The sequence below is a fragment of the Acetobacter sp. genome (assembly GCF_047723915.1).
Taxonomy (GTDB): Bacteria; Pseudomonadota; Alphaproteobacteria; order Acetobacterales; family Acetobacteraceae; genus Acetobacter.
Genome location: NZ_JBDOBQ010000002.1, coordinates 57,672 through 114,901, shown reverse-complemented (window position 1 = coordinate 114,901; position 57,230 = coordinate 57,672). Strand labels below are relative to the sequence as shown.

Sequence of the window (57,230 nt, the reverse complement as noted above, 5' to 3'; positions counted from 1 at the left end):
GCATCCCTCCCTGACAGTCCACATTGGGGAGGGCGAACGGTATGTCGACCTGATCCGCGAGGGTGTGGATTGCGTCGTGCGAGCCGGTACCCTTGCCGATAGCGACATGGTGGTCCGGCATCTGGGAACAATGGAAGAAGTCACCGTCGCCAGTTCGGATTATCTGGCGCGCCATGGCACGCCAACCACCCCAGCAGCACTTGAAGGCCATCAGATGATCGGCTTCGTGTCATCACGCACGGGCCAACCGCTGCCGCTGGAGTTCACATACGACAATGAAATGCGCGAAGTGATGCTTCCAGCACGCCTGCTGGTAAGCGGTGCAGACACCAGCGCCGCCGCAGCAAGGCTGGGGTTAGGCCTTGTACAGGCACCGCGCTACCGTTTCGCGGATGACTTCGCGCAAGGAACCCTGGTCGAGGTGCTGGCGGATTTTCAACCGGCACCCACGCCTATTTCAGTGCTTTATCCCAGCAACAGGCAGCTTTCTCCGCGCGTGCGCGTTTTTGTGGACTGGCTGACAAAAATCATTCCTCCGGAACTGCGTCCCGGCAAATGACATCCGCCGACGTCCGCCTTCGTGAAACATCCGGCAATCGTCGAAAAATATCTCGTACAAGTCGGGCATCGTTCAGTCGGCCAATGCCTCTCGGCTGATCAGACGACGTGCGCGACTATTGACATGGGGATTGACGTAATGGAACAGAGCTGTCGCACGAATCTGGTCACGATCGCAGGGCTCGTTCGCATGTACCGAGCGATACCCCCAGAAGAAATAAACATTCCCCGGCTGCATGCGGACCCGGGTAGACCGTAGACGACCAGATGTAACACCCCACTTCAGGGCAAACTGTGTGACACGGTTATCCAGCAGAACCTTGTCAAGCAGGTTCGCGACATAGCTTTTGCGAATACCGCGCAGATTGGGAAACATGATCAGATCACCGGTCTTGCCAGCGGACGGCATAAGCACCGGCACCAATGCCGTGCAGAGTTTTTTTGAATGAATCCCGTTTTAACAATTACCAACGAGACACAGAAAATCATAAACAATCGCAAGAGGTGCTGATTGCATATTATACTGACAGGCGGATGCAACGGTATCAGGTCCACAGCCATCAGGTTTTCCGTCCGCACGACCGGTTATGATATCCTGAATGTGGACTGCATGACCTGCACGGTCCCCCGTGACCGGGTGATCCGCTTGTCTGGGACCGTCCCGGCCATGATGTCCGTTACGAAATCGCCCCCACCCACGCAGAGCGGGCACTGGACTGGAACACCCGGCACAATTGCGAGACCGGTATTCACGGCACCGTGCAGTACTGGACAACTGCATGGGCGGATAATGCCCGAAGCCGCCTGCAGACTATGCATCGAAGGGAGATCGGTAACGATCCGCCGAGCTCAGCCTGAACGAAGAGGATAGCGTAGTACATTGATCGCGCCATGAAATTCGACGTAGATGAGTCTGGCGCCCACGAGTTGGCGTGATGGTCGCGATCTGCTGGCACCTCCGATATCAAAACTGATGATACTTTAATATACAATACGAAAAACAAGTTGCACGATCATATGACAGAAACGCAGGAAGGTATTGGGCGAAAGATTACTTTGCACTAAACTGTAGAGAAACAAGCTGGCGCAACGGGAGCTGAAAATGATCGGAAGACGAAAGTTTATGACATGCACGCTCGCTGCAGCCACAACGATGACCGCTCTGGCCTCAACCACTGTGGCGGAAACTTTTGAATTCCAGAAGGGACACTCATTTCTTCATGATACGCAAAACGACGTATCTTCCGGGCTTCCGATCTGGCCGGTTCAGCCGCCGGGTGGGGGTGGACCGGATGGAGGCGAGCGCATCTCCCAACATGGCGTAGTCACGAACGTCCCTTTCCCCACGCTGACGATTTTACGACCCATGCGACCGACAGGCACCGCGATACTTGTTGCCGGAGGAGGAGGATACAAGCGTATCGAAAACGGACCTGAAGCCATCCCTGCCGCCCTGTGGCTGGCATCGATCGGGGTGACAGCCTTTGTGCTGACCTACCGGCTGCCGCTGGAAGGCTGGCTGTCTGGCACGCTTGCACCCTTCCAGGACGCCGAACGCGCGATCCGCTTCATTCGTGGGAAAGCGGACCATTTCGGCATTAACCCAAACAGGCTGGGTATTCTCGGCTTCTCTGCTGGCGGTCATCTATTGGGAATGGAAGCAGTGCTCGCCGATCACCTCAATTACTCCCCGACGGATGCCCTCGACACGGTATCAGGCCGCCCCGATTTTTCGCTGCTCATCTATCCTGTTGTAACCGTGGAAGCACCCTTTCAGAACACTTCGACACGTCGCGTGCTCATTGGCGATCACCCCACCACATACCAAAGCACGCAGTGGTCTATGCAGACTCACGTGCATCCCGGCCTTGCACCATTCTTCCTTATCCAGGCTGCTGATGATCCGGTGTCGAACCCCGCAAACACGGCCATTTTGCAGGCCGCCTGCGAATATAATGGCGTGGACGTCGAGCGGCATCTGTTCTCGGCGGGGGGCCATGGCTTCGGCTTGGGAAAACCAGGAACCGAAACCGTCAAGTGGCCCCGTTTCGCAGAAAACTGGATGCGGACACACAATTTTCTATAATATACCTTGTGGTTTCAATAATTCCCCTCCTGATTGGTGTTGCCACACTTCGCTGCGTTGCTTCTTCCCGGCATCATGACGGATATTTTTTGTGCAGGGATCTGCTTACCAATCAATATGAGAAAAATGTTTGATGCTGCCACCACTCCAGAACAGTGTTCTGATAGCATTTGCTGACAGGGCTCTCGTCATCACATCAGGGTCCAGCCAGTCTTGCACGGTTGACAGACTTCCGTATTGGCCCCGATACAGTATCATGACTTAAATCCCAATAAAACATTCATGCTTAATGTGAGAACGGTATTATGACACTTCATACTTGGTGGCTTTTCGTGGTGGCAGTTTTCCTGCTCTCCGCCACGCCGGGCCCCAACATGCTTCATATTCTGTCACGCAGCGTCGATCTTGGAATAAAGCGCAGCATTGCCGCAATGGCCGGATGCCTTGTTGCGCTGATCATGATTCTGACCGCGTCTGCAATGGGATTAACCGCGCTGCTTATGGCACTGCCTGGAGCGTTCGAAATTCTACGGTACCTGGGTGTCGCATATTTGCTTTATCTGGGGCTTAAGAGCTGGTGCAGTAAAATTACACCTCTCGACGTTGGTGCCAACACACTTCATGCCTCGCTTTCCAGTGTCGTTCTGTTTCGAGGCGGCTTTATGATCGGCATCAGCAATCCAAAACTTCTGCTTTTTGCGGCTGCATTTTTACCGCAGTTCGTTAATCCTTCTGCAGCGCAAATTCCTCAATTTACAATTCTTGTTACAAGCTTCTCGATCATCGAATGTTTTTGGTACGTGATCTATGCTGCTGGCGGACGCTCACTGTCACAATATTTGACCCGTCCCGCTGTCAAACGCATCTTCAACCGGATTACGGGAGCGATTTTCATTGGATTTGCAGCTTTTCTCCTGAAAGCCAAGCCTGCGTAGGGTTGCACCTGCCATTACTGGACATGAGCCTTATGCGTCCGTTCAGATGTGATATTCCTCCCTTTGCAGGGCAGATGTGCAATGACAATACGCCCGGCATGCCCTCACCTACAATCAATGCAAGGAGATAAAGGGCTTTCTCTCACTTCATGACGCTAACGCCAGTGGCCCGACCGTGAACACCGTCTGTCTGGCAAGGCCATGCTGTCATTCCTGCGGGAATATTCTCCCCTCACCTGCCAGCACGCTTCCATGACTGCTATGGCATACTGCACTCCATCTACCCTTGCAAATATGCATTTTATGCCCCCCTCAAGCTACACTTACGACATACCCCAAACGTCCCGATGCAGTTCAGCGTCGAAGCCGGATACTGGAAAGGAGAGCATAGGCTATCGTGCCAACCGGAATCGCACAGGTCATGACGTACCCGGCGACCATCGGTGTTTGCGTCAAGGCAATGAGCCACGTAACTGCCGGTTGCGTCAGGCCACCCAGTGTCGACACTGCCAGCGCATAAACGATACCAAAAACAAACCCCCGACTGTGATGTGGCAGACAAAGCAGCATTTCCTGCCACAGTGGTGCTGACGTAAAACCAGAACAGGTGAAAAGAACAAGGTTCAGGGCCGTCACAGACCAGAATTTTGGATGAGATATACAGATATAATAAGCAGGTATCGTAAGCAGGGTATTAACAATCCCGATCCCGATTACCCATGAGCGGAGCGCAAGTCCTTTCCGCGCGATCACCATTCCTCCCAGAAGGGCGGCAAGACCGACAAGCAGACCCAGAAGCATGGCCGCCATGCCACTTGCTGGCGAAAGGTGCAGGACAGTAATGGCGTAACTGACATTATAGGTACGCAACCAGTGTGAGACCGTGCCACTGCCGACACCAATAAAAATCAGCAGCACCAGGCCCAATGTTACACGGGGTTCCCCTACCGTACTCTCTTTCCTGCCCACCAGAGGCTCCGTCTCCGGCATGGCCCCTAGCGCTGCGATCTCCCCCCTGAGCAGTAGTCCAACTGGAAAAACGACAAGCCCCAGAAGAAATGGAACGCGCCAGCCCCAATTATAAAGACTATCGTGAGATAGCAGCGTTGACAGGACAAGCCCGACGCAGACGGAACAGAACGCCCCGACAAGTTGCGTGAAATACTGAAGCGATCCGAACACACCGCCGAGCCCACGTGGCGCGACAAGAAACATCAGCGCCGTTGTCGGTCCAACCTCAGCCCCTTCCGAAAAGCCCTGCAACACGCGTGCGATCAGAATTAGAAATGAGCCCAGCATGCCGATCTGGGCACCACCGGGTGTCAGCGCGATAACGGCAGACCCGACTGCCATGAGTGTGAATGTGACCGTCAGGCTTCGGTTGTAGCCGTACCGCCGTGTGAACAGGCCCATCGCCCAGGCTCCGAGCGGACGCGCCACAAAGCCTGCGGCAAAGGTCAGCAGGGAATAGAACAGCCCCATTATCGGTGTATGCTGTGAAAAGAAGGTTCGTGCGATCATGGGCGCGAAAAACGCATAGGCCATGAAATTATAGAATTCGAGAAAATTCCCCGCACACAACCCCACCAGAAGACGTGTTCGCCTGATGGAACCGTGACCTTCGCTCCATACGGCCATAAGCTCCCTGCTTTCTGTCGTGCCTGTTTTTGTCATCTTGGAAAACACCGCCCTCGTGGTTTCTATCCGATACCGGAAATATTCCCCGGACGGCTCCGGAACTGCGCCTTAATAGCCAAGTGCCAGACCATCCTTGCGAAAATCGGAGGCGCCCCAAAGTACCCCGGTGTCCCAGTCAATGCTTACAACCTGCCCCCCGCCGATCGGATTGCGTGCAGGAACAAGACTGTGACCACGTGCCGCAAGTGCCGCTCTGAGGTCATGGGACATTGGTTTTTCAACCTCGACATGTTTTTGCCCCGGCATAGGAAACATGCGTGGCAGATCGATAGCCTGCTGAATATCGAGTCCACAGTCGAGAATGGCTGAAAGGACGTAAGCATGCCCCATGGCCTGATAATGCCCCCCCATGACACCGAAAGACAACGCCACACGGTCGTCCTTCATCAGCATTGCCGGAATAATTGTATGCATAGGTCGTTTCTTTGGTGCAACGGTATTCGGATGTCCTGGCCTGACAAAAAAGCTCTGACCCCGGTTATGGAAGAGCACACCGGAACGCGGCGTGGTAATACCACTGCCAAACGCATGGAAAATCGAATTGATGAAACTGACCGTGTTCCGCTCATCATCAACCACGGTGATATAAACGGTGTCCTTGTGTTCTGGCTGGATCGTCGGCCGGGGCGGAAGCGCCTGTCCGGGGTCGATCTGCATCCGCAGTGACTCAGCAAATGCCGATGACAGCATCCATTCCGTCGGAATCGCGGCAGTTTGCGGATCCCCGACAAAGCTATCCCGCGTCGCATAAGCCAGCCGGCATGCTTCAATGAAAAAATGAATCCGCTCTGGATCAAGCGGATCTCCTCCCACCGGTAATCCGTCGAGAATATTCAGCATGATCTGAGCCACGATCCCCTGCCCGTTTGGTGGACATTCGAACAGATCGTACCCCCGATAGGATGACTGCGTCGGGGTCACATATTCGCCCCGCGTCGATGAAAAATCCTCGAGCGTGTGCAAGCCGCCAAGGGCCTGTAATGTCTCCACCATGCCCTCCGCCACGGCACCGCGGTAAAAATGGTCCGCTCCGTTCCGCCCGATCCCCTCCAACGTATCGGCAAGGGCAGGCTGCCTGTGGACCTGGCCAGCCGTCGGTGCCGTGTCGTCAGGCAGGAATATCTGTCGGCTCCCCGGATCTGCCATCAGCAGGTCACGCTGCCTGGCCCAATCAAAGGCCATTCTTGGTGCGACCGCGTAGCCTTCCCGGGCGTAGGCGATAGCCGGTGCAAGCACTTCGGCAAGTGGAAGACGGCCATGATCCGCCGACAGACGCGTCCATGCCTCTACCGCTCCTGGAATCGTCACGGCATGCGGAGACTGGCGCGGGATTTCGGTAATCCCATGCGCAAGGTACCACTCGGTCGTCGCGGCGGCTGGGGTACGGCCTGAACCGTTATAGGCAATCGGTGTGCCCTGCCCTCGGGGGCAGTAAAGCGCAAAACAATCGCCCCCGATCCCTGTCGAGCCCGGTTCGACCACACAATGAATGGCACAGGCGGCAATCGCGGCATCCATCGCGTTCCCACCGCGTCGCAGGATTTCGATGGCACCCAACGACGCCAAAGGATGAGACGTGGCCACCATGCCGTGACGGGCCATCGTGATCGAACGGCCAGGATATTCAAAATCTCTCATTAATATCTCTGTCATTTAAGGTGGAGCGCCAGACAGATCCCGTACAGGGGCTGCCCTCGCTCCGCCTGATGATGCAACGCGAGGTGGATCAGTAATCCAACGACATTCTGGCGCCGACAAAGCGGGGCGGTCCCGAAACCCAGAAATAGTTCGTCGAGTAGTTGCCACTCGTTGAAACATACTGTCTGTTCAACACGTTGGACGAATAGACTGTTACAGACCAACGGCTGTTCTGCGGACGAAACGTAGTGTGCAGGCCAAGCAGGAAATAGGCTGGCAGCACATAAACCCCGCTTCCCGCAGGAAGCATGTTCTGCGCCCCGCGATACATCCAGTCCACCCCTGTTTCCCACTCATATTTTTTAAAGACGGGCAGTCGATAATCAGCTTCGCCACTGAGTGTAAGCTTGGGAATACCCATATCCATATGAGAGAAATTACTGTAGAAGTTCGCCCATTGTCCGGTAGCCACATGGTGCGCGTTCACCTGCGTACGGTCCATGGAATAGAAATTATCATATGTGCCGCGTTCCCAGCCGAAATTCTGGGTAATATAGACATGAGGAAGCGGATGGATGTCTGCCGAAAACTCTATGCCCCATATATTGGATTTCGGTACATTGACATACTGGCTAATCGGTCCTGACAGGGGAGAAACATAGGTACCGACAATCTGCTGGTTATGGTAATCGTAATAGAACATCGCCCCGTTCAGGCGAAACCGATCAGGAATGATATCGCTCTTGAAACCTACCTCATTCGAGAGCACCGTCTCGGGTTTGAATGGCTGAAGCTGCTTGGCATCAAGCGTCAGATTGGCCGTGAACCCTCCCGGCCGGAATCCCTTTGAAATTTTATAGTAAAACATAAGATTTTTCAAAGGTGACCACTGTACGCCCAGCATGCCGGTAAACTGGTTGCTTTGTGTACCTGAATCAGGAAAATAATAGTTGAACTTTCCCAGCCGGTGAGTCTGCATATCCAGAATGCGCCGGTCATCCGCCTGGTGCGCCAGCCCCCCCATTAGCGTGACGTTGCGCGGCAGACGCCAGGACAGGTTGGCGAACTGCGAAAATGACTGCTGGTTTTCGCGATAATTGGACATCTGGAATGTCTTGATAATGGAGTAGTCCAGCGCATTGCTATTGAAGTTCTGCAGGACACGCATCCGGTCATAATAGGCCCCCACACCCCATTGCAGGGGGGTATTCTTATGGGATTCAAGCCTGATCTCCTGCGAGAACACATTCGAGACGATATTCCGATAGACGTCGCCCGTTGAAAGCGCAGTTGCGTCTTCATCCGTATATTCAGCCTCGCGCTCTGTCTCATACGCGCTAATGACCTTCAGGGTCGCAAAGTCGAAATCACGGGTGAACTTTACGTCCGCGCCCCAGAACGTATTATGCTCGCTGGGCTTCAGGTCTGCCCGGCGCCCCATCAGATGCATGAAAGCCGCATTCTGGCTCCATTCCGCCTGCTGGTAGCCCAGTGAAGGAATCGGCTGGTTCGCGACAAGTGCCAGAACCGGACGACCGGCCACAACCTCTGAATCATCCTGCATCCAGTGTGCCGTCAGCATCAGGCTGGTGCGGCTGTCGGGTGTCCATAGAACCTTGGCCCGCACAGCCCACGTATCCGCATCGCCCAAAGATGTGCCCGTGAGAGGATTGTTCTGCCATCCGCCGCCATGGATGGTCTGCGCCGCCACGCGAAAGGACAGCGTGTCGGAAATCGGGCCGGAGACATAAACAGTTGAACGGCTGCGAGCATAACTGGCAATATCCTGCTTCGCCCCGGCATGCCATGTGCGCGTCGGGTCAGCCGTGTGCATGAGAATCTCGCCACCCGTATCGCCCAGCCCATGACTGAAGCCTACCGGGCCCGGTGTGACATCCAGTCCCGCCATGTCGAACATCATGCCAGTCGTCATGGTGGCCAGGGGAAAGGCCACATCGTCGATATATGTCATCACCGACGAAATGTTGTTCTGGGTAAAGTCGTTGAACCCTACACCGCGAATATAAAAATTGTTTGTCGCCGTGCCGTTGACGGCCTGTACCGTCACGTTGGGAACGATCCGGGCAATGTCGTTCACCGTGAACACGTTGCGGTTCTCCAGCGTGCGGGCGGTCACATGTGTCGTGGCGTCCGCGACGTGCTGGCCCGCAGGATTGGAGAACGCATAACGCCGCCCGCTGACGCTGATCGCCTCGCGCCCTCCGGCAACATAACCCGGTTCGTGACGCACCGCCGGCTTTGCATGACCCACTGGCTTTGCATCCCCTGACGGCTTGAGGGTACCTGGCGGTTTCTGCGGTCGGTGCGGTGTCGCCGCACTGGCCCGGGCCATATCGCAGACCTGCCACCCCAGCGCCAGTACCCCCATCATGGAAAGACAACTCAAGGATGTAGAGCGGCAGGCTGCCGAACGAAGAGTGAAATCGTGCTTTTCATACTTCATGCGAAATATCCGCCATGGATTCAACAGGACATCGATCATCGCCCGGACACAAGGTCCGTCTCCGCGCAGACAAGAGTCTGCCCTGCGAAAAATTGTTCAGGATATGTGTCAGACTGAATGTTCATTCAGAATAACAAGATGTTTTCTATGGATTATCGTATCTATTGCGGAACAATAAGCAAAGAAACTTTATCTTCTGGCCCCGAAACCAAATGTTCCGCAGCTTGAAATACCCCGTAAGACCGCCCTCGATTGAGCACAATCCTGGACCGGAAACAGGCCGCCAGCACGCCAGTTGCTCACTGGCCGGGCTGGAAAGAAAGCGCTGTTTTCCGTAACCATTTACCAAACCGGACCAGCGCTTGATTATGCCAGTTCGCCTGAGGCGCAACCAGGGCATATACGCCACGTGACACATCGCGCCACGGCTTGCCCGCAATCTCGATACGCTGGATATTGCCAGCCGCCAGATCCATACTGCCGACGTAATTATCCACGATCGCAACACCCTGCCCACCCTTGACGGCTGCCAGAGCAAGCGAGATATGCCCCATCGAGATGCAGGGCTTCAACGCGACGTCATGGGCAGCCTGTCCCTCCAGCCAGCTCAGCCAGCCCTGGTTGGAATCCGTTGAAATCAGACGTTCGTGCAGCAGGTCGGTCACAGAATGAATCCGCCCGTTGATGGTTCCTGCCAGTTTGGGACAAGCAACGGGAAAAAAGTAGGGACGGCAGATCTCGACGGCCTCCAGCGTGGCGGGAAATGCTGTACGGTCACGCGCCAAAAGAAAGCGGATATCGGCCGAAACTTCATCGCGCTCGAAATCGGACGGATGCCGGTCAGGCAGAATCTCGATTTCGATCCTCGGATGAATGCGCCGGAACTCCTCCAGCCGGTAAATCAGCCAGTTGCATGCAAAGCCAGGCAGGCAACGAATACGCAGTCCAGCCTCAGGAAGCGCGCGCGCATCCTGCGTCGCACGGGCGATCTCGCGCAGGGATTGGGTCACACGCCCATGAAATACATGTCCGCGCAAGGTCAGCTCACCCGCTTCACGGTTGATGAGCGCGGTCCCCATCCATTCCTCAAGCCCATGCAGATGCCTGCGCACGATGGTCTGGCTGACCCCAAGCACCTCGGCGGCTTCGCGAATACTGCCCGTCCGCCCGAAGGCCTCGAATGCCTTGAGCATGCCAAACGGTGGAAGGGAAAGACGGCTGACCATTGGCTCGTCCCTCTTTATTATGCGCCCGGACGACTACTTCGTTGTCAATATGTAACGGATCATAACCCGCACCCCCGCCGCTGGCAAATTTCCTGACAGCGGCAACCGCCATTCCTCCCGACCGCGGAACACGGAACAGTCTGCAAAGGGGTTATATATTTTCGGACATGATCGGTTGTGTCACGTTGAATGGTACAGGATAAAAAAGCAAAGAACCGTTTGTTGATGTCCAGGCGGACCGATTTCAAGAACCGTGGATCACGGCGACCCCATCATGGGCTGCGCCTGATCCTGAACCTCCGATCGGTGGAAACGGGGTTTTGGCGGCAAAAAAGGAGATGGCACGGTCTATGAACGCCATGCTGCTGTCCCCACAGGAAATACGCCCCGAGGATCAGCCTTCTGCGTCCCGGCCCCGTGCCGCTTTGGTGCCATCCGGCGATGCCGGGCGACTGCCCGGTATCGCACTGGAGAAGCGCAGCAGAGAAACACACTGTGCGCGCATATGAGATACAAGCCAGCCAGGGCCGGATTGGTGGACAGGTCGTGTCTGTCGTATACGACAGGTTCCTCATACCCCGGCCGGCGGGCCTGAACCCTGACAGGTGTCAGTCTTCATCCTCATGGGTAACGTCACCGCTTTCCTGCGGATGCCGCGCCACGATAGCCAGACCGGTCTCCGTGCGGCTGACCTTGAGCCCCGAGCCACGCAGAACATGACGCATGGCCTGCAGGGCCCGATAATTCCCGTGGATTTCCGTGCTGGTCTTTCCCGCAAGCAGGTGCTGATCGACCTTTACCGCACAGCCGGTCCGCTGCCCGACATCCTCAACAGCGGCACTCAGCGGTCGGCGGCCGGCATCCCATTCGTAATGGGTGCTCTGGCATTCGGGGCTGGCACAGCCTGCCAGCGGCCCGGCCAGAACGGCGGCGAACACGGGAAGCCTTATTGTCTTTGTAAAAGCCGACATACAAAAAATTCCTTTTAAAATTCCAGACTGGACCTGCACCGGGTGCCAGAATGATCCGGTCACCGGCAATGATCTGCCTCACTCCATTCCGGATTATTCAGAATGAACGCCGCAGCTTTTTCCTGAACCAGGTTACCCCGACTATGGCCTTGAAAGCGCTGAATGGCGCCATGACACGCCACCCTGCTGCAAAATCACCTGCAAGCAGGGAAATAATCGCATCACGCATCCGCAGAATATTACGAGGGTTCAGGAACAACATGCGCAGAACGGGCGTGTTGATGCGATAGATCAGCCATGCAATGCGCCGCATCTCGCGCTGGGTCCTGCGTTCGGCTCGTGCCGCGACCCTGCGGCCCTCCACAGGGTCGCGCAACCATGCACGGGCAACCCCGGCACCACGATAAGCGCTTCTCATGGCCAGCAGCACACCTGACGAAAACACCGGGTCGAGAAACGCGTAGGCGTCACCGATCAGGTAGTATCCCTCTCCCCACGCCTTCTGGGCACAGTACGAATAATTGCTTGTTGTGGACAGGGGAGACAGAGCCTGCGCCGCATTCATGCGTTCCGCGACACTCGGGCTTTGTGCCACCTTTTTCCAGAAAAGCTCTGTCACCGGTCCTTTATGGTCACGATAGGCCACCTTGTCGCCGACAAAGCCGACACTCATCACCCCATCGGGCAGCGGGATCATCCAGAACCAGCCATCCTTGACGAGATGGATGGAAATATAGCCCCCCATGTCGCCCGCGCGCCGGGGAACATTCCGGAAATGCCCAAAAATCGCGGCGGTCGAATTCTTCTTGTTGGCCTGCCGCCCGGTCTGGGCACTGAGCAACCCGTCACGCCCCGACGCATCCAGCACGAACCGGGGCTCGTAAACCTGTTCTGTCCCCGCGTTATCGCGCGTGCGCACACGGGCCCGCTGGCCCGACTGAAACTGCACGGACAGCACGCGGATGTTCTCACGCGTTGTCGCCCCATGCCTGCCTGCATTGCGAAAAAGCAGCGCATCGAAATCGGCCCGCACCACCTGATAGGCGTGGTCTGTTTTCGCACCGATCGCATACCGGAAAGGAAAAGGAACGCACCGGTCATCGGTATCGGAAACAAATTCGGCGCCGGGCTTGTACACGCCCATGGCCTCGACCTGCTCCAGCACCCCCAGATCGCGCAGGAGCGGCAGGTTGCACGGCAGCAGCGATTCTCCAATATGAAAACGCGGGTGCTCGTCCTTTTCCAGCAAAACGACATCATAGCCGTCACGGGCGAGAAGCGTTGCCGCCGTGCTGCCCGCCGGGCCACCGCCTATGACAAGAACATCGCATGCGCGACCATCCGTCCCGTGAACTGTCATACCATGCCCCCATTGATCCCGATCGTCTGGCCTGTAATGTATCCGGCCTGCTCCGACGCCAAAAACGCGACAAGTTCAGCCACCTCGCCCGGTCTGCCCGCACGGCGGGCCGGCACCAGGGCTGCGATCTGCGTCGCGTCCATGACCTCGGCCGTGGCGGGGGAGTCGATCACGCCCGGCGCCACCGCGTTGACGGTAATGCCCCGGCTTGCCACCTCCCGCGCCAGCGAACGCACCGCCCCTTCCAGCCCGGCCTTGGCCGCCGCGTAATTGACCTGGCCCCGATTGCCCAGACGGGCCGTAACGGACGACAGGGCAATGATCCGGCCCCAGCGCGTCCGGGTCATGGGCAGGAGGAGTGGCTGCACCACGGCAAAAAAACCGTCCAGGGACACGCCGATCACATCACGCCATTGGGCGGTGTTCATGCCCGCCATGGTCACGTCGTCATGCGTGCCAGCATTATGCACGACCACCTGCGGCACACCGCCTTCGACCAGCGGGGAGAGTGCCGCCTGTGTCGTGGCAATGTCCGACAGGTCGCACTGCCACACCGTCGCGCCATGACCCTGCCCGCGCAGGTCCGCCTCCAGCGCGCAGGCCCTGTCAACCGACGCATGGGCATGGATGATCACATGCAGCCCCGAGGCCGCCAGCCTGCGGCAGATGGCCTCCCCGATCGGGCTTGTGCCACCGGTAACGAGGGCGCGCTTCATGCGGGGAGTGTCGCGCGGGAAAAGAAAACCGTGCCTGTGCCGGCTACAAGCCGCACCCCGCTGGCCGAGGCGACGGTAAAGGCGTAAACCAGCCCCTCCGCCGTGGCATGTTCACGCACCACGTCGACAAGAAGAGCGCCATACTGCGCACGATCCAGCCTGTCGCAGAAAATTTCGATATCCCGCAAGGCAGCCAGATAGCCCGGCCTGTCTGTTGCCCTGCCGATCAACGCACCGTGCAGAGCCGCCGCCTGCATGGCAATTTCCGCCGCCACCACCGGACCCAGCCGGCCATCGCGCCGCAGGGGATTAAGCGGATCGCACGGGTTGCGCATGCGCGCGCGCAGCCTGTCCTCCGACCATGCATCGCAGTGGTCGAGCAGGCAGCTCGCACCCTGATGGGGAATACGGTTCAGAATTTCTGCACGGTCGAGCATGGTCTCACTTCGATTTTCAAGTGCCCGTTCAGGCATGCGACGCGAACACAGCATTCGTCCTGCCGTGCAAGGGCACCGAGCAGCGCAAGGCCACGCGCCGCCGGGTTTTCGTGCGCCAGTTGCCGCAATGCCGGATTGTCCGGGTCATCGCCCTCATCCGTCGTGGCATCGTAGGTCATGTCCAGAGAGGCCAGCCCCGGTGCGGACAGATCGGGGTCGAGCAGCATGGCGCAGGCAAACGTTTCCGTCGTGACGCGTACGGTGCCAATCGGGCCGGGGATAGGCAGGTCATAGGCCACGAACAGGACCGGATGCGCCTCCACCACGGCCTCCGCCGCGGCTTTGAGCAGCCCCTGCCCGAACGACCAGTCGAAACCGCCAACCGCCGTGGCAGGCGCGATGGACCCGTGGCTGATGGTCCAGTAGCCAGCCGGCGCATTATGCACGGAATTATGGAACTGGGTGGGAGAGACGTCTCCCCCCGGGGTGCAGAGCGCTTCGAGGATGGTGTCTATGACGCCGCCATCCCCGTTGGCGCTTGCAAACAGGGCCGATACCTCGGCCGGATCGACCTGCGCCAGCGTACAGGCCTCCTGCGCCACGGCAAGGGCCAGCCGCGTGACCGGCCCCGCCCGACGCCGTTCATTGGGGGGCAGATGCGTGGCGGCAGGTGCGACGGCACTGACACCATCCCACAGGGTCGGGTCACGCAGCACTTCGGCGGCACGCGCCCATCCGGGCAGGCCCCGCCCCCAGACCGAGGCGGATCTGACTACGACACGCATCACACCGCCCCGAAAACAAGGCTGCAATTCGTGCCGCCAAACCCGAACGCATTGCTGACGACATGCCTCAGCCCGACACGTTCGTTTTCTGTCACGACCCGTGCGCGAAAACCCGGATCGACCTGCCCCACGTTCAGGCAGCCCGGCACAAACCCCTGCTGCAGGGCCAGAATGGACATGACAGCCTCCAGCGCGCCGGACGCCCCCAGCGTATGGCCCGTCCAGCCCTTGGTGGACGAACACCGCACCCTGTCCCCGAACACGGAAAACACGGCCATGTCCTCCATTGCGTCATTGGCCTGGCTGCCGGTACCGTGCAGGTTGATATAGTCGATATCGCCCGCCGTCAGCCCCGCGCGGGCCAGCGCATGACGCATCGCAGCGATCGCTCCGCGCCCGGCAGGGTCTGGCGATGACATGTGATGCCCGTCACTACTGGCCCCAAAGCCAAGAAGACGGGCCAGGCCGGTTGCGCCGCGTACCCCGGGGCGTTCCAGCAGGACGAATCCTGCTGCCTCCCCCACGGAAATGCCGTCGCGCGCCACATCGCATGGCCGTGTCGGCCCTGCGGCGATCAGACCCAGTGCGCCGAACCCGCGCAGGGTCATGCCACACAGGCTGTCTACCCCGCCCACCACGGCCGCATCGCACAGCCCCGCCTCGATAAAGTGCCAGGCGTCGACAAACGCCCGCGAAGATGACGCACAGGCGTTGGAAACGCTCAGGACCGGCCCGCCCAGGTCCAACGCCGCCGCCACGTAACGCGGCAGGGAAAACAGGTCCTGCGTATGTTCCTGGTCGAAATCAGCCGGCATAGCGCCAGATGCCGCATCCCTGCGGGCATAGGCCATTTCCGCGCTGAGAATACCCGAGGTCGAGGTTCCCATGACCACGGCCACACGGGCTGGGCCGTAAAACGCCCGGGCCTCGGCCACATGGGCTGCAAACCCGTCCAGATTCAGGGCCATGTCCGCCAGACGGTTGTTGCGGCAGTCGAAATTGCGCAACGCATGGGGCAGGGCATGGGCCTCAACCCCGGCTACGCGGCCCGCGTAGCCGCTGCTGACACCGGCAAAATCGCACGGCTCCAGACCGGAGCGGCGCGCGGCCAGAGCCTGCCCGGTCGCGGCAAGACCGGGTCCAATGGCGCTGAGAGCCGTTCCTGCGGTGACGACAAGTGGGGTCATACGGCGTGTGTTGCCGAATTGGACGCGGCCTGTCCAGCCAGCATGAAGCCGAACAGCAGGGACAGAAGCGTTCCGCACGAGACGGTCCAGCCTATTTCGCGCAAAAGCGGCGTATGGCACAGGCATAACAGGGCGAATGTCAGCACGGTCATGATATTGCAGGTCAGCAATGTGCGTATCGTGCGGGCCCGTTCCGCGTCGTCAAGCTGGGGGCGCGCAAAAAACAGCGCGTAATCCAGCCCCACCCCCAGCACGAACTGCATCGAAACCAGATGGATGAGCGACAGGGGCACCCCACGGCAGGCCAGAATGCCCAGCAGCACGATCATGGCGGCGCTCACGGCTGAAATCACCCGCCACAGCCGCCCTGAATCGCGCAGGCCCCAGACCAGAACAAGCAGTGCGGCACCAATACCCAGCGCCGTCCAGCGCAGGGTCAGACGTGTGTGGTAGGTCGTCAGCGCCGTAATTTCGCGGTTCAGGTCAAGCGGCAGGACGTCGGGCCAGGGCGCCAGCGCCGCCCGGATGGCGGTATCGTCCACAACGGCTTCGGGCAGGATAATGCCCCACCATCCGTCGTCCCGCTGAAAAAGCAGTGGACCGAGTGCCGGAGCCAGCGCCGTGCCGGCAAGCCCGGCGGGTGTCAGCGGCGCGAGGTGCCGGGCCGCCGCCACATCGCCCCGGAAAGGCCCGAAACTGCCCGGCCGGAACGGCAGGCCTGCCTGTGCCTGCCCTATGGCCGCAGCCAGCACCGCATCGTCAGGCAGTTGCGCCCGGCGCTGGTCCTGCATGGCGGTGGAGGGCAGGATATGGGCCGCATCTTCCACCCCCGCCAGCGCCCCCTGCCGGATCAGCGCCGCAAAGACGGGAGCCAGAGTTTCCTCCCTGCGCAGGACGGCTTCAGGGCTGTCGCCCCGTACGACAACAAGGCGGGAGGACTCCGGCACGCCAAGGCCCCGCCGCAGATCGCGGTCCAGCGCCTTGGCGGCCGGACGCACGGGGCTGAGCGCTGTCAGATCGGTTTCCACGACTACAGGCCGGACGATGAGCACCGCGCAGGCGCCCAGCACGGGCACAAGACAGAACCCGCGCCACCGCCGCCACCGTTCGGCCCGGGCCAGCGGCGCGGACGGCCCGCTGATCCGTGGCGCGAGATCGGCCGCGACAATCAGGCGCGGCATGATGAACAGGGTCACGATAGCCGCCGTGACAAGGCCCGCCGCCGCAAAGGTGCCAAGCTGAGCAATGCCAGGCAGGCCGCACAGGATCATGCCGGTCAGGCCCAGCACGGCCGTCGTGACCGCAAGCCGCAGGCTGGGTGCGATCCGGCGCAATGTCGCCCCCGGCCCCTCCCCCGCGTCACGGTGGCCGATAAGCAGGACAGGATAGTCGAGCGACACGCCCAGCATGGTCATCCCGAACCCGAAGGCAATACCGTGCACAGCCCCGAAACACAGGCGCACCACGACCATCGCCACCGAGAGCGACAGCAGGAACGGCACCCCGATCGCCGCCAGAACCCATAGCGAGCGAAACCGCCAGTACAGCACGCCAACGACAAGGCAGAGCGACAGCACCGACATTTTCTCGATATCGGCGCGCATGTCATGCGCACTCTGCACCGCGAAAATGGCCGGCCCGCTCAGCAGCAGTCGGGCCCGGGCAGGATGCGACGCGGCAAACGCCGCACGGATGGCATCCTGCGCGGCCTGCTGGGCAGCGAGATTCATGCCCGCAGCCGTTGTCCTGAGCAGCATGAGCGCACGGTCCCGGTCAGGGGCGAACCATACCCCCTCGCGCAGGCGGGCCTGCACATCCGGCTGGAGGGCGTGCAGGACATTGAAAAAAGCCCCGGTGGGATCACGCAGCGCCAGATCCAGAAAAAGCGGTTCCGCCGCGGATTGCAGGCCGTCCAGCACCTTTGCAAACGCGCCAGACAGAGCGGGCGCCGAAAAATCGCGCACCGTGGGGTCCGGCGCCAGCAGGTAACGGTAGGTGAACAGCACATCCCGCAGGGACGCATTATCCCCCATGGAGAACGACCCGTTCAGCACCGTGGAAAAACGCGTATCGTGCGACAGTTCCGCCTGCATGGCCCGGCTGATGCGCGCCAGTTCGGCCGGAGGAGCCTGCTCGATCCCGACCGTGATGATGGACGCCGCAACCCCGCCCCGCACCTCCCGGAACAGGAAGCGCGACCCCGCGTCATGCCCCTGCGGCAGAAAGCCTGCCATATCCACCCGCAGGGGAATGCACGCAAAAACAACAGAGGCTACAACCGCGGACAGGAGCAGGGCCAAAGCCAGCCGTTTCGGGTTACGGCGCATCAGGGAGCGATCGTCAGGCTCTGGGTATCGCCATTGGCCTGCACGATCCGCAGGCCCAGAATGGCATTGTTCCTGCCGGTCAATGTCACGGTACGGACCTGTTTTGCCACCGCGTCATTCGCTGGTGTCAGCTCAAGGGTCCAGGACCCCAGTTCGCCTGATGCCGCCAGACGATACGAGCGTTTCAGCCGCTCCACATCTCCGTCCAGCGGGGCGCGCAGCGTGTCGACCAGAAGTTGCAGGGCCGGGTTGCGGCTGGCGTCCAGCGTCTGGGGCGCGGCCTTTCCCCGGACGATGGTCACCATGTCCCCCTCTATGACCAGATCTTCACGCCGGGGGGTCAGGGTCAGTTTTTCCAGATGTCCCGGGGCGCAGTACGACAGGCTGCCCGCACTGTCCAGCGGCTGGGTCAGCGCGCCGATGACACGCACCTCATGAAAAGCGTTCTGGCGCTGATGCACCTGCCCCAACCCGGTTATAATCGCATCGGCAAGATCCTGCGCCCGGGCCCTGGCCGGGTGGAAGAAAGACAGGGCGTTCAGACACAGCAACAGTGCGACAAGCCGGCGCATCATGATCTTTCCTTCCAGAAATCGTAAAGGTTATACCATGACAGTGGATTGCGCCGGCAAAGCTGGCTCATCCAGTCGGCGTAACGCTGCATCCATGCGTGCAGATCCCCCGTCCGGCCTGTGCCGGAATTTTTCAGCGCGATCCGGTCCGCCAGACTTTCGAAACGGATATCGTAATGGCCGTCGCTGCACCGCAGCCCGCTGAACAGCACAACCGGCGCCCCGGTTATGCTCGCGATCCGGAACGGCCCTGTGGGCAGCGGCGCGTCCCTGCCCAGAACGCAAACAGGCAGGCTGCGGCCCATATCATGCGCACGGTCCCCCAGAATGGCGACAATTTCGCCCCGTTGCAGGCTTTCGGCCACACGCAGCATGGTATCGGGCTGCCCCAGCGTGATCAGAATATCCTCATAACCAGGGTCCAGCGCCTCGATCAGCCGTGTGGCGTCCCCCGTATGCTGCCGGTACATCAGGATTTTCAGCGACAATTTGCGGGGGGACACTTTCAGGACCGAACGCAGGGCGTCGAACGAGCCGATATGCGCCCCCAGCAGAATACAGCCCCGCCCCTGATCCAGCGCGCGAAACACCACATCGGTTCCCAGAATCGAGACCGGCGGAGACGCCGCCCCGTCATCCAGAATGAACAGCCGGTCGAGGGTCATCAGCGCATAGGAATGGATGTGCCGCCAGATCAGATACAGCGAGGGCTCGCGCCCCAGAACGCGACGCAGATAGGTGCGCGAGCCGCGTCGGGTGGTGCCGTCGCTGATCAGGTAATAGAGCGAGATGGGCCAGATCAACCGGGCCAGCCGACGACGCCCCATGACCCTGGCAAGGCGCAGCATGATGGCCATGACCGTATGGTTCCCACGCTCGGGCACCAGCCAGGTCTCGCCCCGGGCGGTCATGACGGCGTGCCGGTGCCGATAACTGCACGCAGGACCGGCTGCCCCTGCACAAAGCCCGCCAGCCGGGTGCGCGACGTCTCGCGCCGGGCAAAGAACGTCACCGTTTCATCCGGCAGGACAGGACGCAGAAATTTCACCTGCGCGATGCGGGACGGGCAAAGCCCCGCAAGGGCCAGGCCTTCTTCCAGCAGCACCACGCCGGGCACCACGGGCTGGCCGGGAAAATGCCCGGCAAGACAGGGATGATCGGCCGGAACGACCGCGGTGCCAACCGTATCGCCCAGGGCCAGTTGCGCTGCGAACTGACGAAGTGCCTGAACGGTCAGCTTGCCTACGCCGTTGCGGGGCAGAGCGTCGACAAAAGTGATGTTACGGGGCAGAAAAACCGGATCTATCCGCTCGCGCAGCCCGGCAATGATTGCGTCCGCCGTCAGGGAAGGGGCGACGACAAATGCCTGCATTCTGGCAAAAGCACTGTCGGCATCGCCATCGGGCGGAAGAAACGCGCCGTCCTCCACACCGGGCAAGGCTGTCAACGCCACATTCAGTGCCGACAGCGAGGCACGCTTGGCCGCCAGTTTCACCATGTCGTTGCGGCGACCGATCAGCCTGAAATGGCGCGCGCCATCCTTTTCAACCAGATCCGAAAGCGGAAACGCCGGCGCACCCGGGGCTGCTATGGTCGCGTCATCCCCGTTCTGGTCCAGATCGACCGTGTCGTACAGGAGCCAGCGCGGCCCCTGCGTTGTGCGGCGCATGGCCACGGACCCGATCTCGGTCGCACCATAAATTTCCATGACCGGTGCGCCCAGCCTGTCTTCAGCCTGCCGGGCCAGCGCATCGCCCAGGGGGGCGGCAGCGGAAATGATCCGTGCGATCGCAGGCCAGGACAATGCGGCCCCCAGCAGCATGCGCAGTTGCAGCGGCGTTGTCACCAGCACGCGCGGCGCAGGCGCGAACTCCAGCATTTTACGCCAGTCCGCCGGGTAGAAATCCGGCCCGCTTGTTGCGGCACACCGCGTATGAATGGCCTGGAGCACCAGTGTCTCGAAACCGTACATATGATAGGGCGGCACCGTCCCCACCAGGGTAGAGGCCACGGTCTCGGGGTCGAGCAGCGCGCGGGCGGCGACACTGCGCACCACCAGCGCCCCCCATGTCTTGGTATGCGCCACGGGCTGACCCGTGCTGCCCGAGGTAAACACAATGGCCACAAGCCGGTCGACATCCACAACCGGGTTGAGGGGACAGTCATCCCCCGTTTCATCCAGCGGTGGCAGAAAGAGTGCGCCGGGCGGGCGTTCGTCAGCACCCGGGTCGTCCCCGGCGAACCCCGCACAGACAGCGCCGTGATCTGTGGCAAGAGTGCTCAGGCGCCTGGCTGAGCGGTCGCTGGATAGCAGCACATGCTGCCCGCGCAACAGTGTCGCCAGCAGCAGAACCGTAAAATGCCGCACATCCACACATAACGGCACAACTGGCGCATCGGGCAGCAAAGCAGCCACGCGATAGGCCGCCCGCAGCAGCCCATGCCCGGTGCTGACACCGTCATGCCGGTACAGAACAACACGCTCAGGCGCGTGAATCAGGGAAAAATCTATTGTATCGGGAAAAGACACCCATCCGCCCTCCGGCTTACCCGGCCGGACGCATGACCGTGACATGGCTGGCCAATGCGCGCAGCGAACTGAAAATTTCGCGGCTGTTCGGGTCGTCGGAACTCAGTGTCACCCCATACGCACGGCTGACCATCAACGCGACTTCCAGCGCATCGATTGAATCCAGCCCCAGGCCTTCGACAAACAGCGGTGCTACGGGATCGATTTCATCTGGCGCAATTTCAAGCTGCAGGACATCCACAAGACGTTCGGCGATTTCATGTTCAAATGGCGTTTGCGGTGTACCGCTCAAATGCGTATTCATGATTTTCTCATGCCAGACAGTAAAGTGATGGCCGTCCTATCACACGCACAGATTGAAGAAAAGGAAATCGAAAAGCCTGTCATGGACAGATCCTTCAATCCCGCACGCGTGGGAACGTGTCTGCTGGCAACCAGTTTTATTCTGGCTTCTTTTCCTCTGTTTTTTACTTCGGGCACGCGTACCCTCGCACTGTGCATCCTTGCCTGCGAAGGCGTGGGCACAGGCCTGCTGAGCGGTGCATTGCTGCCCTGCGCGGTTATGACGGCTGCCCTGTTTCTACCGGCCTGGCAATGGCCATCGCAGGCCATGACCGCTGAGCGCTGCCTGCTTTACGAAGGCGCGGTCATGGTTCCGTTCATACTGTTCGCCCGGTCGCTGCGGACCGGGCATGAGCCCCTCGTGTCCGCCATTGCCCGGCAGGTACACGGAACGCTCCGGCCCGATGTCGCGCGGTACACAACCGCGCTGACATGGTTCTGGGCCGGCTTTCTTGCCCTGTCAGTGCTTGCACCCGCGCTGTTATGGCTTGCGGGGCCCGCAGGGTCGTGGCGCTGGCCCGCCAGCGGCGGCGTGCTTGGCCTCACCATTGTTCTGGCCGGGCTGGAATACGGCCTGCGGCTGATTGTCATCCGTGATTTTGAGCATGTATCGCCCTGGGCCAGCGTCAGGGCGTTTCGCAACCGCCCTGCCCGACCGCCCACCGGATCTGACCCGTCCCCCATGGCCTGACAGGCCTGCCACACATCCTGAGGTACAGCCCCGACGTACCGGGGCTTGCTTATCCCGCAGGTTCAGCCGAAAAAGCCACCTTCATGCCTGCTGTGGAGCGTCTCCAACGATGACAGATGAGAATACCATGACCCGGGAACGCGCCACGCCGCCCCACCCCGTCCTGTCCTCCTATTACCGCGATGCTGCCAGCCGGCAGGGTTTTGTACGAAGCCTGTTCGACAGGACCGCAACCCATTACGACCGGATCAATGCGATTTTTTCCCTGGGCAGCGGGCGCTGGTACCGCAGATGGATGCTTCGCAGGGTGGGGCTGAAAGCGGGCGACCGTATTCTGGATGTCGCGACCGGCACCGGACTGGTCGCGCGTGAAGCCAGCCGGATCGCGGGGCCGAATGGCGTGATCGGCCTGGATATGAGCCCGGGCATGCTGGCCGAATGCCGCAAAAACCTGCCGATCGCGCTTGTCCAGGCCGATGCCCAGCGCCTGCCTTTTCCCGACGGGCATTTCGATTTTCTCAGCATGGGGTACGCGCTGCGCCATGTCAGCGACCTGCACAGGACGTTTATCGCCTATCGCCGCGTGCTCAAACCCGGCGGCCGCGTGCTGATCCTTGAAATCGGGCGCGCACGCAAGCCATTCGTGCAGGCCGTATTACGTTTTTATCTTGGCAGGATCGTTCCCACGCTCTCGGGCGTGGCCGCGTCCCGCGACAGCCGGCAACTCATGGAATATTACTGGGACACGATTGCCGAATGCGTCTCCCCCGACGACATTGTCAGCACCCTGCGCCAGGCCGGATTTGAGGATGTGCGCCACTACACCTCACTGGGCGTGTTCCATGCCTATGCGGGGTCCGCACCGGCCCGATAAACACGCCTGAACCGTATTGGCCATGCCCGCATGCAAGACCCGCCCGACCCGCGGCAGCGGGCCATGGCAATACCCCCGCCCAGTCAAAGATTGCCATGAATTCCTGCCATCCGCTTTTTAGCCTTGCCGCCACGATCGGGGGCAATTTTCTGATGGAAGCCATGGCCCGCCCGCGTGGAAAAAGCCCCGCACTTTATCCGGCCCGGGTGCTCAGCGCCATTCTCAGCACGGTTTTCTACGGCTTTTTCCTCATGGTTTCGGGGAGCCCGGTTTTTGCCGCCATTCTGGCCGTGGGGCTCGTTGCCGCGACCGTCTGCGGATCGAACCTGAAATTTGCGGTTCTGGACGAACCTCTGGTTTTCAGCGACTTTTTTGTCATCAAGAATTTTTTCCGTCACCCGCGATTTTATATTTTTGCCGTTCCGGTCCCTGTGCGCGTGGCAGCCGTTCTGGCGACAGCCGGAATACTGGCCGGGCTGGGTCATGCTGTCTGGCGTGCCCCGCCCGTTTGCCATGTGTGGGGGGCCTGTATCATGCTGCCCGCTCTTGCCTGCCTGATCGTGCTCCCCGCAAGGCGGCTGGCCCCCATGCCCCGGTTGGCACCCGATATTGCCCGGCTGGGCATGACGGGCAGCCTGTTCGTATACTGGCGGCGCTGGCGCCAGCAGGTGCCGCCCACCCCGCACCTCACCCGGCAGGCCAGTGGGCAGCCCGCCGGGCAGCCCGATCTGGTTGTTGTCTTGCAGTGCGAGTCCTTTGCCGACCCGTGCACTCTTGGCCTGCCGCCGGAGATTCCCGTTCCACCCCTACCCGGTCTGGCACGGGCACGGGCCATGGCAACACAGTATGGCATGCTGGAAGTCAGCGGGTTTGGCGCTTACACCAACCGCACGGAATACGGCGTCCTGTTCGGCCGCAATGCCGACGAACTGGCTTTCGACCAGTTCGACCCGTTCCTGACAGCAGACAGGGAAACAAAACCTGCCCTGCCCGACCTGTTCCGCAAAGCCGGTTTTGAAACGCTTTATATCCACCCTTACGATCTGGGTTTTTATAACCGCGATGTGATGATGCGCAAAATCGGTTTTGACACCCTGCAGGGGCAAACGGATTTCACGTATACACCGACCGAAAAAGCACCTTATATTCCCGACAGCTATCTTGCCCAACGTATTCTTGAAACCCTTGAGACAGCCCACGCCCCCTTGTTCGTGTACGCTGTCAGTATTGAAAACCATGGCCCATGGCAGGGAGAAACCCATCCGGTCGGCCACTATCTGCATCACCTGCGCAATAGCGACAGCATGATCGACCAGTTGCTGAGCGGGCTTGAGCACGGCGGGCGCACAGCCCGGTTCGTGTTTTTCGGGGATCATCGCCCCTCCATTCCGGGCATGACATCACCTGCGGCCGGACGCAGCACGCCCTATGCGGTTCTGGATTTTCCACGCACCGGTCAGGAACCGGTGGAAGAGACCATTTCCGCACGCCAGCTTCATGACATCATAACAGGTCGCCCCACGCGGCTGCCCCCGACTTAGCGCCGCTCAGAGCAGGACCACCCGATAGATCGACGGGACAGGGTATTCGCTGCGCCGTTTGCATGCTCCAGCCTTGCTCCATGGGCGGTCAATTACCTCAAAGGGCAGAGGCGGGCTGGCGCACCCGAACGGAGCCTCAGAAAAACAGAGCTTTGGCACAGGAAAGACCGTGTTTTGATGCGGGCATGACACTGGTATCGTTCCCGGAATGCCGCGTGACGGCCTTATGCCCGATGATGTCACGCATCAGTCTTTACAAGGATCCGTTCATGCCGATCGAGACAACCGAAGTTCTTGTCGTGGGGGCCGGTCAGGCTGGTATTGCCATGAGCGAGCACCTGCATTCTCACGGAATAAGACATATCGTGCTCGAACGCGGCCGTACCGCGGAACGGTGGCGCAGTTGCCGGTGGGATTCCCTGGTGGCCAATGGCCCCGCCTGGCACGACCGTTTTCCCGGTCTGGATTTTGCCGAAAACGGACCGGACGATTTCGTGCCCAAGGACAAGGTGGCAGACTACCTGCATGCCTATGCCGAAAAAATTCACGCACCTATTCGCTGCGGCGTGACGGTCACGCAGGTGCGCCGCAATGCCGGGCAGGCAGGCTTTACGGTCGACACCTCGGACGGCCCGATGACCGCCAATTACGTCGTGGCGGCCACAGGCCCGTTCCAGGTCCCGGTCATTCCCCCCATAGTGCCAGCTGAGCCCGGGATCATGCAGATCCATTCGGCCGATTATAAAAATCCGGCCCAACTGCCCGAAGGCAATGTGCTGGTCATAGGTTCGGGGTCGTCAGGTGCCCAGATCGCCGAAGAACTCATGCGCAGCGGCCGGAAGGTTTATCTTGCCGTAGGCCCGCATGACCGCCCGCCGCGCAGCTACCGTGGCCGCGATTTTGTGTGGTGGCTGGGCGTGCTCAACAAATGGGACGCCGAAGCAACGCCCGGCGTGGAACATACGACCATTGCGGTCAGCGGCGCGGGCGGGGGCCATACGGTGGACTTCCGGCGGCTTGCGGCCGACGGCATGACCCTGCTGGGGCGGGCGGAAGCCTGCCATGACGGTGTCATGACATTCGCACCCGATCTGGCCGAAAACCTCGCCCGGGGTGACGCAAACTACCTGTCCCTGCTGGATGAGGCCGATGCCTATGTGGCACGCAACGGCCTTGCCCTGCCCGAGGAACCCTCGGCGCGCGATCTGCTGCCGGACCCGGCCTGCGTGCGCGAACCGATCCTGCGCATGGACCTGAAAAAAGCAGGGATCACCTCAATCATCTGGGCCACGGGGTTTGGCGTGGACTATGGCTGGCTACAGGTGGACGCACTGGATGCACATGGCCGCCCCCGGCACCAGCGCGGCGTGTCGTCCGAACCGGGCGTGTATTTTCTTGGCCTGCCATGGCAGACCCGTCGGGGCTCGTCCTTTATCTGGGGTGTCTGGCACGATGCCGGGTATGTGGCGGACCATATCGCCAAGCAGCGCGGCTATCTGACCTATGAACCGGCCCCCCAAGGGCTGCGATAAAACCGCTTTCCCCTGTTACTCCATGCAGGGCCACGGGGGTCACACCGCCATGCGCCCCCCCTGGTGCGGCCGCGTGGAGCAAGCCCGCAGGCCCTTTTGTCAGACCAATACGCCTTCCGGCGCAAGCATGGTGCGCCCCCGGCCTGCGTCACCGTTGCCCTGCCATATGTCCTGCCATTGTCACCCTGCCATGCCCGACAGCCCGCCCCGTCTGGTCTGAGCAGCACTGACAGGCCCGCTGCGGAATGGACCTGCCAACAGGCGGGCTCCCGCATGGTGCGCCTGACCATTGGACGGGGGGACCGTAAAGCCTGTATCATTCCCCCTCGCTCCCAATCGGGCCGAGCGTATCCGCCGTGCAGAAGGACATGCCAGGGTGAGGTTTTCTCTCCGCCAGATCGAATATTTCGTCGCGACGGCCGAAACCGGTTCCATCGTGCAGGCGTCGAGACAGATTCCCATCTCGCAACCGGCCATTTCCGCCGCCATCGCCCATCTGGAAGATGTGTTCGGGGTGTCGCTCTTTATCCGCCACCACGCGCAGGGGCTCTCGCTCACGCCTGAAGGCCGGATCATCCTTCAGGAAGCGCGCTCCCTGCTGACCCATGCACAGGATTTTGACAGTTCCCTGCACAGCATGCTCGGGCGTGTCAGTGGCGAGATAACGATCGGGTGCATGACCACCCTGTTCCCGCTCCTTGCCCCCGATCTGATCCAGACCTTTTCGGCGGCCTACCCGCAGGCACGTCTGCATGTCGTTGCCGGACACCATGAAGACCTGGTGGACAGGCTGCGCATGGGGGAAATTTCGGTCATGCTCGGCTATGACATGAAAGGGCCTTCGGTTATCGATTTCCAGCCTCTTTCCGCGCTGGCACCCTATGCTTTCGTCTCGGCGGATCACCGGCTGGCAGCCAATGGGCCGGTCAAGCTTGCCGACCTGGCGGATGAGCCGTTTCTGCTGCTCGACCTGCCCTTTTCAAAGGACTATTTTCTGCACCTTTTTGCCGCAGCCGGGGTCACGCCCAAAATCGTCGGCCGTTACCCAAGCATGGATGTCATCCGCAGCCTTGCGGCACGGGGCGAAGGGTTCGGGCTGGGGAACGCCCGCCCGCGCAACTGCCACGCGCTGGATGGGCGGCCACTGGCCTACCTGACGCTGGACGAACACTGCGCCCCGCTGGTGTACGGGTTCTTTACGCTGCCGGGGCAAAGGCAGCCGCTCGCCGTTTCGGCCTTTCTGGAGTTATGCACCAGACATCTTGCGGGCAAGCCCCTGCCGGGCACGCAGCCGGAATCCTGAAAAAAATCCCGCGCCCGCAACAAGCAGCAGCAGGTTGCACGAACAGGGCCTATCTTTCCCCGACGCGCAAGGGGCCAACAGGAGGGATGCCGGGCCCCATACCGGCAGCAGGGGTGCACGCACCCGCAGCCCCATAAACCCTCATCCGTTTTTATTCAGTCCCTTTCAGTCATTTTTCCATGATATCGTCCGGCCTGTCGGGCGCCCTGTCCGGCCAGAAGCGGATACCCGGTCGGGCCGGGCCGCCACCCAGCGCCATGGCGGTTCCATCGGCCCGCCAGCATGCCGCTCCCTCCATCGTGCCGTCGTCATGGAAGGCAATGGCGTTCATGCCCCCGCCGATATGGGGTTTGACCCGCACATCGTACCCTTTGGCCACCAGCGCTCCGGACGCGGCGGCATAGCCGGGCTCCAGTTCGACGTCCTGCCCCTGTGTCCACAGGCGGGGGGCCTCCACAGCGGCCTGAAGGCTCATTTTATGGTCGAGCAGATTGAGAATGGCCTGAAAGACCGAAGGAAAAATACGCAGCCCGCCGGGCATGCCCAGCGCGTATCGGGGCTTACTGCCACGGCACACGATCATGGGTGCCATGGAGGTCGGCACCCGCTTGCCCGGCGCAATGGACAGGGCGCGACCGGGATGAGGATCGAAATTGCTCATGTAATTATTGGGAATAATGCCGGTTTGGGGGTCCATGAACCGTGCCCCGAACATCCCGTTGATGGTATGCGTGGCGCTGACGATATTGCCCTCATGATCCGCAATGCTCACATGCGTCGTGTCCTGACTTTCCCAGGCGGGGCATACAGGCTTGGCCTGGGCCGCAATCCGGGCCAGACAGTCGCGCGCGTAAGCCTTGGAAGTCAGGCGTTCCACAGGCACACTGACAAATGCGGGATCGCCGCTGTAACGGCCCCTGTCCTCGAACGCGATACGCATGATTTCGGCCAGCAGGCACAGGCTCCCGGCGCCGCCAAACCCCATGCCTGCGATATCGAAACATTCCGCCATGTTCAGCATCTGGGTCACATGCACCCCGGACGACGCCGGAGGGGGCGGGCCTATAATGTCAAACCCCCGGTACCTGCCCACAACGGGTACGCGGTCGAGCGCCCGATAAGCCAGCAGGTCCGCCTGTGTAATCCAGCCGGGGTCGGGCGCACCAGCAATGCAGCGCGCAAGCGATACACCCAGCGCACCGCCGTACAGGGCCTGCGCGCCTTCGGCGGCGATCAGTTCCAGCGCCTGCGCATAAACGGGCTGGCGCAGGCGCGCCCCGGTGGCCAGCGGAACCCCTTCGGGCATGAAGACAGAGCGCATCATGGGGTCGGCCGACAGATCGGCCGCGTGCTCGGCTATCGCACCGGACAGGTAGGGCGTAATGCAGAAACCCGCCTTTGCAAGCCTGATCGCGGGGGCCAGCGTATCGGCAAATGGCAGCCGCCCGAAACGGGACTGCATGCCATGCCACCCCAGCAGGTTGCCCGGCACCGCAACCGCTGTCGCACCGACCAGGTTGCGCCGCCCCCTGACCTGCATGCCATGGTCGGGTTCATCGGGCAGGGGGTCGTAAAGGTCGGGGGTCATGGTGGCGCTGGCGCAGGACAGGGCGTCGATAATACGGTGTTCGCCCGATGCCAGCCGCACATGCACAAGCCCGCCACCGGCCACGCCCACCATCATGGGTTCGACCACGCTCAGCGCGAACAGAGCCGCCGACGCCGCATCGAACGCATTGCCGCCCGCCGCCAGCATTTCGGCCCCCGCCGCGGTTCCAAGCGGATGGTTGGTGACAACCATGCCCCTCTGCCCCCTGACCGGGCTTTTTTCACACACGAACGGGAACGCGGCAGCCGACATGTCCAAAAAACTCCTCGCCTGTCCTGGATCGGTGGCAATGCGCCATTCTGTCACGTCATGCTCTCAGGTTCCATGCCCCGGGACAGGCATGCCCGAAGGCAAGGCTCATGCCATGACGGATTTCAGGCCCCGGCCAGCACCCGTAACAAAGGCTGACGGATGGCACCAAGCCCCTTGTACTGCGCCAGATCGGGGGGCAGGCTCCGCAGAACGGCGGCAAACTGCGCACGCCATTGCGGCACCGCCAGAATATCGGCCAGCGGTAGCAGATAAGTGCGGATCAGGAACATGATCGCACCACTTTCGGGCAGGCGCACAAGGTGCTGCACCTCCACCCGCATATGAAAAGCCGCCAGCCCCGCATCACGCGCCATGGTTGTGCGGGTGGCACCCCACCGGTCATAGCTGTCCAAAGCCGTATCCAGCCTGTACCCCGCGGTGGATGTCCAGTTGAGCCGACGAAACGCCTGACCGGGTTGCAGCCGCATCAGAAACAGTTCGGCCCGGGGAATGGCGCCGTCGGCGTAATCATGCGGTATGGGGCCGTGGATTTCCATGAACGACATGCCCGCATCGAACGCCATCGACCAGTTGGAGGCAAAGGTCACGCAGCCGGCATCCACCCAGAGCTGGCCTTCGCGCTGGTCCAGCAGAACCACGTCCTCCTGAATCTGCGAGGCAAGGTACATCAGCGGCGGCATGGGCAATGTGCCGTCATCGCCATAGCGAAAAACCTGTGTCACGTTCAGGCGCGCGTTGGTCCAGCAATACGTGTCACCCTCGCGTTCCAGCCGCATGGAGGCATGCGTGGCCGCCAGTTCGCCCAGCCCCCACACCAGCGCGTCCCACCCGGCTTCACGCATATGCGCAAGGCAGGCGTAGCGCGACGGATCGCGCCGCAGGATGGCGCTGCGTTCGGCCAGTTCAGGCGCGTAGTCCTCGTCCACATCCAGCAGCGTGCCACCCCACGCCCCCGCCGCCGTGGACCGCAGCCCCGGCGCGGGTTCGACATTCGCGCTGTAAGCATAATGATCGGCGGAAAACGGCCAGGGAAAACGGCTGCCGCGCGACCCGATACCCTGCCCCGTCAGCCGCGATACGCCTGCGGGGGCCGCTGGCACCTGTTCGTGGTACGCGGGGGGTCGAGCAGCCGCGTCCTGCGGCGTAACGTTTTGACCCACGGGCTTTGGCCGCATGCTCTCCCCCTTCCTACAGATCAAGCTCAAGACGGCCTGTGGCCCTGGACACACAGGGCAACAGGCACGTGCCCGATGCCCGTTCCGCCTCCGTCAGCACAAAATCATGGTGCGTGATTTCTCCCGCCGCACCCTCCATCCGGCATTCCCCGCAGACACCGTTGCGGCACAGGGCAGGCCAGGACACTCCCGCCTGTTCCAGCGCATCCAGCAGGCTGGTATCGGCCGCGACCTCCACCACCCGGCCGGACCGGGCCAGCACCGCCGTAAATGCCTGCCCGCCCGCCATGGGTGCCGCGCCAAACCGTTCGATATGGCAGCGCGCCTGCGGCCACCCTGCCGCCTGTGCCCGCGCAAGCACATCGTCCATAAAACCGGCGGGACCGCATACATACAGGTGCGTACCCATGGGCTGCTCACGCAAGGCAATGTCCAGCGCTGCCACAAAAGCCCCGCGCCCCCTGGCCAGTTGAAAACCACCCGGCCCCGCCAGACAGTGCAGGTCCTCCAGATGGGGCACAATGGCTCCGTCCGGGGCGACATGGAGCATCTGCATGGCATAGCCCCAGCGCCGCGCCGCGCGCAGGTAGGATAAAAACGGGGTCAACCCGATCCCGGCGGACACCAGCAGATGCCTGCGGGCGATCCGCACCGGCCCGAAATCGCAACGGGGCGCAGAACAGTCCACCACGGTCCCCACCGGGACGTTATGCAGCCAGACCGAACCACCCCGCCCACCGTCCCGCCGCCCGACCGAAATGGCGTAATGATCGGGGTTATGCCCGTCATTGGTGAGCGAATACGCATTGACCCGCCCGCCACAGGACAACGCGACATGGCTGCCTGCCGCGAAGGATGGCAGTCCATTGCCGTCGCACGCGCGCAGGACAATGACGCGCACATCGGGCGATACGTCCGCAGCATGGGCGATACGCAGCGGCATTGTCAGCCCCCGGCCGGTCACTGCACCCCCTCCGCATCCGCGCTGAAACCGACCAGCGCGCCAAGTCTGCGTGAAAAATGCTGATGTATAATAAGGTTTTGTCCACATCCCGGACAGATTACAATATCGCCCGGCCCGGCCATGGCGCGGAAAAGCGTCTTGCAATGCACGCATTGCACGCGCACGCGGCTGTCGTCCAAGGGGTGCAGGCGTATTTCCACGTCCAGCATGCCGGCCCGCCGGGCCTGGGCTGCAAGCCCCATGATCTCAGCCGCAGGGCCAGCCAGCATCAGCCTCCAGCCCACGACCATATTCGCCAAGGCCATGGCAAGCCGGTCGCACAGCGCCGTATCGGCCAGATCCGTCGCCACGACCTCCAGCACGCAGGGCCGGTCCCCCACGCCGTGCCGCCATGCCCCGATAACAGGGGCTGCGGCAGGCCCCAGCCCCACAAGCACAAACCCCGTGCCCGCGACATCCACCGCCTCCGGTGTCGCATTCCACGACAGGGTAGGCCAGTCAGGCAGGTTGGTGCGGGCCGAGGTAATAAACCGCCGGGGCTTCTGCCCGGCCCCATGGGGGGATTGACCACCGAGCGACATGGTTTTTCTTCTCCCGGCCAGCCATCATGTTTCTATAAAGAAACGATCATGACGCTCCCACATGCCCCCGGACCTGTCAATAAACGCAATGCCAGCCCCCCGGAACACACGCTTGCCGGGTCTGGACCGGCATGTCAGTGTACCCGGCACCGCGCAGTCAGCCCGGATATCCGAACAAGGATTTTACATGTCAGACGATGTCTTTCTCAACGGTCGGTTCCTGCCCGCGGCCGAGGCGACATTATCCGTTTTCGACCGGGGCTTCCTGTTCGGGGAAGGCATTTACGAAGTCTGGGCCGTAATAGGGCACCGTATTGTCGATACTGACAGCCACCTGACCCGACTGGACCGGTCCCTGCGTGAATGCGGCATACCCACCCCACCCGAACGCGACACCCTGCCCGCTATCCTGAACGACCTTGTCAGGCGCGGGGGCATTGCCGACGGGTTCATTTACCTGCAGATCACGCCCGGCGCGGGTGAACGCGACTTTACCGCCACGACCAAGACCCGCCCCACCCTGTTCATCATGGCGCGGCATAAGGACCTGCTGGGAGCACCAGCCCTGCAAAGCGGCCTGGCGGTCGACCTCGTGCCCGATATCCGCTGGCTGCGCCGCGATATCAAGACCACCATGCTGATGCCGCAGGTCATGGCCAAGAAAAACGCCGTGCGCCAGGGGCTGAAGGACGCCATTTTCTACGACGAAACAGGCATTACCGAAGGGGCGTCGTCCAATATCTTCATCGTGACGGATGGCGGAGCGCTGCGCACACGTCCGCTGTCGCACAAGCTGCTGCCGGGCTGCACCCGCAACAGGCTCATAACCCTGGCAAAAGAAAACGGCATTGCCGTGGAAGAACAGGCTTTTTCGGTCGAAGACCTGCTGGGCGCGCGTGAAGTCTTTGTGACAAGTGCGACCAGCCTTGTCGTACCGGTCGTGCAGGTGAACGAGACCACCATTGCACAGGGCATACCCGGCCCGATCACCCGCAAACTCCAGGACGTGTATCTCGCTTACATCCAGTCCCTGCCCACCTGCGTATAAAACCGCCCCGAACCGCGGCCTGGCAGTGGGCGTCCGGCCACGGAGCTTGCAGCCCGACAGCCGCGGCACCCCTGCCCGGGAAGCCGCAAAAGCGCTGCGCCCCGCAGGCAGGGCCGGTCGACGGAAGCAGGAAGTCCGTTGCACAGATGCGATCACGCTTGCGGCACTCTGGCCATCTGCGGTGTTGTAGGATAATTCTCTCCATCAGGCCCATGGCCGTACACGGACAGAACACGGTGGCACGATGATCAACTCTGCAATGAAAGCCTATCAGAACGTCGCTGAATCCTCTCTCTCCGACAGAGAGACCGACGCCCTGTGCTTCAGCCTTCTGATCGAAGATCTGCAAACTGCCGCATCCAGTTCCGATGCCGCCGTACGCCAGCATGTTCTGGCCAAGCACCAGCGCCTGTGGTCAGGGATCATCAAGGTCAACTCCCTGGACGTGGGTGTAACGCCCGAAGATGACCGGGAACTGTTTATTCGCCTCGCGGCGCAGGCCCATCAATACGGTCTTATGGCCATCCTGAACCCCGAGCTGCCCCTGACCCCCCTGATCGAAATCGCAACCAATGTGCTCGAAGGACTGGAAAGCACCCAGGCCAATAGTCCCGAGACGTCCGATGCCGATCCTTACGCCATGTTCTGAGCGAGAAACACAGGTCTTTCCAGCGCGGACACAGAAGGAAAAAAGTGGTTATGCGGACATCTGCCCCCGATACTGACAGGAACATGCTTCAATCCATTGCGGAAAGACTGTCCTTTCTCAAAATCGGCAAGAAAGAACGTGCAACCCTCCAGCATATGCGCACGGAAATGGCCGATATTCTCGAGGCCAGCCTGAACGATTTCTATGCCCAGGTAAAGCAGACCCCCCAGGTCGCGCATTTTTTCAAAGATGCCGCTCATATGCGCACGGCACAGTCCCGCCAGTCGGTTCATTGGAACATGATTTTTTCGGGCAAATTCGATGAGCAGTACCTTCAGGCCGTAACACAAATTGGCGGCATGCACGCCAAGATCGGGCTTGAACCCCGGTGGTACCTGGCCGGTTACGGCCTGCTGCTGGACGGGATGATACGCCGCCTGGTGGAACGGGAACTTGCATCCCATACCGGTGCGCGCCGGTCCCTGTTCTCACGCGGGAATGCGGGTTCGGCCACGGGTGATGACTCCGACCTGGCCCGCCAGCTGGGTGACAAGCTGGGCACGCTGGTCAAGGCGGCACTACTGGACATGGACCTGGCCATTTCCACCTATCTGGACAAACTGGAAGAAGCGAGCCGCAAAGCCGAGCGTGAAGAGGCGGCGCTGGAAGAAATTGCCCACGCCCTGGAAAAAATTGCCAGCGGCGATCTGGCGGCGTCTCTGGACAGGAGTGTCGCGGAAAAATCGCCCATGCTGGCCAATGTCTTTTCCAAGCTCAAGACCGGGCTTGGCGGCATTGTCTCGGAAATCCGCCGTGCGTCGGGGCTGGTAAAGGATTCCGCCGCCTCCATCAGCAAAAGCAATTCCCGTATTCTGAGCCAGAACGAGGCGCAGGCCGGTTCGATCCGCCGGATCACAGATGCCACGGCCTCGCTCGAGACGTCCATTTCCGATGTCGCGGGGCAGACCAACGCGGTGGAAAGTGCGGTCAGGAAATGCGTGGCCGCCGCATCGCGCGGGGACAAGAACATTCTCAGTGTCCGTGAAACCATGTCCGACATCAGAATAGCGGGAGAAACCATTTCCGAACTGGTCGGCACCATTCAGGGCATTGCCATCCAGACCAATCTTCTGGCGCTGAACGCCAATGTCGAAGCATCCCGCGCGGGAACCGCCGGACGGGGGTTTTCTGTTGTCGCCACGGCCATTCGGGAACTGTCGTCCAAAACCACGGAAGCTGCAAAACAGATCGCGGCCAGCGCGCAGCGGAGCGAGACCATCATCAAAAATGGCGATACCGCCGTCAAGCAGATGGCGACCGCCCTGTCGGAAATCAGCGGCAGCCTGAGCGTGGTCAGCAACGCTGTCTCGCGCATCAACAAGGAAATGGGCAGCCAGGAAGCAAGTGTTCGCAGCACCCACAGCGAAGCCGCTGGGCTGAACGACCTTTCCGAAAAAACATCGTCCATGACCAAGCATGCCTCCAACGACTGCGAGGCCCTGACCCAGCGTTCAGACACAATGGTCAAGGTGGTCAGCAATTTCCGCCTGCCCGAGCAGGTACTTGAACTCTCCTGACCTGCCCCCCACCGGGCCCGATACAATCGGGCCGAATACAGTCGGACCGGTCCCGCAAACCTGTCCGGCACTCTTGCTCAGGGTTGTTTCTGACTGTTCTGAGAGTATTTAAAATCCCTCAGAACAGGTCAATGTCTCCGGCGGGTATGGCCGGGGGGGCGGGCTGCTCCCCTCTGAGCGCCAGTACGATATCATGCAGCTTCACCCCCGCCGAGAGCTGCGCCAGATCGACAGAGGGCATTTCCGCAGGGCCCATAAGGGCAAGCAGGTTGTGCAGCACCGTGCCTGCGGCCTCGACCGTCTGGGTCGCCCTATCCAGCACCTGAACAGACTGCATGTCCTGCGCGTTCAGCGCCACGCCGCGGGTGCTGATTTCCACGGCCCCCTGTGCCGCAACACAGTCCGCATGCGCCCTGGCCAGAATTTCCGTAACCCTGGTGACGGCATCCTGCACGCTGATCCGGGTGGGAAGAAAAGGGTCAGCACCTGCAACATGTTTTGACATTACGCGTGTTTGCTCCCTACGCCGGCGATCAGAACAGCTCGATATCGGACCCGGCATTCCGCGCCCATGTCCGTTCGGCCTCGACCCGACGCCGGATATAGGCTTCTTCCTGATGTCCGATCGCCTGGACATCATGCACCAGACTTTGCTGCGCCCGGCCCGTCGTGGGCCAGAAACGCACCCGTCTGGCCTGCGTGCCGCCAAGACTTTGCGAAATGCAGCGTATGCCTTCGTCAGACAGATATTGCAGGACAAACCGGCAGTTATCCTGCCCGACCCGGCCCAGAGATGGCACGACAGCCCCCCCGCCGAATGTCTTGCATACAAGCCGGTCACGGTTGCCGCCCGCCTTGAGAATACCGTTTATCAGCATTTCCATGGCGTTGGCGCCAAAACGCATGGCAAGCTGGCCGTCCTCCCCCGCCCCTTCTCCGGGAAGCAGGAAATGGTTCATGCCACCGACCCGCGCATGGGGGTCGAACATGCAGACCGAAATGCACGATCCCAGCAGCGTGACAAGAACCGTCGCGGGGTTGTCGGAAATGACCACCTCGCCCTGGATAACAGTCGTCGTAATATGACTGCCCGTCACGTTATGGGCCCGAACACCTTTTCCAGAACCTCGCGCAGCTTCGCTACGGTGTAGGGTTTGGCCAGGAAATTGTTGACGCCAGCCTTGATAGCCTCCTGAACCAGATCCTTGCTGGCCTCGCTGGTCAGGATAATGAATGCGACCTTCTGGGTCTTGGGGTTGGCCCGGACGGCGCGCAGCAGGGCCAGGCCGTCCATGACGGGCATGTTGAAATCTGAAATGACCAGATGGGTCGGGTTCTGTTCCAGATATTCCATGGCTTCCTTGCCGTCCTTTCTCTGCGCGACATGCGCAAAGCCAAGCTGGGCCAGGCTGTTGGCCAGAATCTGACGGATAGAAGACTGGTCATCAACGATAAGAGCCTTGATCTGCGATGCTGCTGGCATTGTCTCCCCCTTTTCTCATGTTCAATTTCGGCCGACCGCGCCGATGTCAAATCCTGTTCGGTGCTGTACCGTGAATTCTGAAAACTGTTATGCCGCTGTCGCCATGGCGGCGGCACTGACACGCGCGAGCGGAACGATCTGGCCTGCCGCCCCGATTTCCGCCGCGACCCGTGGCATGCCATAAACCACGGAAGACGCCTTGTCCTGTGCTATGGTCTGCGCGCCTGCGCGGCGCATGGCCAGAAGACCGTCAGCACCGTCGCGCCCCATGCCGGTCAGGATAATGCCCAGCGCGTCACGCCCGGCCTGTGTCGCGACAGAGTCGAACAATACATCCACCGATGGGCAATGACCATTGACCGCGGCCGCATGCTTCAGTCTTGTCACATAACTGTCCCCGCGCCGCTCCACCACCAGATGCTGCGTCCCGCCCGGCGCAATTCTGACAGCACCACGCGCCAGAACCTCGCCATCCGTCGCCTCACGGATGGACAGGGATGTAATTTTCTGGTCGAGCCGGTTGGCGAAGCTGGCCGTGAACAGGGCGGGCATATGCTGGCAGACCACAATGGGCGGACTTTGCGCGGGAAAGCCGGACAGCACCTGTTCCAGGGCTTCGACCCCGCCGGTCGATGCGCCGATCGCAACCAGGTCGAAATGATGCGCCCAGTTTTTCTGGCTGTCCGCGCCTGTGGCGTTATCCGCCCGTTCAGGCCGTGCGACAGGGTGGGACTGTGCGGCCTGAATGACCAGCCGGGCCAGCCCCGCGAACGCGTCGGCCCCGACAACGGATGTCGGCTTGGGAAAACAGTCGAACGCCCCCATCTGCAACGCCGTTATGGCCGTATCCGCCCCCCGGGCCGTCAGGCTGGAAACCATGACAACCGGGATCGGGCGCAGACGCATGATCTTGTCGAGAAACTGCAGGCCGTTCATGCCCGGCATTTCCACATCCAGCGTAATGACATCGGGCTGATCCTTGATGATCAGATCCCTCGCCTCGATCGGGTTCGCCGCTTCGCCACAGATGACGATATCGGGATACTGGCTGAAAGACCGCCTGATGAGCGCCCTGATTGTTCGTGAGTCATCGACCACGAGAACCCGTACCGGTTTCTCCATGGTTTAACGGTCCTTTCTGTAAATCGTCGGCGCGACCTGCTGCAACCCGCACCGGTCGACAGAGGACACCCGCTCGGAATGGCCGACGTAGAGAAACCCGCCGGGTTCGAGCTTTTCGGCCAGGCGCTGCCACAGGCGTTCACGCGTGACCTCGTCGAAATAAATCACCACGTTGCGGCAGAAAATGGCGCTGAACGTTCCTTTCATGGGCCATGCGGCATTCAGGTTGAGAACCCTGAAGACCGGCAGCAGACAGATAGGCCCGCAAAAACGCAGCTCCCCCGTCGCATCGGGCACCATGTACTGCGCCTTGAGAGGTTGGGGAATACCCTCTGTCTCCGCCTCGGCATAGGTTCCGCCGGCAGCACGGGCCACGACCTCGGAATTGATGTCGGTGGCCAGAATGCGTACGTCGTGCGAGGGTGCATCGGGGAAAGCCGTCATGACCGACATGGCCATGCTCCATGGTTCCTGCCCGGTGGAACAGGCGGCGGACCACAGCCTTGCCCGCCCCCCCGCGCGCAGCTTTGCCACAAGATGCGGCACCACGACGCTTTCCATATGTTCGAAATGCTTTTTTTCGCGAAAGAAATGCGTGACGTTCGTGGTCAGGGCGCAGATGAGCTTTTCCATCTCGTCCCGGCCGCCGGGGGTGCGCACAAAATCAAGATAAGCCTGGAACGACGCGTAGCCAAGTTCACGCAGCCTGCGCGAAACACGGGAATAGACCAGCGTTTTTTTGGATTCCGGCAGGCATATGCCTGCCTCGTCCTGGGCAATGCGCTGCACGGTCTCAAAGTCCGCGTCGGTATACTCGGCCTCGCTGTTCGACATCACATATGTCATTCAGCGACGGTATCCCCGACAAGCTGGCCGACAATGGTTTCAAGCCGCAGCACACCAATCATGCGCTGGTTGACCAGAACAAGCCCGTTCAGACTGCCACCTTCCTCCGACACGGACTGGATATCGCCCAGGTCTATGTCGGCCATGTCGATCACGCGGTCGACCAGCAGGCCGCATACGGTGTCATTTTTCGATTCCACAATCACCACGACACGGCGCGGATTATCCGCCAGCGGCTGAATGTTGAGATAAACCGCCAGATCGATCACGGTCAGGATAACGCCACGCAGGTTGATGGCCCCGCAGACGTAATGCGGCGCGAAAGGCAGCGCCGTGGTTTTTTCGAAACCACGGATTTCGCGGACACTCAGGATCGGGATGCAGTATTCCTGTTCGCCAACCGCGAACACGATCATCTTGACAAGCCTGCTGTCCGTACCTTCTGTTTTTTCAGTCATATCCGTGCCTCTCATCAAATGCCCGTATCATGATGCAGCCGTGTCACGCCACCACGACCCGGCGTGTGTCCGCAGTCCTGTCCGTGCGCCCGAGGGTGCTGGCAATCAGTGCGGAAACATCGAGGATCAGGGAAACACTGCCATCGCCCAGAATGGTCGCGGCGGAAACACCATCTATCTGCCTGTAATTTTTTTCGATACTCTTGATCACGACCTGTGTCTGGTCACGGATTTCATCCACCACAAGGGCGGCCCGGCTCCCGGATTCATTCTCCACGACAAGAATGACAGACTCCCGGATTTCCTCCGCCGATGGTTTCTGCGCCAGCCCGAGGGCGGCGGCAAGCGGTATGAACGGCATGCAGCTTCCACGAATGGATATGACATTGCCGCCATCGGGCAGGACATACACATCGCGCTGGTCGATCATCATGGCTTCGACCACGGATGAAATGGGGATCACCATCGTGGAATTGGCCGCCGCAATCAGCATCCCGTCCAGCACGGCAAGGGTCAGGGGCAGGCTGAGGCTGAATGTCGTGCCCTCGCCCTGCACGCTCTGAATGGAAACACGCCCGCCCAGGCTCAGAATAGCCTGTTTGACGACATCCATGCCCACGCCACGCCCTGACAGGTCGGACACGGTTGCAGCGGTCGAGAAACCGGGCGCGAAAATCAGGTTGTTGATCTCGTCGTCCGTCAACTGGGCGTCGGGGGCGACAATACCGCGCTTGATCGCAATCTCCAGAACGCGCTGGCGGTTGATCCCGGCCCCGTCATCCCTGATCGTAATCAGGATCCGCCCGGACCGGTGCCCTGCCGAGAGAAGAATATGCCCCTGCGCGGGCTTGCCCGCCGCCAGCCGGTCTTCCACCTTTTCGATCCCGTGGTCGACGGCGTTGCGCAGCATATGGGTCAGCGGGTCGCTCAGCTTCTCGACCAGCGTGCGGTCAACCTCGGTCTCTTCCCCTTCCAGGGTCAGAACGACATCTTTTTTCGTCATGGAGCAGGCTTCGCGCACCACGCGCTGCATACGCTGGAAAACGCCCCGCACCGGCTGCGCCCGCACGGCCATGACCGCGTCCTGAATATCACGCGTGAGGGACTGCATGCTGCTGATGCCCTGCACCAGTTCCTGAACGGCGGCGGTATCCGTCCGGCGCGACAGGGATTCTATCGCGGCCTGCGCAATCACCAGTTCACCCACCAGATCCATCAGCCCGTCGATCCGGTGCAGGTCCACACGGATCGATGCCTGCTGCTCCGTCTTGCGGGCCGGTGCGGCGGGGGCCGCGGCCTGACCGGCGGGGAGAACCGCGCCAACGGCAGCCCCCTGCCCGTCGGAGGCAACGGGCTCAGGCACGACGGAAGATGGCACGCTCGGGGGGGCAGGCTCGACGTTGGCAATATGCACCAGCGGCACCGATGCGCTCTCATGCCCGGCACGGTCCAAAACCGCTTCAGGCTCCCCCTCATGCGGCAGACCTGCGCTGTTTCCGCTCCCTGCTGCTGCCGCTGTCTCTTCCCGGGTGGTGGTCACGTCACAGGCGTCGCTCACCCAGTCGAAAACACCCGCCACGGCGTCTTCCGTGACTTCGGACGGCAGAACCACACGCCATGACAGATAGGATCTGAGCGGTTCCACCGCGTCGAAAACCGGAAGGGCTGAGAAATCGCATGTGGTCGTCATGGAGCCGCCCGGCACGGCAGCCGCCAGATCGGCAAGGCCGTTAAGCATGTTGCGCGCGTCGTCCCCGCGTTCGTACAACGCGTCATGCGGGCGGAACGTCACAACCAGTGCGCCCGAACCGGACACAGGCGTTTTATCCCCGAAATCGAAATGCACCGGGACCGGCTCGAACGCCACCGGCACGGGTTCGAACTCAACCGGTACGGGCTCGAAATCCATGGGGATCGGTTCGAAATCCAGCGGCACAGGCACGAAGTCCTGGGGCACGATATCGGCCGCAGCAGGCGCAGCCCCGCCGGTGCTGATAATGGCCTCCAGTTCGACCCGGCTTTCCGCAATGCGGGCGGTATCGACCGGCGTGCCCTCGCGCGCCTCGGTCACAAGGTCGCTCAGGACATCCATGGCCTTGAGAAAAGTCTTGACCACATCGGGCGTGGGCACGACACGGCCCGACCGTAACCCGTCAAGGGAGCTTTCGAACACATGAGCGAACCGGACGAGGTTATCGAGCCCGAACGACGCGGCTCCCCCTTTGATGGAATGCACGGCACGAAAGACGGCGTTGATGGTCTCCTGCCCGGACTGCCCGTCCGCCAGGACGGCCAGCCCGCGTTCAAGCTCCTGGAGCTGCTCGTCGCATTCCTGGTAGAAAACCTGGAGAATTTCGTCCATGTCGTCGCTCATGCCAGCCTCCGTGCGTTCAGGCCGTAACCCGGCGGATGGCCGCCACCAGACTGTCCGGGCTGAACGGCTTGACAATCCACCCCGTGGCCCCCGCCGCACGCGCCCTGGCCTTTTTCTCGGGGTCGCTTTCCGTGGTCAGAACAATAATGGGCAGATGCTTGAAGCGATCGAGCCTGCGTACCGCCTCGATCACCTCGAACCCATCCATGCGCGGCATGTTGATATCGGTAATAATCACCTTGGGCGGCGGGCTTGCCTCCTGCAGGACCTCAAGCCCTTCCACGCCGTCTCCACCCTGAATGACGTCGTAACCGGCCCCCTCCAAAGCCTTGCGCAACATGCCCTGCATCGTGCGGGAATCATCAATCGTAAGGACGCGCAGATCCTCTTTTTTAACCATATTCACTGCTCCTTGGAGGGAGCCAGAAGGTCTGCCACAACCTCGCTGACGCCAAAAAGGGCGAATGCCTCCCGTGCTTTCTCCGATGGTGCGACGATGGCGCAGCCACTGGCAAGGAGAAGCTGGAGACAAAGACCACCAACATAAGTCACCACCGACGCGTCCAGATTGGCGCGTCCCGCCCCGGCCTGCGCACGTGCCTGTTCGATCAGATGCCTGAGGGCGGGCGCGGCCGAGGTATCGAGCCGTTCGGGCAACACAAGCGGGGTGCCGCCACCTTCAGCCACACCGGACACCACGCCCACGCCCTGCGGGCCCGATGGCGCGGACGCCATCAAAATTCTTCCCACCCGTCATCCGAGGCTGTGGTGGGCATGGACGATACAAGAACCGGCGCAGGCGGCGGTGGGGCTGCAATCGGGCGGCTGGACCGGGGTTCGGCGCGCGCCGGACGGGCCGATGGCGAGGCCGCCGATGGCAGGGCCACCATGTTTTCGTACTGCGCCCCACGGTCGCGCTCGCCAGCAATTTTAAAGCGGCTGAGCGTCTGCCCCAGGGTGCGGGTTTCGGCTGTCAGGTTATGGCTGGCGGCGGTTGTTTCCTCCACCATGGCGGCGTTCTGCTGGGTCACCTGATCCATGTCACCGATGGAGGCGGTAATTTCGGACAGGCGCTGCGCCTGATCCTGAGTGGAGACCGAAATTTCCTCGACACGGGTGGCGATATTCTGGGTGCTGCCCGCAAATTCGTGCAGGTAATGGCCTGTCTGCTGGACCAGTTCGACCCCCTTGCCCACCTGCACGGCGGACAGAGAAATCAGCCGCTTGATCTCGCTGGCGGATTTGGCGGACTGCTCGGCCAGGGACCGGACCTCCTGCGCCACGACGGCAAAGCCACGCCCCGCGTCACCCGCGCGGGCTGCCTCCACCCCGGCGTTCAGGGCCAGAACATTGGTCTGGAACGCAATGCCGTCGATCACCGAAATAATCTCGCCGATCGAATCAGACGATGTCTTGATACCGTCCATGGCCCGTGTCGTCTCGGCCATGACGTTTGTCGCCAGCCTGACTTTTTCAAGCGCCTGGCGGGTGTCGTCACTGGCTTCCGAACAGGCCTTGGCGGTCAGTTGCACACCGTCACGAATGGTGCGGACCGAGGCTGCGGCCTGCCCCAGATTGGCGGCCTGTTTTTCCGTGCGCTTGGCCAGATCGTCCGACGCGGTGGAAATTTCGGTGGCGCCGGTCGCAATCAGGTCGGAATTGTTGGCCACCGCCCGCAGGGCTTCGTTCAGGCGCTGGGCGGAATTGTTGAAGGCATCGCGCAGCGGCGCGAATTCACCGTCGAAAATGGGATCGTCGATCCGGCCGCGCAGGTCACCCTGGGCCATGTTGGCCAGCGCCTGCCCCAGAACGTCGATGACCGCATGCGTCTGCTTGTCACGTCCTTCGCTGCGTTCGAGGGAGTGCCTGATTTCAGCGCTCATGGCCTCCTGGCGCTGCTGGGCCTCGGTCTGGTCATGCACGATCCGCGCAAACTCGACCATGACCCGGGCCAGACGCCCCGTGCAGTCCTTATGCCTGAGAAAAGGCACTTCGCCGCGCACTTCACCCCGGCCAAGCTGTTCGCCCACATTCACCAGCGTCTCAAGCGGGGCGGTCACAACGCGTGTCATGACGGACCATATGAAAAAAACGACCACCTGCCCGAAAGCCAGAGCGCTCATGTTCATGAGGAACATGTGGCTGACCGGTTCGTGCAGAAAATAGCCGATAATTTCAATGACGATCTGGAGCATCAGGTAAATTTCCAGACCCAGCATCACCGTTCTGATCTTAACGCGGAACGGGGCGTCCTTATACAGCCAATTCAACATGCCGATCCAACTTTCCTTCGTGTATCAAGGGGTATCGTGCAGGAAACCACGCGCGCCCGCCGCCGATCGCGTGGCGTCACCCGCCGCCCCGGACACTCCTGGCTGTTTTCGCCCCCGCATTGCCGCTCCCGGGGAGTACCGTTCTGCGCTGGCGTCATCCGAGACCCTGTATCCCAAGCCGTTTCCAAGTCTTTGCATGGCGCCGGTCGCGCGGCAATGTCATCCGCCGCACGTTTTTCCAGCACCCCCGATCATAACCGGTAACCCCGCAATTATTCGGGGCACGGGGGCCATGGTCCACGTTCGTCTCACCCTTTACCATCCAAGACTTTACGCAAGATTATGAATGTCATGACAGTCTGTAAAGATGGGCTTTGGCCGGACCACGGGGCTTGCGGCACGATTGTCGCCATTTTATCGAATAAAATGAACCCTCTGCCACGCTCTGGCAGCCTCTGGCACCTGCGGAACAAGACAGAACAAGGGCCGCGCACCGCCGCGCCACGCCACGCCCCTCCGGGCGTCCGCCCGCGTCGCAAAACTGCAATAAAAAATAAATATCCGTTCACAAAATATAAATAATGCAGCTAAAAACAGACCTGAATTGGTCCTGTTTCTTCAAAACAGCCCCCCAATATCAAAATGCGGCTTGTCTGTCGTCAGCCGCCACCAAAGCTCCGGACCAGGCCACCGGCCACCATCTGCCAGCCATCCACCATGACAAAGAAAATCAGCTTGAACGGCAGGGAAATCGTGGCGGGCGGCAACATCATCATGCCCAGGCTCATGAGCACGCTGGACGTTACGATATCAATCACCAGAAAAGGCAGATAGAGCAGAAAACCCATTTCAAAACCACGGCTGAGTTCACTGATCATGAAAGCGGGCATCAGCACGCGCCATGGTGTTTCGGCCGCGACCCTGGGGTGTTCGACATTGGCCAGATGTTCAAACGTGGCCAGGTCGGTCGGGCGCGCATTGGCCAGCATGAACCCCCTGAACGGCTCCGCCGCCGCCTGGAGCCCGTCCATTTCGCTCAGCCGCCCATCCATCATGGGAACGACCCCCTGGTCCCATGATTTTTGAAAAACCGGCTGCATGACAAAAAATGTCAGGAACAGGCCAAGACCGATCAGCACCGTGTTGGGCGGCGTGCCCTGCGCGCCAATAGCCCCCCGCAGGAGCGACAGCACAACGATGATCCGTGTAAACGCGGTCACCATCACCAGCAGGCTGGGCGCAAGCGACAGCAGCGTGATCAGCGCCGTCAACTGCACAAGGTGGCTGGTGGTGCCCGTATCGCCCAGCCCGCCTTTGCCCAGATCCAGTGTCAGGGACTGGGCATGCGCCAGCACCGGGCAAAACAGCATGGCCACGACAGCCAGCCCTATCGCCCACATGCCCGGACACCCTGCCCGGCCCCTGAATGGCGGAACCAGAACGAAGGGTTTGAGGCACTGAGAAATCACGACGCTCGCTCCGCTTGGCGCATTAGTCATCAAGGTCTGTCTCGGGCAGCACAAAGGCAGGCGGGGGCGGTGTCTCATCCGTCCAGCCAAGAAAAACGTCATTGCCGCCCCCTGTCAGGATCAGCCCCGTCCTGCCCTTACACCGGAACAGGCTGAGCTTGCGGCGCTGGTCCAGGGCCAGACTTTCGATGACCGACAGATCACGCGTCCGGCGCCCACGAACCAGATAGGGCTCGACAAATTTCACACCGTAGCGGGTCAGAAGAATAAGGGCGATGACCAGCACCAGCGAGACAAAGCCGGTCAGCCAGGGCATGGCAAGCGTCCCCGCGCCCGGCGCGAAAGAACCGGGCTGGGACGCGGAAAGAAGAGCCGACCCTGGCACCGTCGGGCGCCGTTAGTTCGAGGGTGTGGAGGAAAGAATTTCGGTCATCGTCACGCCGATATGGTTGTCGTCGACGACCACAACCTCACCCCGCGCAATCAGGCGGTTATTGGCATAGATGTCCACCGCCTCGCCCAGTTTCTTGTCCAGTTCCACCACGGCCCCGCGCCCCAGGCGGAGCAACTGGCTGACCGGCATGGTAGCCGTGCCGATAACAGCCGTGATCTTGACCGGAATGTCATAGACGGCTTCCATCTGCCCTGCCCCGATTGTCATCTGCTCGGGGGCCGGCTGATCCTTGGCGGCACCTGCGGCGGGAGCAGCCGCGTCCGGCGTGGTGGTGGCGAAATCCTCAAGTCCGAAATTCGTATTGTCCGTGCTCATGCTTCTCTCTGCCTGGTCTATGCGTTGCGCAATGGTTGCCCGATACGCTGCCCAGCAAGGGCCGTCACTGCGGCGACGATTTTCTCCGCCATGGTTCTGCGCCACTCTTTGGGGTCGATAATAATGGTGTTGGTCGCCGATATGATCGTGATCGGGCTGTCCACGTCGCCCGGCACGGTTTCAAGACGGATATCGTCCTTGTCCCTGAAAAGCGACTGAAGGGGGGCCGCATCGTCCGCCGCGCAGCGGATGGTCACCGGCCCTTCGCACTCTTTCACGAAAGCCCGCGCATCGGCAACAAAATCGCGCTCGATCCCCGCCAGAGCCGAACCGTCCAGCGCTGTCAGACCCCGGACGATCTCCACGACCGTGGCAACGAATGTCTGGGTCATATCCGCCAGCGCCGCGTCGCGCCGCTGGTTTTCCGCCCTGAACTCCGCCGCAAGCGTTGCCACGCAGGATTCGTAATGCTGCTGGAGCACCGCCTCCCGCTCTCCGGCTCCTTTTTCAAACCCGTCCTGAAACGCCGCATCATGGGCTGCGGCCGCGTCCTCCCGGGTCATGGTCAGCAGATTGGGGTCGGGTTCAACCACGGGCGGCGGGGCATCGGGCGGGATGACCTTCGCACTCTCGTCCAGCCCCGGGGCTGCGCCAAAATCCTCCAGGTCAAGAAAACCGCGCCGCACCGGGGGTTCGGCATCAACCGCACGCCCTTGCAGGGTCTGGCCAGGGGGTAGCGTGGCTGTCACGGAATGATCTCGTCGTTACCGCCGCTTTCGGTCAGATCGATTTCCCCGGCATTGGCCATGTTCTTGATCGTGGCGACAATATCGGACTGCGCGGCGTCCGCATCCTTTACGCGCACAGGACCAAGTGCTGAAATTTCCTCAAGCAGGATACTGCCCGCACGCTTGGACATACAGGCCATGAACATGGTCCGCACCGTCTCGGATGCGCCTTTCAGAGCCAGCGGCAGTCTTTCACGATCGATTTCGGCGACAATACGCATCAGGGATTCATGCGGCAGACGCTTGATGTCTTCGAAGGTGAACATCAGCGCCTTCACCTTTTCCATGTCGTCATGGTTGCGCTTGTCCATGGCTTCCATCAGGCGCGTTTCTGTCTTGCGGTCGAAATTATTGAACACTTCTGCCAGAAGCTCGTAACTGTCGCGCTTGGCCGAACGCCCGAGCGACGACATGAACTCGGACCGCAGCGTGGCTTCCACACTGTCCAGAACCTCGCGCTGCACCGTCTCCATATGCAGCACGCGCATCATGACATCGGTCGCGTAATCCTCGGGCAGCAGGGCCAGCACGCGCGCGGCATGCGCGGGCTGGAGCCGGCTGAGAATGACAGCGGCGGTCTGCGGGTATTCGCTGCGCAGGTAGTTGGCCAGTACCGTTTCCTGCACATTGCCCAGCTTGTCCCACATCGTACGGCCTGCCGGACCACGGATTTCATCCATGATCTTTTCGACCTGATCCTGCGGCAACGCCTTGCGCAGGAATTCTTCCGTCGTTTCGTAGGTGCCGACCAGACCTTCGGGGGATTCGAAGTTCTTCGCGAATTCCTGACAGACCTGCTCCACCACGTCCGCTTTCACGATACCGAGGTTGGACATGGCAATGGAAATATCGCGGATTTCGTCCTCATGCAGCAGCTTGAGGATTTTTGCCGCCTGCTCACGCCCGACGGCCAGCATGAGTATGGCAGCCTTCTGGCGACCGTTCAGGACCGGGCGCACGGCAGGCGGCGTACCCTGCTCGACAATCATGCTCGCGGACTCAGTCACGACTATGCTCCCTTCTTGACGTCCGCTGCCGCCAACCAGTTACGAATGATAAAGACAGTCTCACGCGGGCTTTCGCCCATATGGGTCAGCACGGCGGCAAGCGCTTCGCGCCGCATCTGCCCGTCCACCCCTTCGATACTGACCGTCGTGTCCGCAGACGCGCCACCGGGGATCAGAGCCGGGCCGGCCGCACGGCCAAGCGCTGCCGCCCCCTGGGCGCCGCCCCCGACATCCGCGCCACCGGCGGCTACCGCACCTGCGCCACCTGCTGCCCCCGCAAGGGCTGGCAGGCCAACCCGGCCACGACGCAGCATGGGCCGCAGGGCGATATAGATCGCGCCAAGAGCCAGCAGGATGGGAATGACCCATTCCGCCACGTAAACCAGTGTGTCGCGGGTGAACATGGTGCTGGATTCGGGCGTGAAGCCAATCCCACCATCGGGCATGAAACGCATGGACACGACATTCACATCGTCCCCGCGCGCCTTGTCGTAGCCGATCGCCGTCTTGGCGAGCGCCGTAATCCGGGCCAGTTCCGCGTCACCCAGCGGCTGCCACACCGGCTTGCCGGACTTGTCCTCGCTTGTCGTGCCATCGACCAGCACGGCCAGGCTGACCCGTGACACGCGCGGACGGGTCTGGTTGACCACGCGCACACGCTTGCCGATCTCGTAATTATCGGTTTCTTCTTCCCGGTCGTCACTGGAACCGGCCCGGTTGTTCTGGTTCGCATTGGCGTTGGGCAGGTTGTTTGCAACCGATGTGCTGGGATTGGCCTCGGTATTGACGTTCTTGTCCGACGTGGTCTGCTGCGAACGCAGAACCTGCTGGTTGGGGTCGTAGCTTTCTTCCGTTTCGCGGATTTCGTCCGTGTTCATGGTCACGGCCGCGCGGGCGCGCACATGGCCCGCACCCAGCGTGGGAATAAGCATGTCCTCCACCGCCTGCGCCAGACGCTGCTCTTCCGCGCCACGAAGTTTTTCCAGTGTGGATTCCTGGCCCGCCGCACTATCAGGGTCACCCGGCTTGGCCAGAACATCGCCCCGCGTATCCACAATGGAAATATTCTGCGGCCGCAACCCCGGAACGGCGGCGGCGACAAGGTTCTGGATCGCCAGAATACCGTCAGCCGCCATGCGCCCCGAACGCCCGATATCGAGCACGACACTGGCCTGGGACGGGCTGGTCTGGGTCGAAAACAGGTCACGATGCGGCAGAACAAGATGAACGCGCACATTCCGCACGCCCCGCAGCAGGCGGATCGAACGTTCGAGTTCACCCTCCATGGCGCGTGTTTCGTTGATATTCTGCTCGAACTGCGTGCTTGTCAGGGTGCCGCTCTTGTCGAACAGCTCATACCCTACAGCCCCCCCGCTCGGCAGTCCGTCCCGGGCCAAAAGCAGGCGCGCGCTGGCTACCTTGTCGCGCGGCACATACAGGCTGGTGCCGTCCGGGCTGGTGGTCGAGGAAATATGGGCCTTGTTCAGGTCCTCGACCATCTGGGCGGTTTCGTTCAGGTCGAGATCGCCATAGAGCAGGGACATCGACTGGGAGGTACTGCGAAACGCAAAAACCCCGATAACCCCAAGAAGCAATGCCGCCGCAGCCCCAAGTGCAAACAGACGCGTACGCCCAAGGCTTTTCAGGCTGGCCAGGAAATTCTGCATCACGCGGCCACTACGCTATCGCAACATGGGATCGGAACGTCACATAATCCTCCGGTCAACTCAACCATTCAACACCCATTCGCCTTGCCATTGCACCATAATCCGCGTCAAGGCGGGGCGGACAGGGCAGGGCTCCACTTCCGGCGCCCTGCACGCTCCCGCGTGGATAACGTCATTCCGCGTCATGCGCCATGACAGACAGACCCTGAAAAGCGAAGGCCCTGCCCCCGACACCACGCCCCTTCACGGGATATAGTCGTTGGTCGGCGGGATCTGCTTGATCGGCATATTCAGCCTGTTCGCATTCTGGTCCTGCGTCAGACCCGTGGGCCCCTGCGCCACCGAACGCGCGACATTGGGCATAAGGTCCGGGCGGCTCCAGCAGTCCACACCGTTCCAGCTTTGCGTGCAGTAAGGCTGGGGGGCCGGCGGGCGTTCGGGCGGCGCGCACCAGTCCTGCCCTTCCTGAATATAGCCGGCATTGCATTCCCGCCCGGTCAGATGACTGACGACCGTATCCGGCGAGCACCCCGCGACAAGCAGGGTCAGACAGACTGCAATCCGGCACTTGATCGTCATAGACACCAGTTCCTGTCACTCAAGACTTGCATATGCCTTATCCGTATGGACCGGCCAGGCCCATGTCGCCGTATCAGGTCAACGGGCAAAGCGCCCGACTTCCCGCAACCACTTCATGCTCAAGCGCATGAACCACACCCGCACACCAACAGCAAGGGCCTGCTGGCGTATCGCCCGCGCCGCTCTTACTGCCGCGACAGCTTCAACGTCTCCCGCGCAGGCTGGGTCGTGGAACTTCCCGCAAGCCAGGACGCTGCCGTGCCGTCCGCAGCACTCTCGGTGCCGGGCGGATGGGCGGGCCGGAAGCTGCGCACACCCGCCATATACTGAGAAACCAGATTGACACGCTCAGGCATCATGAAGCCCATGACAGCCGAAATCTTGCGCGGCGTCATCTTGCTGGCGACTGAAACCAGCACGTGAATATCCATGATATTGAAAACCGCGGCGGCTTCCTTGGGGGGCATTTCCTCATAGATCCGCACCAGCCTTTCGTTCTCGGCAGAAAGCGTCTCCCGGTGGGCGGCCTGCTTTTCGGCCAGCACCGCAAGGGATGTATCCAGCACGCGCATTTTCTCGTCCAGTGCGGCTTTTGCAGCGTCGAGCACGTGTTTCTGGACTTCCAGGCTCTTCTGCTCGCTATCCACATCGGTCTGGCGCGCCAGAAGACCTTTGACAAGGTCCGTCTCGGCCCGGTTCACGGCGGGGTCGCTTTCATTGGACTGGCTTGCCACCAGCACAGCACCGCCCGCGCAGGAAATATCGTTGGGACAGTCAGCCTCGGCCGTGATCACCTTTGTCCCGCCCGCAGGGGCGGCAGCGGGTTCAGGGGTTACCTCAGCAGCAGGTGTCGCGGAGGCAGCCGCCGTCTCCGGCGCATCGGCTGTTGCGGGCAGAACAGACTTCCAGCCTTCAAGAGAATTACGGTCGCGGTGTGTTGCCGTAACCGAATTCGACGCGTCGCTCTCTGCCCCGTGGGTATCATCCGCCTTGGCCGGTGCCGCCGCGGCAGCAGGCTGACCCAGTGACTGACCGCCCGTATCCGACGTGTCGTCTCTGAAATGACCGGCAAGCGCGTGCATGTTCATCGCCAGCAACAGCGTCATGAGACTTGACGAAATATGCACAAGCTTCCCGAAAGACAAACGGGGTATTAGCATGACGACCTAGCTCACCTGCCGGTCACTGCCGACGATTAATACGGGATGCCCTGTCACGTTTTGAAACGTGGGGCACATAACAGACCTTCGGTCCAAATATCAGGCCCAGCCTTCCCGGACCGACTTTGCGCGACGCATTTCCATACAGCCAACCCATTCATATTTCATATAAATCGGTCTCTTTTTATTTTTCCTGAATCATGCAGTCATCAGGCGGAAAATTTAACGCTACATTTCTTGTTGATGCGGCGAACCGCAGGCGTCTGTCAAGCGTTGCTGTTGCCGCATTCATGCCTTTTTTGTTCGAACCAGCCGCCACTCCCGCTCGGGTTGTGCTGCCATGTACCCGACAAACCGCGTATGGCCCGAGCAAAGCAGTTGAAGACAAAGCCCTTTTCCAGCATGCCCCGACAAGACCGCGCTGCTGACGGGACACGGATTGCCCTTATGTGACAATTCCCCCCTCCACCCCGGCGGGGCGGTTGCAGGCAAAGGAACTGTCGGGAAATTTCTGTCGGCAGGGCTGAAGGTACAGCCCCCTGCGATGGCACGCGGCGCGTACACGCAGCCTTTGGCCTGAGAACAGGCCGTTTGTACTATTTCATCAAATTGATGGTGCGGGTCAGCATGGAGCGGGTAATCTGCATCGTATTCAGATTGGCCTCGTAGGAATGCTGCGCTTCGTGCGAATCCATGACTTCCACCATCATGTTCACATTCGGCACCTTGACATACCCTTTGGCGTCCGCCGCCGGATGACCGGGCTCGTACCGTGTTTCGAACGGGGTCTGGTCCTGACCGATATTCTTGACCTGGACGCCGGATGCGCCGGTCTGGTGGTTCAGTGTTTCCTTGAAAGTGATGGTCTTGCGCCGATACGGGTCGGAACCCGCGGTCGTACCAGTCGTTTCCTGGTTGGCCAGATTTTCAGACACGACCCGCAGCCGGTCAGCCTGTGCCTGCATGCCTGCGGCGGAAATGCCTATGGTATCCGAAAAATCCATATCCGTTCCGCCTAGCTACCGCTTGTACCCAGAGCGATCGCATACATTGACATATAAGTACTGTATGCATTCGTCGCAAAACGCTGCTGGTCGTTGGTATCGGCCACTTTTTCCAGTTCGCTTTCCAGTTGCACTTCGTTCCCGTCCGGTGCTGACGGGCCCCTCACCTTGCGTGCTTCCGCCCCCCCGGCACGGCCGGGCAGGTGCCCCGCCTCGGTCTGGGCAAGCGTCATGGACATCTGCGTCTGCAACACACCCTGAAAGGGCGCAATATCCTTGGCCGCGTAACCGGGCGTATCGGCATTGGCGACATTACCCGCCAGAACGGTTTCACGCGTCTGCAACCACTGCATGCGACGTTCGGCCAGACCCAGCAGGTTGGTTCCGGTGCCAGTCTGCGCGGTGTGGGGTGACAGTGCTTCGAGCATGTGGCGTTTATGTCCTTCCCGCGTTTGCGCGCGTCTGAATATTCCGACATAGGCCCATCACGGTCCCTGAGCGCCAATGAATACCGTGGGGCAGCACCGAAATCCACAGTTTTCTCGACCGTGCGAGATTTGCTTCGGCGCCGATGTCGGATATGGCTAGATCGGGATTCAAGACAGGGCAGGTGATGCACGGCGCAATGGATCAGGCCAGAACGGGATATGGACGCACGCCATGAGCGACATGCTCCTGTCTGCTGCGGCAACGGCGGTCATGCTTGTCTGGAGCCAGCTTGCGCACGACAGCAGGGCCGGCATGGCGGGCCTGGGCATAGCGCTGTGGTTTCCTGTATCGGTTCTGCTTTACCGGGCCATGCTGCGCTGGCTGCCCATGATCGGGGGCATACGCGCACACGCAACCGCCCCCGGCGCGCAACGCCGGCGCGAGATCACGGCAAGCTGCCTGCTGACATCCGCGCTGTGCATCATTTTTCTGGCCAGCATGCCGCTGCATCTCGCCCTGGCCAATGCGGTCGCGCTCAATTTCGCCTGCCTTGCCGCCCTGCTGGATTACACGGAAGGCTGGATGCCAACCTATGTCCTGGTGCCCATGCTGCTGGCGGGGCTTGTCAACAACGCCCTGCATGACAGCGCCAATGCCGCGATCCTGGGGGCGGGTGCCGCATGGGTGGCCGTCAGCCTGGCGCTGATTTTCTTGTCCATCTCTTTACGCGCCAATTTTCTGTCAGGGGGGGATATGACCATGGCCACCGCCTGCGGCGCATGGGTCGGCAGTGCCCATGTGGCGATGTTCCTGCTGGCCAGCGCGGTGTTCCACTGGCTGTCCTGCGTGCTCCTGCGCGCGCTCAACACCCCGCCCCCCAGACATGTCTATCTGGACGGGCCGGAACGGACCTGGGCTCGCCCGATGGGACCATCCTTCGCGGTGGGCCTCACGCTCACGCTGCTGATCCAGGCGTGCCCTGTTCTGCCACACTGGGCGCAGGTCCTGAGTGGATACTGAAAACGGATTTTTCAAAGCCACGCACGACAGTCTGGCCGGTCTTTGCCCAGGCTGAAGGCGCGAACCTTTTGAAAGTCCCGGCTTTTTAAAAAATCCGCCCGATAGCAAAAGCCTGCGGCAGAACTGCCGCAGGCTCCCTGCCCTGTCAGCTATCGGATCTTTCGGTCCGCCCCCGGGGCTGGCTCACCTGTCAGGGTGCCGCCGTCGCCACCGACGCATCGGTGGGCTGGGTCAGCAGACGAAACATCCGGTCATTATCGCCACCCAATGCGCGGCTTCCCACAAGTCCCGCAATCCAGTCCAGCGTCGAATGATCCCCCGCCTGCGACGCATCCGACGCCAGACGCAGGGCAAGCGCCTGCTGGCTCTCGGACAGCGCCCCGGCCTGCGGGATAGCCGTCTCGGCCACAATGCGCAGATCGGCTGTCGCCATCGCCCATTCGCTTTTCGCCTCATGAATACCTGCGCTGGTATCCAGGGCCTGGGGGCTGGTATCGCCCTGCAACAGGAACAACGCCTTGGCCTGATCACCCAAAGCAAGGGCGACACGTGCCGCCGCCCGCCGTCTGGCAGACTTGATATCATCCGGCAGGTCGGGTGCGTCTGTCCTGGTCAGGGCGGTGACGGCATCCTGCGGGCGCTTGCGTGCAAGGTCGGCATTGGCCAGCCCTTCCCCCGCCCGCGCACGGGCATCGGGCGCATCCAGCATGGGAATGGCGTCGGAATACGCCTGGGCCGCGTCGTCAGGCAGGCCCAGCCCCTGCAACATCGTACCGTAAGCCGCCAGGATTTCCGCCTTTTTTTCACCCGGCGGCAAGATGGGCAGATGTGATTTCAGCATGGCCGTATCGTAGAGCAGGGCCTTCTTGTCAGACTCCTTGGCCCCCTGTGCGGCAATACCCGCCAGGGTCTGGAACAACAGCGGCGTGGTGACGGAGTCTGCTGTCGGGGCGGAAGACGTCAGTGCGTTGTCGATGGCGCCAAGGGCTGCGGACCAGTTCTGCGCCCGCATGTAGGCGTCGGCCTGCAACAGGCGCACGGCGGCCTCGCGCCCGGCCAGTCGCGCATCCGCCAGCAGCAGTTCAAACGCATCGGCCGCGGCGGCAGGGGTCATGCTGCCATTGGCCAAGTCGAGCGAGATTTTCTGCTCCATGGCTTTTTCAGCCACAAGAGGGTCCTTGGCGCTGGCCAGTTTCTGGAAAGCGGCATAAGCCTCTTTCCGCTTCCCTGAGCGGAGCTGGGTAAAGGCGCTGACCAGCTCATACGGCGCCCCGGCGGGCAGCTTGCCCAGGGCCTCGACATCCTCCTGGGAGCCGTACCGCCCGATCTCTTCCGCCGCGACCGGCAGAATGGTGTCACGCACGGCGGCAGGGTAGCTCCTAAGCCGCCCGAAATCCCGCGCCAGCAAATGCGATGCCTCGGTATCGCGCCCGCCCAGCGCGGCAAGATACAGCCCCCGCCAAAGCTGCACCGCTCTTTGCTGGTTGTCCGGCCAGGGGCCTTCCAGCAGGGACGCGCCCTGGCGGTTCCCGCTCAGCAGTTCCGACGCGGCCAGCAGAAACCTGACCTGCGGCTGCGTTGCTTCCTCCGGGTCGTCCTCTAAGGCGACGGTCAGGATTCCACGGGCTTCCACAAAAGAGCCGAGGGCGAAAGCGGCCTTTGCCGCGTCCAGCCGACGGGCAAAACGCTGCGCCGGTTCGGACGCCGCCGCCGCCAGCGTTGCCGCGCGAAAACGCTGGGCCAGTTCCGGCAGAGGCAGATCCCGAAGGCCAAGCCACTTGAAGTCGACATCGCTGGCGTAAACAGCCGCCCCCGTATCGGGAAACGCCTTGCCATCCATGCTCAGCAACGCACCGTCGGACGTTGCACGCAGCCCTATGCCCTGCGACCAGGCCGCCACGACCACACCTTCCGTCGTGGGCCAGACATCGTACCCCTCGCCCGAGCGCAGGGAGAGAATACCGCCGTCATCGGTTGTGGAGGTGCCGACCAGCAGCCGCGTTCTGGACGCCGGATCGGTAATGGAAAGCACCCGGCCGGGACGGCGCATCGGGTAGAGAATACCGTCATCAGCCTTGCGCGGGTTGATGACCCGACGGTCCCCGTAATCGCCCGGGGGCGGTTTGTCGCCCAGAATCCAGCCTTCCACCTGCTGCGAAAGGTAGAGTGCGCGGGTATCGGGAAGCGGCACCTGGATAAGGGTCGCATCCGGCAGGGTCGTGACTGTCAGGCCCGAGAAAATACCGTCACCCCGCAGGGCGCTGGTATCCATGGCCTCGGCCTTGTCCAGAACAATAATAAAGCGGTTCCCGCTCTGGAACGCGGCAAGCCCCACGCCCGCCGGTGTGGGAATTAAAATCCGCGCCTGGGATGAGGCAGCCGCTGCCGCCCCCTGAACTGCCGCCCCAGCCGCGGCAAGCGCGGCACCGGCCTGCGCCCCCGTTTTTGCCGGGCTGGATTTGGCGGTTCTGCCATTTTTGTCATGAGGGCTGTCGCTGGCCGCCCGGGTGCCGGTCGCGGCAGGTGGCGGTGGTGCAGGTTTGTCTAGAACGGTCGCCGCCCAGGCGGCGGGCAGACCCTTGAGTACAACGGCATCAGGCGACGCAGCACCTGCCGCCGCAGGGGATGATGCATCTGGCTGGGGTGCTGACTGCCCGGGAGACTGACCGGCGGACTGGGCAGCAGCCTGCTCCGGGCTGGTCGGCTTTTTCGTACCGGTCGGCACCGCACGGTCATGCCGCACGGGCTGCGTGCGCCGACCCGCACCCAAAACCGGCATGGCGACGGAACAAGACAGAAGCACGGCAAGCGAAACGGCAAAACAGCGTTTCACGCGCGGAACCTTGCTAAAATGCACGTGTCATTCATCCTGAAAGGGCTAGGCCCGGCCCATCATGCGGCCGTGGGTATCATGGCCCCGGGCAGGGTGAGAAGACCAGTCAGGCAAAAAGGTCAACGGCGCTTGCCGTGGCGGATTCGGCTTTTTCAGCCTTTCCGGTCGGAATAATCTGGCCCGACGCATCGAACTGGATGGAAGAAGACGACCCATCGACACCCTGCTTGACGATGCTGATCCCCTTGCCCACCGCGTGTTCGGGGCGGGAACTGCGATAGGTCGCCTCAGACGTTGCAG

54 protein-coding genes (2 of these 54 cut by a window edge) are annotated in these 57,230 nt (G+C 61.3%); 12 read left to right on the top strand and 42 right to left on the bottom strand.

Annotation, left to right across the window (positions count from 1 at the left end):
* On the top strand, positions 1 to 559 hold the 3' portion of the coding sequence (locus ABF990_RS02655) for a LysR family transcriptional regulator (RefSeq protein WP_415499696.1). Its footprint begins 341 nt before the window's first position; the window shows 559 of its 900 coding nt (coding positions 342-900); the start codon falls outside the window, past its left edge; it ends in the stop codon at positions 557 to 559.
* A gap of 72 nt (positions 560 to 631) precedes the next feature.
* Here the strand turns inward: ABF990_RS02655 and ABF990_RS02650 are convergent, their stop codons facing one another.
* Complete coding sequence (locus ABF990_RS02650; protein ID WP_415506465.1) at positions 632 to 934, bottom strand: hypothetical protein; 303 nt, start codon at positions 932 to 934, stop codon at positions 632 to 634.
* Positions 935 to 1,660: 726 nt separating this feature from the next.
* Here ABF990_RS02650 and ABF990_RS02645 point away from each other — a divergent pair.
* Together ABF990_RS02645 and ABF990_RS02640 are read left to right on the top strand one after the other, a co-directional pair.
* The gene (locus ABF990_RS02645) at positions 1,661 to 2,644 is read left to right on the top strand and encodes an alpha/beta hydrolase (protein ID WP_415499694.1); all 984 of its coding nucleotides are present in this window, start codon (positions 1,661 to 1,663) and stop codon (positions 2,642 to 2,644) included.
* A gap of 305 nt (positions 2,645 to 2,949) precedes the next feature.
* The gene (locus ABF990_RS02640) at positions 2,950 to 3,579 is read left to right on the top strand and encodes a LysE family translocator (protein ID WP_415499693.1); all 630 of its coding nucleotides are present in this window, start codon (positions 2,950 to 2,952) and stop codon (positions 3,577 to 3,579) included.
* A 354-nt stretch (positions 3,580 to 3,933) separates the two neighbouring features.
* Here ABF990_RS02640 and ABF990_RS02635 read toward each other — a convergent pair whose 3' ends face one another.
* The 15 genes from ABF990_RS02635 to ABF990_RS02565 form a co-directional block, all read right to left on the bottom strand.
* On the bottom strand, positions 3,934 to 5,253 hold the full coding sequence (locus ABF990_RS02635; protein ID WP_415499692.1) for an MFS transporter: 1,320 nt from the start codon (positions 5,251 to 5,253) through the stop codon (positions 3,934 to 3,936).
* A gap of 72 nt (positions 5,254 to 5,325) precedes the next feature.
* Positions 5,326 to 6,915, bottom strand: a complete 1,590-nt coding sequence (locus ABF990_RS02630) for a gamma-glutamyltransferase family protein (RefSeq protein WP_415499691.1) — start codon at positions 6,913 to 6,915, stop codon at positions 5,326 to 5,328.
* Positions 6,916 to 7,003: 88 nt separating this feature from the next.
* Positions 7,004 to 9,307, bottom strand: a complete 2,304-nt coding sequence (locus ABF990_RS02625) for a TonB-dependent receptor (RefSeq protein WP_415499690.1) — start codon at positions 9,305 to 9,307, stop codon at positions 7,004 to 7,006.
* Between the two features lie 371 nt (positions 9,308 to 9,678).
* Positions 9,679 to 10,605 (bottom strand): LysR substrate-binding domain-containing protein, encoded by a 927-nt coding sequence (locus ABF990_RS02620; RefSeq protein ID WP_415499689.1) that lies wholly within the window; start codon positions 10,603 to 10,605, stop codon positions 9,679 to 9,681.
* A 608-nt stretch (positions 10,606 to 11,213) separates the two neighbouring features.
* A complete protein-coding gene (locus ABF990_RS02615) occupies positions 11,214 to 11,576 on the bottom strand; it encodes an STN domain-containing protein (RefSeq protein WP_415499688.1) in 363 nt (120 codons plus the stop codon).
* A gap of 97 nt (positions 11,577 to 11,673) precedes the next feature.
* Complete coding sequence (locus ABF990_RS02610) at positions 11,674 to 12,936, bottom strand: FAD-dependent oxidoreductase (protein ID WP_415499687.1); 1,263 nt, start codon at positions 12,934 to 12,936, stop codon at positions 11,674 to 11,676.
* On the bottom strand, positions 12,933 to 13,652 hold the full coding sequence (fabG, locus tag ABF990_RS02605) for a 3-oxoacyl-ACP reductase FabG (protein WP_415499685.1): 720 nt from the start codon (positions 13,650 to 13,652) through the stop codon (positions 12,933 to 12,935). The genes ABF990_RS02610 and fabG overlap by 4 nt, the downstream gene beginning before the upstream one ends.
* Positions 13,649 to 14,089: a phosphotransferase gene (locus tag ABF990_RS02600; RefSeq protein WP_415499684.1), complete on the bottom strand. Its 441-nt coding sequence runs from the start codon at positions 14,087 to 14,089 to the stop codon at positions 13,649 to 13,651. The genes fabG and ABF990_RS02600 overlap by 4 nt, the downstream gene beginning before the upstream one ends.
* Positions 14,065 to 14,874, bottom strand: a complete 810-nt coding sequence (locus tag ABF990_RS02595) for a beta-ketoacyl synthase chain length factor (protein WP_415499683.1) — start codon at positions 14,872 to 14,874, stop codon at positions 14,065 to 14,067. Before ABF990_RS02595 ends, ABF990_RS02600 begins: the two co-directional genes overlap by 25 nt.
* A complete protein-coding gene (locus ABF990_RS02590; protein ID WP_415499682.1) occupies positions 14,874 to 16,061 on the bottom strand; it encodes a beta-ketoacyl-[acyl-carrier-protein] synthase family protein in 1,188 nt (395 codons plus the stop codon). The genes ABF990_RS02595 and ABF990_RS02590 overlap by 1 nt, the downstream gene beginning before the upstream one ends.
* Positions 16,058 to 18,388, bottom strand: a complete 2,331-nt coding sequence (locus ABF990_RS02585; RefSeq protein ID WP_415499681.1) for an MMPL family transporter — start codon at positions 18,386 to 18,388, stop codon at positions 16,058 to 16,060. The genes ABF990_RS02590 and ABF990_RS02585 overlap by 4 nt, the downstream gene beginning before the upstream one ends.
* Entirely contained in the window at positions 18,388 to 18,963 is a 576-nt protein-coding gene (locus ABF990_RS02580) for a LolA-related protein (protein WP_415499680.1), read from the bottom strand. Before ABF990_RS02580 ends, ABF990_RS02585 begins: the two co-directional genes overlap by 1 nt.
* Positions 18,960 to 19,871 (bottom strand): acyltransferase, encoded by a 912-nt coding sequence (locus ABF990_RS02575; RefSeq protein WP_415499679.1) that lies wholly within the window; start codon positions 19,869 to 19,871, stop codon positions 18,960 to 18,962. The genes ABF990_RS02580 and ABF990_RS02575 overlap by 4 nt, the downstream gene beginning before the upstream one ends.
* On the bottom strand, positions 19,868 to 21,490 hold the full coding sequence (locus ABF990_RS02570; RefSeq protein WP_415499678.1) for an AMP-binding protein: 1,623 nt from the start codon (positions 21,488 to 21,490) through the stop codon (positions 19,868 to 19,870). The genes ABF990_RS02575 and ABF990_RS02570 overlap by 4 nt, the downstream gene beginning before the upstream one ends.
* 16 nt (positions 21,491 to 21,506) lie before the next feature.
* Positions 21,507 to 21,794, bottom strand: coding sequence for a phosphopantetheine-binding protein (locus tag ABF990_RS02565; protein WP_415499677.1), 288 nt, complete (start codon positions 21,792 to 21,794; stop codon positions 21,507 to 21,509).
* A gap of 9 nt (positions 21,795 to 21,803) precedes the next feature.
* Between ABF990_RS02565 and ABF990_RS02560 the strand changes: the two genes are divergently transcribed.
* From ABF990_RS02560 to ABF990_RS02540, 5 genes are all read left to right on the top strand, one after another.
* Complete coding sequence (locus tag ABF990_RS02560; RefSeq protein ID WP_415499676.1) at positions 21,804 to 22,523, top strand: hypothetical protein; 720 nt, start codon at positions 21,804 to 21,806, stop codon at positions 22,521 to 22,523.
* Between the two features lie 127 nt (positions 22,524 to 22,650).
* A complete protein-coding gene (locus ABF990_RS02555; protein ID WP_415506464.1) occupies positions 22,651 to 23,397 on the top strand; it encodes a class I SAM-dependent methyltransferase in 747 nt (248 codons plus the stop codon).
* A 95-nt stretch (positions 23,398 to 23,492) separates the two neighbouring features.
* A complete protein-coding gene (locus ABF990_RS02550; protein WP_415499674.1) occupies positions 23,493 to 24,938 on the top strand; it encodes an LTA synthase family protein in 1,446 nt (481 codons plus the stop codon).
* Positions 24,939 to 25,207: 269 nt separating this feature from the next.
* Positions 25,208 to 26,470: a flavin-containing monooxygenase gene (locus tag ABF990_RS02545; RefSeq protein ID WP_415499673.1), complete on the top strand. Its 1,263-nt coding sequence runs from the start codon at positions 25,208 to 25,210 to the stop codon at positions 26,468 to 26,470.
* A 376-nt stretch (positions 26,471 to 26,846) separates the two neighbouring features.
* A complete protein-coding gene (locus ABF990_RS02540; RefSeq protein ID WP_415499672.1) occupies positions 26,847 to 27,773 on the top strand; it encodes a LysR substrate-binding domain-containing protein in 927 nt (308 codons plus the stop codon).
* Positions 27,774 to 27,942: 169 nt separating this feature from the next.
* On the opposite strand, the gene ggt is transcribed toward ABF990_RS02540, so the two are convergent.
* The 4 genes from ggt to ABF990_RS02520 all read right to left on the bottom strand — a co-directional run bounded on the left by ggt (position 27,943) and on the right by ABF990_RS02520 (position 32,375).
* A complete protein-coding gene (ggt, locus tag ABF990_RS02535; protein ID WP_415499671.1) occupies positions 27,943 to 29,634 on the bottom strand; it encodes a gamma-glutamyltransferase in 1,692 nt (563 codons plus the stop codon).
* Between the two features lie 122 nt (positions 29,635 to 29,756).
* On the bottom strand, positions 29,757 to 30,830 hold the full coding sequence (locus ABF990_RS02530) for a heme-dependent oxidative N-demethylase family protein (RefSeq protein ID WP_415499670.1): 1,074 nt from the start codon (positions 30,828 to 30,830) through the stop codon (positions 29,757 to 29,759).
* Between the two features lie 13 nt (positions 30,831 to 30,843).
* Positions 30,844 to 31,773 carry a PDR/VanB family oxidoreductase gene (locus tag ABF990_RS02525; RefSeq protein ID WP_415499669.1) on the bottom strand — a complete coding sequence of 310 codons (930 nt, stop codon included), beginning with the start codon at positions 31,771 to 31,773 and terminating at the stop codon, positions 30,844 to 30,846.
* Between the two features lie 17 nt (positions 31,774 to 31,790).
* Positions 31,791 to 32,375, bottom strand: a complete 585-nt coding sequence (locus ABF990_RS02520) for a dimethylamine monooxygenase subunit DmmA family protein (RefSeq protein WP_415499668.1) — start codon at positions 32,373 to 32,375, stop codon at positions 31,791 to 31,793.
* Between the two features lie 187 nt (positions 32,376 to 32,562).
* Here ABF990_RS02520 and ABF990_RS02515 point away from each other — a divergent pair, with 187 nt between their 5' ends.
* From ABF990_RS02515 to ABF990_RS02505, 3 genes are all read left to right on the top strand, one after another.
* Positions 32,563 to 33,423 (top strand): aminotransferase class IV, encoded by an 861-nt coding sequence (locus tag ABF990_RS02515; RefSeq protein WP_415499667.1) that lies wholly within the window; start codon positions 32,563 to 32,565, stop codon positions 33,421 to 33,423.
* Positions 33,424 to 33,667: 244 nt separating this feature from the next.
* Positions 33,668 to 34,072 (top strand): flagellar biosynthesis regulator FlaF, encoded by a 405-nt coding sequence (locus ABF990_RS02510; protein ID WP_415499666.1) that lies wholly within the window; start codon positions 33,668 to 33,670, stop codon positions 34,070 to 34,072.
* 83 nt (positions 34,073 to 34,155) lie between these two features.
* Complete coding sequence (locus ABF990_RS02505) at positions 34,156 to 35,649, top strand: protoglobin domain-containing protein (RefSeq protein ID WP_415506463.1); 1,494 nt, start codon at positions 34,156 to 34,158, stop codon at positions 35,647 to 35,649.
* Positions 35,650 to 35,767: 118 nt separating this feature from the next.
* Here ABF990_RS02505 and ABF990_RS02500 read toward each other — a convergent pair whose 3' ends face one another.
* The 20 genes from ABF990_RS02500 to ABF990_RS02405 all read right to left on the bottom strand — a co-directional run bounded on the left by ABF990_RS02500 (position 35,768) and on the right by ABF990_RS02405 (position 53,076).
* Positions 35,768 to 36,154 carry a hypothetical protein gene (locus ABF990_RS02500; RefSeq protein WP_415499664.1) on the bottom strand — a complete coding sequence of 129 codons (387 nt, stop codon included), beginning with the start codon at positions 36,152 to 36,154 and terminating at the stop codon, positions 35,768 to 35,770.
* A gap of 28 nt (positions 36,155 to 36,182) precedes the next feature.
* Complete coding sequence (locus ABF990_RS02495; RefSeq protein WP_415499663.1) at positions 36,183 to 36,746, bottom strand: chemotaxis protein CheD; 564 nt, start codon at positions 36,744 to 36,746, stop codon at positions 36,183 to 36,185.
* A complete protein-coding gene (locus tag ABF990_RS02490) occupies positions 36,743 to 37,132 on the bottom strand; it encodes a response regulator (RefSeq protein WP_415499662.1) in 390 nt (129 codons plus the stop codon). The genes ABF990_RS02495 and ABF990_RS02490 overlap by 4 nt, the downstream gene beginning before the upstream one ends.
* Positions 37,133 to 37,219: 87 nt before the next feature.
* Positions 37,220 to 38,254, bottom strand: a complete 1,035-nt coding sequence (locus ABF990_RS02485) for a protein-glutamate methylesterase/protein-glutamine glutaminase (protein WP_415499661.1) — start codon at positions 38,252 to 38,254, stop codon at positions 37,220 to 37,222.
* A gap of 3 nt (positions 38,255 to 38,257) precedes the next feature.
* Positions 38,258 to 39,100, bottom strand: coding sequence for a CheR family methyltransferase (locus ABF990_RS02480; protein WP_415499660.1), 843 nt, complete (start codon positions 39,098 to 39,100; stop codon positions 38,258 to 38,260).
* Positions 39,097 to 39,558 (bottom strand): chemotaxis protein CheW, encoded by a 462-nt coding sequence (locus ABF990_RS02475; protein WP_415499659.1) that lies wholly within the window; start codon positions 39,556 to 39,558, stop codon positions 39,097 to 39,099. Before ABF990_RS02475 ends, ABF990_RS02480 begins: the two co-directional genes overlap by 4 nt.
* 43 nt (positions 39,559 to 39,601) lie before the next feature.
* Positions 39,602 to 41,932, bottom strand: coding sequence for a chemotaxis protein CheA (locus tag ABF990_RS02470; protein ID WP_415499658.1), 2,331 nt, complete (start codon positions 41,930 to 41,932; stop codon positions 39,602 to 39,604).
* A gap of 16 nt (positions 41,933 to 41,948) precedes the next feature.
* Entirely contained in the window at positions 41,949 to 42,332 is a 384-nt protein-coding gene (locus ABF990_RS02465) for a response regulator (protein WP_415499657.1), read from the bottom strand.
* A gap of 2 nt (positions 42,333 to 42,334) precedes the next feature.
* Positions 42,335 to 42,667 (bottom strand): hypothetical protein, encoded by a 333-nt coding sequence (locus ABF990_RS02460; RefSeq protein WP_415499656.1) that lies wholly within the window; start codon positions 42,665 to 42,667, stop codon positions 42,335 to 42,337.
* Complete coding sequence (locus tag ABF990_RS02455) at positions 42,667 to 44,205, bottom strand: methyl-accepting chemotaxis protein (protein WP_415499654.1); 1,539 nt, start codon at positions 44,203 to 44,205, stop codon at positions 42,667 to 42,669. Before ABF990_RS02455 ends, ABF990_RS02460 begins: the two co-directional genes overlap by 1 nt.
* Before the next feature lie 659 nt (positions 44,206 to 44,864).
* Positions 44,865 to 45,605, bottom strand: a complete 741-nt coding sequence (gene fliP, locus ABF990_RS02450) for a flagellar type III secretion system pore protein FliP (protein ID WP_415499653.1) — start codon at positions 45,603 to 45,605, stop codon at positions 44,865 to 44,867.
* Between the two features lie 91 nt (positions 45,606 to 45,696).
* The gene (locus ABF990_RS02445) at positions 45,697 to 45,990 is read right to left on the bottom strand and encodes a hypothetical protein (protein WP_415499652.1); all 294 of its coding nucleotides are present in this window, start codon (positions 45,988 to 45,990) and stop codon (positions 45,697 to 45,699) included.
* Positions 45,991 to 46,071: 81 nt separating this feature from the next.
* The gene (fliN, locus tag ABF990_RS02440; RefSeq protein WP_415499757.1) at positions 46,072 to 46,335 is read right to left on the bottom strand and encodes a flagellar motor switch protein FliN; all 264 of its coding nucleotides are present in this window, start codon (positions 46,333 to 46,335) and stop codon (positions 46,072 to 46,074) included.
* 125 nt (positions 46,336 to 46,460) lie between these two features.
* A complete protein-coding gene (locus ABF990_RS02435) occupies positions 46,461 to 47,192 on the bottom strand; it encodes a hypothetical protein (RefSeq protein ID WP_415499651.1) in 732 nt (243 codons plus the stop codon).
* Entirely contained in the window at positions 47,189 to 48,220 is a 1,032-nt protein-coding gene (gene fliG / locus ABF990_RS02430) for a flagellar motor switch protein FliG (RefSeq protein ID WP_415506471.1), read from the bottom strand. Before fliG ends, ABF990_RS02435 begins: the two co-directional genes overlap by 4 nt.
* 20 nt (positions 48,221 to 48,240) lie before the next feature.
* The gene (gene fliF, locus ABF990_RS02425) at positions 48,241 to 49,905 is read right to left on the bottom strand and encodes a flagellar basal-body MS-ring/collar protein FliF (protein ID WP_415500355.1); all 1,665 of its coding nucleotides are present in this window, start codon (positions 49,903 to 49,905) and stop codon (positions 48,241 to 48,243) included.
* A gap of 243 nt (positions 49,906 to 50,148) precedes the next feature.
* Positions 50,149 to 50,484 carry a hypothetical protein gene (locus tag ABF990_RS02420; RefSeq protein ID WP_415500350.1) on the bottom strand — a complete coding sequence of 112 codons (336 nt, stop codon included), beginning with the start codon at positions 50,482 to 50,484 and terminating at the stop codon, positions 50,149 to 50,151.
* A gap of 185 nt (positions 50,485 to 50,669) precedes the next feature.
* On the bottom strand, positions 50,670 to 51,644 hold the full coding sequence (locus ABF990_RS02415; protein ID WP_415500349.1) for a MotE family protein: 975 nt from the start codon (positions 51,642 to 51,644) through the stop codon (positions 50,670 to 50,672).
* 596 nt (positions 51,645 to 52,240) lie between these two features.
* Positions 52,241 to 52,648 carry a flagellar basal body rod protein FlgC gene (gene flgC, locus ABF990_RS02410; RefSeq protein WP_415500347.1) on the bottom strand — a complete coding sequence of 136 codons (408 nt, stop codon included), beginning with the start codon at positions 52,646 to 52,648 and terminating at the stop codon, positions 52,241 to 52,243.
* An 11-nt stretch (positions 52,649 to 52,659) separates the two neighbouring features.
* Positions 52,660 to 53,076, bottom strand: coding sequence for a flagellar basal body rod protein FlgB (locus ABF990_RS02405; protein ID WP_415500346.1), 417 nt, complete (start codon positions 53,074 to 53,076; stop codon positions 52,660 to 52,662).
* A gap of 232 nt (positions 53,077 to 53,308) precedes the next feature.
* Here ABF990_RS02405 and ABF990_RS02400 point away from each other — a divergent pair, with 232 nt between their 5' ends.
* Entirely contained in the window at positions 53,309 to 54,097 is a 789-nt protein-coding gene (locus tag ABF990_RS02400; RefSeq protein WP_415500345.1) for a prepilin peptidase, read from the top strand.
* Positions 54,098 to 54,287: 190 nt separating this feature from the next.
* Here the strand turns inward: ABF990_RS02400 and ABF990_RS02395 are convergent, their stop codons facing one another.
* Together ABF990_RS02395 and ABF990_RS02390 are read right to left on the bottom strand one after the other, a co-directional pair.
* Entirely contained in the window at positions 54,288 to 56,930 is a 2,643-nt protein-coding gene (locus ABF990_RS02395; protein WP_415500344.1) for a hypothetical protein, read from the bottom strand.
* Positions 56,931 to 57,036: 106 nt separating this feature from the next.
* Positions 57,037 to 57,230: the 3' portion of a hypothetical protein gene (locus ABF990_RS02390; RefSeq protein WP_415500343.1), read on the bottom strand. The gene runs 55 nt beyond the window's last position; the window shows 194 of its 249 coding nt (coding positions 56-249); its start codon lies beyond the right edge, outside the window; the stop codon is at positions 57,037 to 57,039.

What these genes read in the sequence shown, in the direction of transcription:
- ABF990_RS02650 (WP_415506465.1), bottom strand. Translation starts at nt 934, where the DNA reads ATGTTTCCCAATCTGCGCGGTATTCGCAAAAGCTATGTCGCGAACCTG.
- ABF990_RS02645 (WP_415499694.1), top strand. Translation starts at nt 1,661, where the DNA reads ATGATCGGAAGACGAAAGTTTATGACATGCACGCTCGCTGCAGCCACA.
- ABF990_RS02640 (WP_415499693.1), top strand. Translation starts at nt 2,950, where the DNA reads ATGACACTTCATACTTGGTGGCTTTTCGTGGTGGCAGTTTTCCTGCTC.
- ABF990_RS02635 (WP_415499692.1), bottom strand. Translation starts at nt 5,253, where the DNA reads ATGACAAAAACAGGCACGACAGAAAGCAGGGAGCTTATGGCCGTATGG.
- ABF990_RS02630 (WP_415499691.1), bottom strand. Translation starts at nt 6,915, where the DNA reads ATGAGAGATTTTGAATATCCTGGCCGTTCGATCACGATGGCCCGTCAC.
- ABF990_RS02625 (WP_415499690.1), bottom strand. Translation starts at nt 9,307, where the DNA reads ATGATGGGGGTACTGGCGCTGGGGTGGCAGGTCTGCGATATGGCCCGG.
- ABF990_RS02620 (WP_415499689.1), bottom strand. Translation starts at nt 10,605, where the DNA reads ATGGTCAGCCGTCTTTCCCTTCCACCGTTTGGCATGCTCAAGGCATTC.
- ABF990_RS02615 (WP_415499688.1), bottom strand. Translation starts at nt 11,576, where the DNA reads ATGTCGGCTTTTACAAAGACAATAAGGCTTCCCGTGTTCGCCGCCGTT.
- ABF990_RS02610 (WP_415499687.1), bottom strand. Translation starts at nt 12,936, where the DNA reads ATGACAGTTCACGGGACGGATGGTCGCGCATGCGATGTTCTTGTCATA.
- fabG (WP_415499685.1), bottom strand. Translation starts at nt 13,652, where the DNA reads ATGAAGCGCGCCCTCGTTACCGGTGGCACAAGCCCGATCGGGGAGGCC.
- ABF990_RS02600 (WP_415499684.1), bottom strand. Translation starts at nt 14,089, where the DNA reads ATGCTCGACCGTGCAGAAATTCTGAACCGTATTCCCCATCAGGGTGCG.
- ABF990_RS02595 (WP_415499683.1), bottom strand. Translation starts at nt 14,874, where the DNA reads ATGCGTGTCGTAGTCAGATCCGCCTCGGTCTGGGGGCGGGGCCTGCCC.
- ABF990_RS02590 (WP_415499682.1), bottom strand. Translation starts at nt 16,061, where the DNA reads ATGACCCCACTTGTCGTCACCGCAGGAACGGCTCTCAGCGCCATTGGA.
- ABF990_RS02585 (WP_415499681.1), bottom strand. Translation starts at nt 18,388, where the DNA reads ATGCGCCGTAACCCGAAACGGCTGGCTTTGGCCCTGCTCCTGTCCGCG.
- ABF990_RS02580 (WP_415499680.1), bottom strand. Translation starts at nt 18,963, where the DNA reads ATGATGCGCCGGCTTGTCGCACTGTTGCTGTGTCTGAACGCCCTGTCT.
- ABF990_RS02575 (WP_415499679.1), bottom strand. Translation starts at nt 19,871, where the DNA reads ATGACCGCCCGGGGCGAGACCTGGCTGGTGCCCGAGCGTGGGAACCAT.
- ABF990_RS02565 (WP_415499677.1), bottom strand. Translation starts at nt 21,794, where the DNA reads ATGAATACGCATTTGAGCGGTACACCGCAAACGCCATTTGAACATGAA.
- ABF990_RS02560 (WP_415499676.1), top strand. Translation starts at nt 21,804, where the DNA reads ATGCCAGACAGTAAAGTGATGGCCGTCCTATCACACGCACAGATTGAA.
- ABF990_RS02555 (WP_415506464.1), top strand. Translation starts at nt 22,651, where the DNA reads ATGACCCGGGAACGCGCCACGCCGCCCCACCCCGTCCTGTCCTCCTAT.
- ABF990_RS02550 (WP_415499674.1), top strand. Translation starts at nt 23,493, where the DNA reads ATGAATTCCTGCCATCCGCTTTTTAGCCTTGCCGCCACGATCGGGGGC.
- ABF990_RS02545 (WP_415499673.1), top strand. Translation starts at nt 25,208, where the DNA reads ATGCCGATCGAGACAACCGAAGTTCTTGTCGTGGGGGCCGGTCAGGCT.
- ggt (WP_415499671.1), bottom strand. Translation starts at nt 29,634, where the DNA reads ATGTCGGCTGCCGCGTTCCCGTTCGTGTGTGAAAAAAGCCCGGTCAGG.
- ABF990_RS02530 (WP_415499670.1), bottom strand. Translation starts at nt 30,830, where the DNA reads ATGCGGCCAAAGCCCGTGGGTCAAAACGTTACGCCGCAGGACGCGGCT.
- ABF990_RS02525 (WP_415499669.1), bottom strand. Translation starts at nt 31,773, where the DNA reads ATGCCGCTGCGTATCGCCCATGCTGCGGACGTATCGCCCGATGTGCGC.
- ABF990_RS02520 (WP_415499668.1), bottom strand. Translation starts at nt 32,375, where the DNA reads ATGTCGCTCGGTGGTCAATCCCCCCATGGGGCCGGGCAGAAGCCCCGG.
- ABF990_RS02515 (WP_415499667.1), top strand. Translation starts at nt 32,563, where the DNA reads ATGTCAGACGATGTCTTTCTCAACGGTCGGTTCCTGCCCGCGGCCGAG.
- ABF990_RS02510 (WP_415499666.1), top strand. Translation starts at nt 33,668, where the DNA reads ATGATCAACTCTGCAATGAAAGCCTATCAGAACGTCGCTGAATCCTCT.
- ABF990_RS02505 (WP_415506463.1), top strand. Translation starts at nt 34,156, where the DNA reads ATGCTTCAATCCATTGCGGAAAGACTGTCCTTTCTCAAAATCGGCAAG.
- ABF990_RS02500 (WP_415499664.1), bottom strand. Translation starts at nt 36,154, where the DNA reads ATGTCAAAACATGTTGCAGGTGCTGACCCTTTTCTTCCCACCCGGATC.
- ABF990_RS02490 (WP_415499662.1), bottom strand. Translation starts at nt 37,132, where the DNA reads ATGCCAGCAGCATCGCAGATCAAGGCTCTTATCGTTGATGACCAGTCT.
- ABF990_RS02485 (WP_415499661.1), bottom strand. Translation starts at nt 38,254, where the DNA reads ATGGAGAAACCGGTACGGGTTCTCGTGGTCGATGACTCACGAACAATC.
- ABF990_RS02480 (WP_415499660.1), bottom strand. Translation starts at nt 39,100, where the DNA reads ATGACATATGTGATGTCGAACAGCGAGGCCGAGTATACCGACGCGGAC.
- ABF990_RS02475 (WP_415499659.1), bottom strand. Translation starts at nt 39,558, where the DNA reads ATGACTGAAAAAACAGAAGGTACGGACAGCAGGCTTGTCAAGATGATC.
- ABF990_RS02470 (WP_415499658.1), bottom strand. Translation starts at nt 41,932, where the DNA reads ATGAGCGACGACATGGACGAAATTCTCCAGGTTTTCTACCAGGAATGC.
- ABF990_RS02465 (WP_415499657.1), bottom strand. Translation starts at nt 42,332, where the DNA reads ATGGTTAAAAAAGAGGATCTGCGCGTCCTTACGATTGATGATTCCCGC.
- ABF990_RS02460 (WP_415499656.1), bottom strand. Translation starts at nt 42,667, where the DNA reads ATGGCGTCCGCGCCATCGGGCCCGCAGGGCGTGGGCGTGGTGTCCGGT.
- ABF990_RS02455 (WP_415499654.1), bottom strand. Translation starts at nt 44,205, where the DNA reads ATGTTGAATTGGCTGTATAAGGACGCCCCGTTCCGCGTTAAGATCAGA.
- fliP (WP_415499653.1), bottom strand. Translation starts at nt 45,605, where the DNA reads ATGTGGGCGATAGGGCTGGCTGTCGTGGCCATGCTGTTTTGCCCGGTG.
- ABF990_RS02445 (WP_415499652.1), bottom strand. Translation starts at nt 45,990, where the DNA reads ATGCCCTGGCTGACCGGCTTTGTCTCGCTGGTGCTGGTCATCGCCCTT.
- fliN (WP_415499757.1), bottom strand. Translation starts at nt 46,335, where the DNA reads ATGACAATCGGGGCAGGGCAGATGGAAGCCGTCTATGACATTCCGGTC.
- fliG (WP_415506471.1), bottom strand. Translation starts at nt 48,220, where the DNA reads ATGATTGTCGAGCAGGGTACGCCGCCTGCCGTGCGCCCGGTCCTGAAC.
- fliF (WP_415500355.1), bottom strand. Translation starts at nt 49,905, where the DNA reads ATGCAGAATTTCCTGGCCAGCCTGAAAAGCCTTGGGCGTACGCGTCTG.
- ABF990_RS02420 (WP_415500350.1), bottom strand. Translation starts at nt 50,484, where the DNA reads ATGACGATCAAGTGCCGGATTGCAGTCTGTCTGACCCTGCTTGTCGCG.
- ABF990_RS02415 (WP_415500349.1), bottom strand. Translation starts at nt 51,644, where the DNA reads ATGCTAATACCCCGTTTGTCTTTCGGGAAGCTTGTGCATATTTCGTCA.
- flgC (WP_415500347.1), bottom strand. Translation starts at nt 52,648, where the DNA reads ATGGATTTTTCGGATACCATAGGCATTTCCGCCGCAGGCATGCAGGCA.
- ABF990_RS02405 (WP_415500346.1), bottom strand. Translation starts at nt 53,076, where the DNA reads ATGCTCGAAGCACTGTCACCCCACACCGCGCAGACTGGCACCGGAACC.
- ABF990_RS02400 (WP_415500345.1), top strand. Translation starts at nt 53,309, where the DNA reads ATGAGCGACATGCTCCTGTCTGCTGCGGCAACGGCGGTCATGCTTGTC.